Genomic DNA, 57,671 nt, shown 5'->3' with positions numbered 1-57,671 from the left:
CTTCGGCCCGAGCTGGCGCCAGCCCGCCGTTGAATTGATGGGGTCGAACCCAGTTGTACCGATGCATCAAGAAGTGGCTGATATCGCGCTGGGCTTCTTGAGCCGTTCTGTAGCCCGTGGTCGGTATCCATTCCGTTTTCAAGCTGCGGAACACGCGCTCCATTGGCGCGTTGTCCCAGCAATTTCCTCGGCGACTCATGCTCTGGCGCATGCGATAACGCCACAATCGCTGACGAAATAGCCGGCTGCGTATTGGGCGACCCCTGATCGGAGTGAAACAGCAGACCCGAAGGCCTGCCACGCTGCTCGTAGGCCATATCCAGGGCCTTGATCACCAGTTCAGCGTCCGGCTTTTCCGACAACGCCCAGCCCACCACCCGGCGCGTGCAAAGATCCAGCACGACCGCCAAGTAATGCCATTTCCCCTGGGCCCAAATGTAGGTGATGTCGCCGCACCAGACTTGATTCGTGGCTGGCACATCAAACTCACGGTTCAAGGTATTCGGGATATCGAGTCTTTCTACTGTCGCTCGTTTGTAGGCATGGGAGCCGGGTTGTTTACTGATTAAATCAAGCTCGCGCATCAAGCTGCGTACTTTGAATCGACCGAGCTGCTCACCGTCTTCACGCATCAGCGACAGGATGCTGCGGCTGCCCGCAGCACTGCGACTTTGCGTGAACAACTCGCTCACCCGGCTGCGCAACCGAAGCCGTTCAACATCAGGCGTGCGGCGCCTAAGGCGCTGGGCGCAGTAGCACGAACGAGTGACTTCAAACACCTTGCACAGCCAATCGACTGGCTCATGGACGCTCAACTGATTGATCAGCGCGTACGCTCGTGATCTTCCGACATCAAGAGCGCGGTAGCCTTTTTTAGTATGGATTTTTCTCGCTCAAGTCGAGCGATCCGGGCTTCCAGCTCCTGAATCTTTTGTTGTTCCGGCGTCAGCGCCTTGCTCTGAAGGGTGACGCCTTGGCGCTCTTTCTGAACCTGGTCAACCCAGCGACGCAGTGCCGACTCACCAATGCCGAGTGAACGGCTGGCTTCGATGTAGCTGTAGTTTTGCTTGAGCACGAGGTCGGCAGCCTCGCGTTTGAATTCAACAGAAAAGGAACGGCGTTGTTTGGTCATCTGACACCTCGATCTGGCGAGCATTCTCGCCTAAATGGGTATCCGGTAATGAGATGGTCACCCCCACACCCTGCGAGGGCTACGCTTTCGCAGGGTGTTTTATTTTGGAGGCCATCATCATGAGCGAATTGGCACTGGTCGGTATCGATCTCGGCAAACACACTTTCCACTTGCACGGCCAGGACGTATCGGGTCGAGAGATGTTTCGCAAGAAGCTCTCGCGCGTGCAGATGATGCGTTTTTTCGGCAACTGCCCCACTTGTACTGTTGTGATGGAAGCCTGCGCTGGTTCCCATTTCGTTGCCCGCGAACTGGCTACCATGGGACATGTAACCAAACTGATATCCCCGCAGTTTGTTCGGCCTTTTGTTAAAAGTAACAAAAATGATTTCGTTGACGCCGAGGCGATCTGCGAAGCCGCCTCACGTCCTTCGATGCGATTTGTCTCACCTAAAACCGAGGCTCAGCAAACGCTCTCAGTACTGCATCGCATGCGTGAGTCGCTGGTGCGTGACCGCACCAAAACGATCAATCAACTCCATGGCTTCCTGCTGGAATTCGGTATCAGCCTGCCTCTGGGCCGGACGGTCATAAAACGTCTGCCTAGCGTTCTGGCCGAGCATGAGTTGCCGATACGGCTCAGCACATTGTTGCAGCGGTTGCACGCACACTTCGCCTATCTGGATGAGCAAATCACGCAGCTGGATAAACAGATGGCTGGCCAACTGGCTGACGATGATCTGGGCAGTCGTTTGATGAGTATGCCCGGCGTCGGCCCGATCACCGCCAGCCTGCTGGCTGTCGAAATGGGAGACGGCAAGCAATTCGGATGCAGTCGTGACTTCGCCGCATCCATAGGGCTGGTTCCCAGACAGTACAGCACGGGTGGCAGGTCTAACTTGAAGGGGATCAGCAAGCGAGGAGACAAGAACCTCAGATGCCTGCTGGTACAGTGCGCCAGGGTTTATATACAAAGGCTCGATAGGCAAAAAGGGGCACTGGCTGATTGGGTGCGCTCATTGCTTCAGCGGCGACACTCCAATGTCGTGGCATGCGCTCTGGCCAATAAACTGGCGCGAATAGCCTGGGCTGCGGATTCCATGACCATCCGGACACCCATTCCACCAACATCCGGACACTGATTCCACGCTGATTCGGACACTCATTCCACGAGTATCCGGACACCGATTCCACGGCCATCCAGACACTTTTCAGGCAGGCAGCAGCGCAGGACTATTCACTACCATCGACCTCTTTTATCGAAGCTAAGAGGTCGTCGTGGAGCGTTTATCCATGCGTAAAATCCGAGAGGTACTACGCCTAAAGTTCGACGCCGGCCTGTCCGTGCGTAAGATCGCCGCCAGCTTATCCATCGGCCATTCGAGTGCGGGCGACTACCTTTGCCGGTTCGCGGCCAGCGGGCTTCAGTGGCCGATCGACATCTCTGATGCGGAGTTGAATCGACGCCTGTTTCCGCCGGCAGTGCCGGTGCCGAGCGAACAGCGTCCGTTGCCTGACTGGGCATGGGTGCACGCTGAGTTGCGCCGCCCCGGCGTAACTCTGGCACTGCTTTGGCAAGAGTATCGACTTGCCCATCCGCAAGGCTTCCAATACAGCTGGTTCTGCGAGCACTACCGCCTCTGGGCGGCCAAGATCGACGTGGTCATGCGTCAAGAGCACCGCGCCGGCGAAAAGCTGTTCGTCGATTATGCTGGTCAAACCGTCCCGATCATCGACCGGCAGACCGGGGAAATCCGGCAGGCGCAGATATTCGTCGCCGTGCTGGGGGCATCAAGCTACACCTTCGCCGAAGCCACCTGGTCGCAGAAACTGCCCGACTGGCTGGGCTCACACGCCCGTTGTTTCGCGTTTCTCGGCGGCACATCGCAGATCCTGGTACCCGACAATCTGCGCAGCGGCGTCACCAAAGCGCATCGTTACGAGCCGGACATCAACCCCAGCTACCGCGATCTGACCGAGCATTACGGCGTAGCCGTATTGCCTGCTCGCTCGCGTAAGCCCAAGGACAAGGCCAAGGTCGAAGTCGGCGTGCAAGTGGTCGAACGTTGGATCTTGGCGGTGCTGCGCAACCGCCAGTTCTTCTCGCTGGGCGAACTCAACACAGCCATCGGCCTGCTGCTGGATCGCCTCAACCAAAAGCCCTTCAAAAAGCTGCCCGGCTCACGCCGGTCAGCCTTCGAGACCCTTGACCAACCGGCACTGCAAGCGCTGCCGGAACACCCATACGTCTACGCCGAATGGAAAAAGGTACGCGTCCACATCGACTACCACGTCGAGGTCGACGGCCATTACTACTCGGTGCCGTATCAACTGGTGAAACACCAACTCGAAGTGCGATTGACCGCGCAGACGGTCGAGTGCTTCCACGCGAATCAGCGCGTGGCCAGCCATCTGCGCTCGCTTCACAAAGGCCGCCACACCACCCACACCGAGCACATGCCCAAGAGCCACCGCGAGCACGCCGAGTGGACACCGCAACGACTGATCCGTTGGGCGGAGCAGACAGGCCCGAATACGGCCGGCGTCATCGCCCACATCCTCGAACGCCGAGTCCATCCGCAGCACGGCTTCCGCGCCTGCCTGGGCATCCTGCGCCTGAGCAAACAGCACGGCGAAGAACGGCTGGAAGCCGCTTGCCAGCGTGCGCTGGCACTAGGCGCATGCAGTTACAAAAGCCTGGAATCGATCCTGCGCCAAGGGCTCGAACGCCTGCCATTGGCCCAGCAAAACTTGCCGCTGCTGCCCGACGAGCACATCAACCTGCGCGGCCCTGGCTACTACCACTGACCTGAAAAAGGAGCGTCGAAATGCTACCGAACCCGACCCTGGACAAGCTGCAAACCCTGCGCCTGCACGGCATGATCAAGGCGCTCAGCGAGCAACACGCAACGCCCGACATCAACGATCTCAGCTTCGACGAGCGCCTGGGCCTGATGGTCGACCGCGAGCTGACCGAGCGTGAAGACGCACGCCTGACCACTCGCCTCAAAGCCGCGCGGCTGCGCCACAACGCCTGCCTGGAAGACATCGACTACCGCAGCCCGCGTGGCCTGGACAAGGCCTTGATCCTGCAACTGGGCAGCGGCCAATGGCTGCGCGATGGCTTGAACCTGATCATCGGCGGCCCGACCGGTGTAGGCAAAACCTGGCTCGCCTGCGCGCTGGCCCACAAGGCCTGCCGCGATGGCTACAGCGTCCGCTACCTGCGCCTGCCGCGCCTGATGGAAGAACTGGGTCTGGCCCACGGCGACGGCCGCTTCGCCAAATTAATGACCGGCTACGCCAAGACTGACTTGCTGATCCTCGACGACTGGGGCTTGGCGCCGTTTACCGCTGCACAACGGCGCGACATGCTTGAGCTGTTGGACGACCGTTACGGTAACCGTTCGACGCTGGTGACGAGCCAGATGCCGGTGGACAAATGGCATGGGCTGATCGGCGATCCGACCTTGGGCGATGCGATCCTCGACAGGCTGGTGCACAACGCTTATCGGATCGAACTGAAGGGCGAATCGATGCGCAGGCGCGCAACGAAATTGACGGCGGCAGGGGCTTCAGACTAACAATGCAAACCTGCGTCGCTGCGCTCCGACTGCCTGTCCGAATGGGCGTGGAACGAGTGTCCGGATGTTGATGGGCTGAGTGTCCGGATGGCGTGGAATTGGCAGCCTGGGCAATATCTGCTCACCATACAATGTTTGAAGTAGGGTCAGACGCCATGGCGTCCTGACCCTACTCTTGTTGCAGTACCACGAGGCACCTTCAGGTTTGCGATAGCTGAAAAATGGATGACGTGAACGACACACCGGCCTGGCGAAGAACCTGACTTATGAAACGGCTTTAGAAGCCGCTCCGGTTTTCAGGATTGCCAGGCGCGACTCTCATCATGGCGCGGGGCATGCCTCATACAGACGCCGGATAGATTTAAGCAAGCCAACCACTTCACCCGTTAATCAGCATTGCAAAAATGGGGGTGACCATAGATTTCATTAGACCACTACACTCCAGTGGATCCGCTGTGCGTCATTCGCGTCGGTTTTTGCGTCCCGGCACAACGGGGGCTCTCCTGCATTGACCATTTCGAGACTTGCCAGCCAGTTGGGGCGTGTGCTCGAGGTCGGCAGTGCAAGCCCTCTTGAGTGACCTCTTTGACGAGGTCTACGGGAGCGACAACAAAATGAAAGTGGGAGCCAATATCAGTGCCTGTGGCACGGGCATGGATGATTGGGGTATCTCTTGCTGGAATTGGTCAGCCGGCGATGCAAAGCAGGCTTGACATCCCCAGGCGAGCGGCTGGCTTAGATAGGAAGATAGTTTCGATAAAGCACGAGGCCTGTAGCCTCGCGCTTCAGCGGAAAGGAAATGACGTTGCTCGGTCATCAGGCACCCCTATATCAGGCGAGCATTCTCGGCTGGGGTGCCTGGTTTCATTAAACCACTACAAAAGGTCGGGCTTGCTATTCAACAACGATGTTCCCATTGTCCCATCGAGCAGTTAGGACGAGTGGAGGGATGGGTGCCTGAGGCATTTCTTCGCACCGAGGTGTCGATACAACCGGAAAACGTTGGGCCACCGGATGTATGCGGTCAACCGATAGAGGGGTGCATACATTGCCGTTGATGCTCTTTCCAAGAGCAGACATTGCACTACTCAGGGCGCCTACATATAAAGTATAGACGTCTCCGAGCACTCCAGTGGTGTCTCGTATGACTATCGACGTGCTCTTGTTTTTTTCAGATGCAGCCAATGCCTGTGTTAGAACACTTTTTTGGATTTCTCCGTATTGCCTTGTTCCGAATGCAATCGAAGTGCTCGCTAATAATAGGATTATGACGGCAAACGAAATATTGCTTGCGCTTGATTTGATTGTTTGATTTTTTCTAAAGTGGCTCAGAATTGTAAGGCAGACGAGAACGAAGGCTATTGAAACAGGGTAAAGGACTCGATCGATATCATTGATATGCAATGCGCTAACGTAGATTAAAGAAAAGAATGGCAATAAGATTACAGGTGAGCTGACAAGTGCGAAGGTGGAAATTTTGGATTTTAGTGTCGGTAGATCGCTTATGGAGTCTCTACTCAAAAACAGAACAATAGATAAAAATAGTGGCAGGAGCAGCGATTCGTTACCGAATGTGGTGAAAAATGCAGACTTGATGTGGGTGAAAAGCCCTACGATGGTGAGAAGCCTAGCGCCGTCGCCTGCTAGTGCCGCTTCATATCCGCCGCTGCCAACTTTGCTGGAGATAAATAAGCAATACGCGCCATACAAAGCGAATCCTGCTCCAAGCGTAATCCAAAGGCGTAATGCATTGAAGATTTTTTGTTGGAGATTAGTCAGCAGTGAATTATCACTGTTACGCCACATGAATGAGAATAGCGGTATCGCGAGCAAGCATAAAACCAAGCCCTGATACATCGACAGTAGTAGCAGTACGGAGGCAGCGCAGCCGATGGCCATTGTGATGGACCAGCGGTGAGTTAGCCGGATTGCAAAGCCCAAAGCTGCAAAAAAAAGAACAGCGGATAGTTGTGCTGGCCCATAACGTCCAAGCCAGACGCCTGGCCATAATACAAGCGCTGCAGCGAGTGTTGAAATAACCCAGCGCTCATACCCGACCAAAAGTGGAGATACGGCCCAGCGGGTGACCAAGTAGCGCGCCACTAATATGACGGCGGTCGCCGCGGCTACTCCAAAAGGTTGCCCATTACCAATAATCCACTGAAGGGCAAATGCCGTGAAATGTAGAGGGCGCATTGCAGTGGAAGGGAGGAATTCAGTGAGAAAACCAAGGCCATGGCTATTGAAGGCTACGAACATATCCCACTCTTCAACCAGAGGTCTAACGGACCAGAAGGTTAGAGCTGATAAAATGAAAACTGTGAAGGTTTCAAGTGCTATCAGTTGGCGGCGGTTAATGTCGCTCGATTGCTGTGGGATCAGGTTTCTTTGTTCGGGAATGTAGTTGGTCATGTTTTTAGTTTAATTAATCGTTATTGGGGGCGTTGAACCTGAGGCCGGAGTGTCTCGGTGATAGATGTTTGTAACGCAGAAGGCTGCAGCAGTCCTCCCTTGATCTAGCTTGCACACCTTACCTTACATTGATTTTCTTCGCTGTGGTAATCAGGGAGGTAGGGATGAATCTTGTTTTTAGTCGATGGTATTTCCATTCGGGGGCTAAATGCACGTGTTCAATGCTCGCCGTGGCTCGCGTTTTAGGGAGATAGCGGTCAAGAAAGAGCGTATCGCGCAGCTTAGTCAGCAGATCACCAATCTGGTAACGAGGGTCCGTACCAAGGCGGGTCTAGATCAGTCCAGCAGCGGTGAATTTGCTAATCTCAAGGAACTATTGGCCCTAGGGAAGGTCTGAAGTAGTCAGCGATTTTTGATACCCTCGTTGGTAGAGGTTCAAAAAGCGCTGGCTGGTCAGAAATCAGACCTTTCCTGTTCTTAACTCATCGTTTCACCCTTGAGCGACGCCTTTTCAAGGCGCTTTTCCCGCATTACAGGCGCACCTCTCCTGCGACCAGCAGTCGTTTTCGCATCATCCACAGGTTCGACAGGGCAAATAGCGTGGCCTGTTGCGCGGTGTTTTTCATCAGGCCGCGAAAGCGCACTTTCGTATAGCCAAACTGACGCTTGATCACTCGGAATGGATGCTCAACCTTCGCCCGCACTTGTGCTTTCGCATATTCGATTTTGCGCCGCAGGCGCCCGATCAAACTCTTTTTCGCGTGTTTTTTATAGCTGCTGGGCCGGGCGGCAATCGACCAGATTATCTTGCGATTCTGATGCTCAGGACGCTTGTCCACGCCGATGTAACCAGCATCGCCAGACACGTATGATTCCTCGCCATGCAGCAACTGATCGACCTGCGTCACGTCCGCCACATTGGCCGCCGTGCCCACCAGGCTATGCACCAAACCCGACTCGGCATCGACGCCGATATGCGCTTTCATCCCGAAAAAATACATGTTCCCCTTCTTCGTCTGATGCATTTCGGGGTCGCGTTTGCCATCTTTATTCTTGGTCGAACTCGGCGCATGAATGATCGTCGCATCGACCACCGTACCGTGGCGCAACATCAGGCCACGGTCGCCCAGATAACCGTTGATGACCTGCAAAATTCCGCCGGCCAATTCATGTTTCTCCAACAAGCGCCGGAAGTTGAGGATCGTGGTTTCATCGGGAATCCGATCCAGATGCAGTCCCGAAAACTGGCGCAGGATAGTGGTCTCGTACAGCGCTTCTTCCATCGCTGGATCGCTGTAGCCGAACCAGTTCTGCATCAGATGAACTCGCAACATCGCCATCAACGGAGACGCCGGACGACCACCTTCGCCTTTCGGGTAATACGGCTCGATCAAGGCAATCAGACCCTTCCAGGGCACGACCTGATCCATCTCGATCAGAAAACGCTCGCGGCGGGTCTGCTTACATTTGCCGGCGTACTCGGCATCGGCGAAGGACATCTGTTTCATCGGGGCTCAACCGTCGTGTTCGGATCAGGCGGCTATTTCACCAAATCTGAAAGTCTTTTTCAGAGTTTCCCTAGGGTTCGTCGACAAGCAAGGGTTGTTGGGGCAGGAGCGAGCAGAAGATGCTCAGGTCGGAATTGGTCGTCCACAAATCGAACATCCTGACCACCCGCTTGGAGATTAATGAGAAGCAGCTGGATTATTATTCGGTTGGCCTGATGGTGCTGTATTGCGCTGCGCTGGGTGGTTTGCTCGCGCAGGTCCCGTCCAAGGGGGTATCCGAATATTGCTCAAAGACGCCGTCTTGCGGGAACGATGACGCTATGGCGGATCTTGCCAGGCGCTATTTCGTCGCGCTGCCGGCCGATGACGACTTGGAGCAGGTCATGGCCGAACACCGGGCGGCGCAAAAGATCTACCGTTATATTTTATGGCACACATCTTGATGTTGAGGTCGAGGGGCGCCATTCTAATCTGTATGATGACGGGTCGCGTGGTCTCGCTGTGCTGTTGGACACCGTGCTACGTGGAATGAAAATGGTCTGGCATGCCTTAACGGCGTCGAAAATGGAGTTAAGAAGCTCGAATGAAAGCAATTGTCACTGGTATTACAGGTCAAGACGGCGCCTACCTGGCGGAACTGCTGCTGGAAAAGGGGTACACCGTATACGGTACTTACCGTCGTACCAGCTCTGTCAATTTCTGGCGTATCGAGGAATTGGGCATTCAGTCCAACCCTAATCTGCATTTGGTTGAGTATGACCTGACTGACCTGTCGGCCAGCATCCGTCTGCTTCAAACCACAGGAGCCACCGAGGTCTATAACCTTGCAGCCCAGAGCTTCGTGGGGGTTTCGTTCGAGCAGCCGCTCACTACCGCGGAGATCACCGGTCTCGGTGCGGTAAACCTGCTGGAAGCCATTCGTATCGTTAACCCGAAGGTACGTTTCTATCAGGCCTCTACCTCCGAGATGTTCGGCAAGGTGCAAGCTATCCCGCAGATCGAAAGCACGCCGTTCTACCCGCGTAGCCCGTATGGTGTGGCCAAGCTTTACGCGCACTGGATGACCATCAACTATCGTGAGTCGTACGGGATTTTCGCTACCAGCGGTATCTTATTCAACCACGAGTCTCCACTGCGTGGCCGTGAGTTCGTAACTCGCAAAATCACCGACTCCGTCGCCAAGATCAAGCTGGGTCTGATGGACAAGATGGAACTGGGCAACCTGGACGCCAAGCGCGATTGGGGTTTTGCAAAGGAGTACGTGGAAGGTATGTGGCGCATGCTGCAGGCCGATGAGCCGGATACTTTCGTGTTGGCGACCAATCGCACCGAAACTGTTCGCGACTTCGTTTCCATGGCATTCAAGGCAGTGGGTATCACCATTTCCTGGGCGGGCACTGCGGAAGACGAGCAGGGCACTGATGCAGCAACCGGCAAGGTGCTGGTCACGATCAACCCGAAATTCTACCGCCCGACTGAAGTTGAGTTGCTGATCGGTAACCCGGCCAAAGCCAAGGAAGTTCTCGGTTGGGAGCCAAAAACTACCCTGGAAGAGCTGTGCCGCATGATGGTTGATGCTGACCTGCGTCGTAATGAACAAGGATTCTCGTTCTGATGATCGATGCTGGCAAACGTGCGCTGATTACGGGTATTCAAGGCTTCACCGGTCGTTACATGACTGCTGAACTTCGAGCTCATGGCTACGAGGTTTTCGGATTGGGCAGTCAGCCCTCCGAAGAGCAAAACTATCATCAGGTAGACTTGGCCGATGGTCCGGGTTTGCGCGCATTGCTGGCAAAGATTCAGCCTGACGTTGTGGTGCATCTCGCAGCATTGGCGTTTGTTGGGCATGGCGCAGCGGATGCGTTCTATCAGGTAAACCTGATTGGCACGTGTAATTTGCTGGAAGCCATCGCAGCCAGTGGCAAATCGCCCGATTGCGTATTGATTGCCAGTAGCGCCAATGTCTATGGCAACGCTTCGGGGGGCTTGTTGTCGGAGATCACCCCTCCGGCGCCAGCCAACGATTATGCTGTCAGCAAGTTGGCCATGGAGTACATGGTCAACCTCTGGCACGACCGTCTACCGATCGTCATCACTCGTCCTTTCAACTACACGGGTGTTGGTCAGGCCGAAAACTTCCTGTTGCCAAAAATTGTTTCTCATTTCCGCCACAAGGCGCAGAGGATCGAACTTGGCAACCTGGATGTCTGGCGCGACTTCAGTGATGTTCGTGCGTTAGTGGCTGCTTATCGGGGATTGATTGAAGCAAGGCCGCTTGGTCAGACGATCAATGTCAGTTCGGGGTATACCCATTCACTGCGTGAGGTCATCGAGTTGTGCAAAGGGTTTACCGGGCACAATATCGAGGTTGAGGTAAATCCTGCCTTTGTGCGTGCCAATGAGGTAACGACCCTGTGCGGAGATAACTCCAGATTGCTGGCGCTAGTGCCTGGCTGGGCAACCCCATCCTTGGGCGAAACCCTGAGCTGGATGCTGACGGCCGATTAAATGAAGTTAATTCTCTCTGTTGAACCGGTTCGCTTCCCGCTAACCGGTATTGGTCGTTACACCTATGAATTGGCGCTGCGACTGCAGCAGAGTCCGGAAATTACCGACCTGCAGTTTTTTGCCGGTCGCCGGTTTTTACCCGCGTTGCCAACGGCTGCCGAAGCGTCAGGCAGTGGTTACGGCCTGAAGCGGGCCGTGCAGAAAAACTTCCTGGCGGTCGAAGCCTATCGGCTACTGATGCCGTTGCTCAGGAAGCACGCTTTAAAAGGTCATGGTGATTTTCTTTACCATAGCCCTAACTACTATCTGCCGCCTTTTGCCGGCCGCAGTGTTGCAACCTTCCACGATTTGTCGCCCTTTACCTGGTCTCACTGCCATGCGCCGCAGCTTGTGCGCTATTTGCAGAAAGAGCTTAAAGCCACGTTGGTACGGGCGGATGCGCTGATCACTGACTCCGAGTACACGCGCAGAGAGTTGGCTGATTATTTTTCCTGGCCTATCGAGCATATCCATACGGTACCGCTCGCCAGTTCTGCAGAGTTTCATCCTCGTAACTCAGAAGAGCTCACCAGCACGCTTTCGCATCATGGTCTCAAGGTGGGTGGTTATAGCCTGTTTGTCGGGACAATCGAGCCTCGCAAAAACATCGAGACGCTGCTTGATGCCTACTCCCGGCTTCCGCTCCATGTGCGCAAGCGCTGGCCGTTAGTGCTGACCGGTTATCATGGATGGCGAAACGAAAGCATTCACCAGCGGCTGGAAAGTGCAAAACGCGAAGGCTGGGCTTATTACCTGGGTTTTGTGCCCAGTGAAGATCTCCCGTTGCTATTCTCCGGGGCTCGTCTGTTTACCTTTCCATCGCTTTATGAAGGGTTTGGATTGCCGGTACTTGAAGCGATGAGCTCAGGTGTTCCAGTGGTCTGCTCAAACAGTTCTTCGTTACCGGAAGTCGCCGGTGAAGCCGCATTGATGTGCGATGCCAAGGACACGGAAACGCTGACCGAGCTCATTCAGCGAGGTTTGGAAGACGAGATGTGGCGTGCTAGTGCCGTTGAGCAAGGCTTGCTGCATGCGGCCAGATTTTCATGGGAGCGCTGTGCAATGGAAACGCTTGAGGTTTACCAGAAGGTGATCAAGGGACAATGATCAAGGTTCTGCACTTCTTCAAGACGTACTACCCGGAGACCATGGGTGGTATTGAGCAAGTCATTTTTCAGATTGCCGAGGGCGGGATTCATCACGGGTTTGAATCTGAAGTGCTTTATCTCAGTGAGCGAGGTGCGGCGCGCAATGAAAGGGTGGGGCACCATTTAACTCATCGCTCCAAACTCGATTTGCATATCGCCTCCACCGGTTTCTCGCTATCGGCGATCAAGGATTTTGCCGAGTTGGCGAAAAAGGCAGACATTGTTCACTACCACTTCCCATGGCCTTACATGGACCTGGTGCATTTTGTCAGTCGAATAAACAAGCCCGCTGTCGTCAGTTATCACTCGGATATCGTCAAGCAAAAAACGCTTCTCAAGCTTTATCAACCCTTGATGAACCGTTTCTTTTCCAGTGTTGATTGTATTGTTGCTTCTTCGCCCAATTATGCTCAAAGCAGTCCGGTATTAACGCGTTTCAAGGACAAGGTTCGTGTCGTGCCTTATGGGTTGGATCGTAAAACTTACCCTACGCCTTCGGCTGAAAAACTTGCATTGTGGCGTGAGCGCCTGGGAGAACGTTTTTTCCTGTTCGTCGGTGCGTTGCGTTACTACAAGGGGCTGGACTACCTGCTGGAAGCCGCCAAAGCGACTCAACTCCCCGTCGTCATTCTGGGAGGAGGGGGGCTCGAGGCTGAGCTCAAGGCAAAGGCCAAGCAATTGGGCCTGTCCAATGTGCATTTCCTGGGTGGGTTACCTGACGAAGACAAGGCTGCTCTTTTGCAGCTGTGCTACGCATTCGTTTTCCCTTCACACCTGCGATCCGAGTCTTTCGGTATTTCGTTGCTTGAAGCGGCGATGTACGGCAAGCCGATGATTTCCTGTGAAATTGGTTCTGGCACCACTTACATCAACATCGCAGGGGAGACCGGTTTGGTCGTGCCGCCCCGCGATTCTGTCGCACTGGCTGCGGCAATGACCTCGCTCTGGAATCAACCGGATGTGGCGGCAGCGATGGGAGAGGTAGCGCAGCGGCGTTTCGAAACGGTGTTCTCTTCTGATTCGATGGCAAAATCCTATGCCGAGATTTATCGCTCACTGCTTTGAGCGATTCGGCACAGTGCCCGGGCATTGAAGTTTTTTTGTATTCCAAGGGCCACTCATGAGAGCTAAGGCATTTCTGGTTACCGGCGGCAGCGGATTTCTGGGGCGGGCGTTGATCAATCGATTGGTGCAGATGCCTGGGTGTTCTGTCATGGCGCCTCTGCGGGCGCCATCCACCACGCTGCCCATGGGTGTACGTTCGCTGCGGTTGGGTAACCTCGATGGCACTAACGATTGGACGACCGCCCTAACTGACGTCGATGTAGTTGTGCATGCGGCTGCTCGGGTTCACGTCATGAATGAGAGAGCTCTGGACCCTTTGGCGGCGTTTCGTGAAGTCAATGTCGAGGCCACACTGAACCTTGCTCGTCAGGCTGCGGCGTGCGGAGTGAAGCGTTTTATCTTCATCAGTTCCATCAAGGTGAATGGGGAAGGCACAGAGCCTGGTGCCGTGTATCGGCCAGATGATGTACCAGCACCCATTGACCCTTACGGCATCTCAAAGTTTGAGGCAGAAAAAGGGTTGATGGTGCTCGCCGCTACCACGGGTATGGAAGTGGTCATCATCCGGCCCGTATTGGTCTATGGCCCAGGCGTCAAAGCCAATTTTCTCAGCATGATGCGCTGGTTGTATCGTGGGATTCCGTTACCTTTTGGTGCTGTCGACAACAGGCGTAGCCTGGTTGCCATAGACAATCTGGTGGACTTGATCGTTACCTGTTCCGATCATCCGGCGGCCGCCAATCAAGTATTCCTGGTCAGCGACGGTGAAGACGTCTCGACTAGCCAACTGTTGCACAAGTTAGCGGCAGCCTTGGGCAAGCCAGCCAGGTTGTTGCCCGTACCGACGCGACTCTTGCGTGGCGTTACCGCATTACTTGGCCAGCGAGCACTGGCCGACCGTATTCTCGGGTCCTTGCAAGTTGATATCAGCAAAAACCGCCAACTACTGGGTTGGATACCTCCTGTCACTCTCGATCAAGCTTTGGCCCTGACGGCGCAACATTTTCTGGACTCCCATAAATCATGAATCATGGCTGGTTTATCCCTGTCATTGTCGCTGTTTCTTTTTCCCTGACTTGGGCTCTGCGTCGTTACGCCCTGTCGCGTAGCCTGCTGGATATTCCCAATGCGCGCAGCTCGCACTCGATACCCACGCCTCGGGGTGGAGGAGTGGCAATTGTTCTAGCCTTTACCTTGGCGCTGTTCATACTTTGGTTTGCAGGGTTGATGAGCTTCCCGGCGTTTCTGGGGATTACTGGCGCCGGTGCCCTGGTTGCCGTTATCGGATTCATGGACGACCACGGGCACATCGCTGCCCGTTGGCGCTTGTTGGGGCATTTTGCTGCATCTATCTGGTTGCTGTTCTGGCTCGGTGGCTTGCCCGTTGTTGAGTTATTCGGGTACACATTTGATCTTGGATGGTTTGGTCATGTACTAGCGATGTTTTATCTGGTGTGGCTGCTCAACCTTTACAACTTCATGGACGGAATCGACGGAATTGCCAGTGTCGAGGCGATTTGCGTTTGTCTCGGGGCTTGCCTGTTGTACTGGGTGAGTGATGCGGCGCAATTGATCTGGGCTCCGTTGTTGTTGGCCATTGCCGTAGCCGGTTTCCTGGTCTGGAATTTCCCCCCCGCGAAAATTTTCATGGGGGACGCTGGCAGTGGTTTTCTGGGGATTGTCCTTGGGGGGCTTTCACTCCAAGCGGCGTGGGTCTCGGCAGATTTGCTGTGGGGCTGGCTGATCCTGCTGGGCGTGTTCATTGTCGATGCAACGTTCACGCTGTTTCGCCGCTTACTCAGGGGCGACAAGGTCTATGAAGCGCATCGCAGTCATGCCTATCAGTTCGCCTCTCGTCGATTGGGCAGTCATTTGACGGTTACAGCGGTCGTGGGGGCGATCAATTTGCTTTGGCTGTTGCCTATTGCAGTAGGCATTACACAATTTGGCCTGAACGCCGGGGCGGCATTGATTCTGGCCTATGCTCCATTAATTGCGCTGGCCATCAAGTTCCACGCGGGTGAGCTTGAAATCCCAGCGGGGAAACACTGAGTGACAGTTCGATCATTTCCATTCTGAAGTGGATAAGATGCGCCAATAAGGCCACTACGGTGATAGGGCAGTTGAGGGGAGGAGTTAGAGGTGTTTGAAGACTTCATGGATAAGGTCAGGGCAGGCCTCGTAGGGCTTCCCAGGCGCCGCAAGCGACTGATACAGGTGACCACAGACATTATTCTGGTCTGGGGGTCTCTGTGGTTGGCATTCCTCGTGCGCCTGGGTATCGACGATATGTACAACCCCTTCAGGGCCCATTTATGGTTGTTTGTTAGCGCCCCTCTCGTCGCCATTCCTCTATTCATCAGGTTCGGCATGTACCGTGCAGTCATGCGCTACTTCGGCAATGACGCGCTCATCGCCATAATCAAGGCGGTCAGTCTTTCCTCGTTGATCCTGGCACTCGTGGTCTATTGGTACAGCAATCACCAAACAGTGGTGCCGCGATCCATCGTCTTCAACTACTGGTGGTTAAGCCTCGTTATCATTGGCGGGCTACGTCTGTGCATGCGCCATTACTTCATGGGCGACTGGTTCGCCGGCGCGCGACATGTATCTTTTGCAAGTCGCGATGACGGCCTCACCAAGGTCGCGATCTACGGTGCTGGAGTGGCTGGCAATCAGCTGGTTGCGGCGCTTCGCATGGGGCGTGTCATGCGGCCCGTGGCGTTTATCGATGACGATCAAAGCATCGCGGATCGGGTGATTGCCGGTCTGCAGGTGTACAAACCCAAGCATATTCAACAGATGATCAGTGAGACGGGTGCTCAGGAGATTCTTCTGGCGCTGCCATCATCTACCCGTGCACGACGTCGGGAGATTCTGACTTTCCTTGAGCGTTTCCCGCTGCATATTCGCAGCGTTCCTAATTTTAGCGACCTGGCCAGCGGCCGGGTGAAGGTTGAAGACATTCAGGAAGTCGATATCGCTGACTTGTTGGGGCGCGATTCGGTGCCTGCACAATCAGATTTGCTCGAACACTGTATCAAAGGCAAGACAGTCATGGTGACAGGGGCTGGGGGATCGATCGGCTCGGAGCTGTGTCGACAGATTTTTTCGCTGGCCCCGACCACGCTTCTATTGTTTGATCACAGCGAATTCAACCTCTATAGCATCCTCACGGAACTGGAGCAGCGTGCAGCCCGGCAGACGGTCCCAGTCCGACTGTTGCCGATTCTCGGCTCCATACGTCATCAGGACAAACTGGTGGATGTGATGAAGACCTGGGATGTAGACACGGTCTACCACGCCGCAGCGTATAAACACGTGCCCATGGTCGAGCACAATATTGCAGAAGGCGTGTTGAACAACGTCATCGGTACGCTCAACACCGCTCAGGCCGCGTTGCAGGCAGGAGTTTCCAACTTTGTGCTGATCTCCACCGACAAAGCGGTACGTCCCACGAATGTGATGGGCAGTACCAAGCGTCTGGCCGAACTGATGCTTCAAGCCTTGAGTCATGAGATTGCGCCGGTTCTGTTCGGCGACAAGGCCAATGTGTCCAGGGTCAATAAGACGCGCTTTACCATGGTTCGCTTCGGGAATGTGCTGGGGTCTTCAGGTTCGGTGATCCCGCTGTTTCACAAGCAGATCAAGTCCGGGGGACCATTGACGGTCACTCACCCGAAAATCACTCGCTATTTCATGACCATTCCGGAGGCCGCGCAACTGGTGATCCAGGCGGGCTCCATGGGGCAGGGCGGGGATGTGTTCGTGCTCGACATGGGCGAGCCGGTGAAGATTGTCGAGTTGGCAGAGAAGATGATTCATCTGTCCGGTTTGAGTGTTCGTTCGGAGAGAAATCTCCAGGGCGATATCTCGATCGAATTTACCGGGCTGCGCCCTGGTGAAAAGCTTTACGAAGAGTTGCTGATTGGCGACAACGTCAGTGCCACCCAGCACCCGATGATCATGAGCGCCAATGAAGATCACCTGCCTTGGGATGTACTCAAGGATAAACTGTCCGAACTACTCAGCGCCGTTGAAAAGGATGATTACGCACGTGTACGCCAGTTACTGCGTGACACGGTCAGCGGCTATACCCCTGACGGCGATATTGTCGACTGGATTTACCAGCAGCGTCGCCTTGAGCCATGATTGTTTCGCATGGTGTTTAGAGCATCACGCTTTTAATGCCAAACATTGAAAGCCCCACCTGAGATTTTCCGGTGGGGCTTGTGCAGCAATTGCTATTACTTCAGCTCAAACCTTCAAAAGACTTCGGCATTGGCGAGCAATACACCAAGCTGGTCCTTTCCAGACAAGATAGGCTCGCCGTCGTATCCCCAATCGATGCCAATTTCAGGGTCGTTCCACATGATGCACCGCTCGCAAGATGGCGAGTAGACATCGGTCGTCTTGTAGAGGAATTCAGCCGTATCGCTCAAGGTGACAAATCCGTGGGCAAATCCAGGTGGAATCCACAGTTGTCGCTTGTTGTCGGCAGAAAGAATTTCACCTACCCATTGGCCAAATGTAGGGGAGTTACGGCGGATATCCACCGCCACATCGAAGACTTCGCCTTGAATGACTCGTACTAACTTGCCTTGTGCGTGCGGGGGCAATTGGTAGTGCAGTCCGCGCAGAACACCCTTTACCGACCTGGAATGATTGTCCTGCACAAAGCTGGGCTTGACATCCGTAGCCTCATAAAAGGCACCCGCGCTAAAACTCTCATAGAAGAATCCGCGCTCATCCCCAAACACCTTGGGAGTAATCAATACGACTTCAGGAATTGCCAGTTGAACGCCTTGCATCAGTACACCTTGTCCTTCAGGAGGTTTTGCAGGTACTTGCCGTAACCATTTTTAGCCAGTGGTTGCGCCAGGCGCAGTAAATGTTCCGCGTCGATCCAACCTGCTCGGAAACTGATCTCTTCAGGGCAGGCCACTTTCAGGCCTTGGCGCCTTTCGAGGGTTGCAATGTACTGACTGGCCTCAAGCAAGCTGTCATGGGTGCCGGTGTCAAGCCATGCATAGCCACGGCCCATGATTTCGACATGCAGATTCTGTTGATCAAGATACAGGGAGTTGAGGTCTGTGATTTCCAGCTCACCCCGAGGTGACGGTCGCAGTTCTTTAGCCAGATCAACTACTTGATTGTCGTAGAAATACAGGCCGGTCACCGCATAGCTGGATTTCGGTACGAGAGGTTTTTCTTCCAGGGACAATACACGGCCAGCCGAATCAAACTCCGCAACACCATAGCGCTCTGGGTCCTGCACATGGTATGCGAACACCGTTGCACCCGTATCACGTTGCATGGCACTGTTGAGCAACGGTTGGAAATCATGACCGTAGAAAATGTTGTCGCCCAGAACCAGTGCCGATTGATCGTTGCCAATAAAATCGGCGCCGATTACGAAGGCCTGTGCCAAACCATCCGGGCTCGACTGCACGGCATAGGATAGATTGATGCCCCACTGGCTGCCGTCGCCCAGCAGCTGTTCAAAGCGAGGGGTATCCTGGGGAGTAGAAATAATCAAAATGTCGCGGATGCCCGACAGCATCAATGTGCTGAGCGGGTAGTAGATCATCGGCTTGTCGTAAACCGGCAAAAGTTGCTTGGATATCGACAAAGTCGCGGGGTGCAGTCGAGTGCCCGATCCACCCGCCAAAATTATTCCTTTACGTGCCATGTTGCCTCCTAGTTGATTATTTCATTCAGCATGCGCGTGACACCGAATTGCCAATGCGGCAGTTTCAGGCCAAAAGTCGACTCCAGCCGATTGCAATCAAGGCGTGAGTTCCGTGGTCGTGCCGCTGGCAGCGGGTACGCCTCGGTCATGATTGCGCCGACTTTTGCGGCACTGACCTTGAGAGGAATACCCGCCTTTTCCGCATGCTCCAGTACATGGCGTGCGAAGCCGCACCATGAGGTCTCGCCCTTCGCCGCCAGGTGATAAATCCCTGCCAGGGCGTGACTGTCGTTGGACATCAGTAAGCGAATGGCATGAGCCGTCACATCGGCAATCAAGTCCGCGCCGGTCGGCGCTCCAATCTGATCGTCGACGACGTTCAGTTGTTCGCGTTCCTGAGCCAAGCGAAGCATGGTCTTTGCGAAGTTGTTACCACGTTCGGCGTAGACCCAACTGGTCCTGAACACGACGCTTTTTGCGCCCGAGGTCGTGATAGCTGCTTCACCCGCACGCTTGCTGCTGCCGTAGACGGACAACGGCCCTACAGCGGTGGTTTCATCTTTGGGCTGGTCACCGCTGCCATCAAATACATAGTCAGTAGAGTAGTGAACCAGCCAGGCACCAAGAGCCACAGCCTCCCTCGCGAGGACACCGGCGGCCTCGGCGTTGATACGGTAGGCGATCTCTGGCTCGCTTTCGGCCTTGTCTACGGCGGTGTAAGCCGCTGCGTTGACAATCACCTGGGGCGCTACTCGTCGAACAGTGGCTGCCAGGCCATCGAGGTCTGCCAAGTCACCGCATAATCCATTCTCACCTTGGCGATCGAGCGCAATCACCTCGCCCAAAGGGGCGAGGGCACGTTGGAGTTCCCAACCCACTTGACCATTTTTGCCTAGTAGTAGGATCTTCATGCGTGTTCGGTCTTGTATTGCAGTTTTTCCCATTCCCGATAACTGCCATCGAGCACGCCGTTCACCCAAGGCTGATTCGCCAGGTACCATTGCACCGTCTTGCGGATACCCGTCTCGAATGTCTCGGCAGGCAACCAGCCCAGCTCACGCTCGATCTTGCGCGCGTCGATAGCATAGCGACGGTCATGGCCGGGGCGATCAGTGACATGGGTGATCAATTCTACATAACGTTCAACAGGGGCATCGGTCAGCGCATGGCGAACACCACGCCCTGCTGCCGGCGCCAACTCGTCCAGCAAATTGCAGACGGTGTGCACGATGTCGATGTTGGCCTTCTCGTTCCAGCCGCCGACGTTGTAAACCTCTCCTGGAGTCCCTGCTTCAAGAACTCGACGAATGGCTGCACAGTGGTCTTCAACAAAGAGCCAGTCACGGATCTGTTGCCCGTCACCGTAAACAGGCAGCGACTTGCCGGCGAGTGCGTTGACAATCATCAACGGGATCAACTTTTCCGGGAAGTGGAAGGGACCGTAATTGTTCGAGCAATTGGTGGTCAGCACCGGCATGCCGTAGGTGTGATGATATGACCGCACCAGGTGATCGCTTGCAGCCTTGCTGGCAGAGTAGGGGCTGTTAGGAGCATACGGAGTTGTTTCGCTGAACGCGGGATCTTCCGCGCCTAATGTTCCGTAGACCTCATCGGTGGAGACGTGAAGAAAGCGGAAGGCGCTTTTGGCTTCAGCGTCCAGACCCGACCAATAAGCTCGTGCGGCCTCGAGCAAGCGGAACGTACCATTCACGTTGGTTTCGACGAATGCCTCCGGGCCGTGAATGGAGCGGTCCACATGGGACTCTGCAGCAAAATGGACCACTGCGCGGGGGGCGTACTCGGAGAACAAGCGTGCGAGGAGCTCGGCGTCCAGGATATTGCCATGGACGAAAGTATGCTGTGGCGAATTCTCTAACGACTGTAGGTTCGCCAAATTACCGGCATAGGTCAGTGCGTCCAGATTCAAGATAGGCTCGCTGCTATGTGCACACCATTGCTGAGCGAAATTGGAGCCGATAAACCCGGCTCCGCCTGTGATTAAGATCATCCGTAATATCTCTTGGCGTTTGAAGTTCTAACTGGTTGCGTATTATTACAGCTTGAGCACGATTTGTAAAAGTTCCGTGTAGCGCGTCATTTACGTCGGCTTGAATTCGTATGGTTATCGTTAAATAGCTATTAGGGACGCTCCGAAAGCAAAATTCTGTCACCATATAAAACTATAGTGACGGTGTAATTGTGCGCGTCAAGCTGTTTAGATTTCGGCGTGATCAAAAAAACAGCTTGATTGAGTAGTTTCATTCAGTCACTGCCAAATAGGTCCCTGGTGTAAACTTTTTCTAAAACGTCAGACAATTCATCGGAAAGACGGTTGGCAATTATAATATCGGCTTGACTTTTAAAGGTGTAAAGATCATTGATTACTTTTGAGTTGAAGAAGGTGGAGTCGCTCATTGTTGGCTCATATACGACAACTTCGATACCTTTTGATTTTAATCTTTTCATTATACCTTGTATGGATGAGGTGCGGAAATTGTCTGACCCGGACTTCATTATCAACCGATAAATTCCAACTGAGCGCGGATTCTTTTTAAGGATAGAATCGGCTATGAAGTCTTTCCGCGTAGTATTTGAGTCTACAATTGCCTTAATCAATGTGCTTGGCACGTCTGCATAATTGGCCAATAATTGCTTGGTATCTTTTGGAAGGCAGTAGCCGCCGTAGCCGAATGACGGATTGTTGTAGTGGTTTCCGATGCGAGGGTCTAAGCTTACCCCTTCGATTATGTTTTTTGTGTTGAGTTTGTGTACTTCTGCATAAGTGTCGAGTTCGTTAAAGTAGGCAATTCGCATTGCTAGGAAAGTGTTGGAGAAAAGTTTAATGGCCTCGGCTTCAGTTGAGTCTGTTAAAAGTATCGATATGTCGGATTTTATTGCACCCTGCTTAAGTAGGTTTGCAAATGTTTCGGCCTGCTTGGTTTTGCTTCCAACAATAATTCGAGACGGATGCAGATTGTCGTATAGTGCGCGCCCTTCGCGCAAAAATTCAGGAGAGAATAATATTCTCTCATAATCAAAATGGTGGCGCATCCGTTCAGTAAAGCCAACGGGGACAGTTGATTTAATAACTATAGTGGTTTTCTTGTTGTAGGAAAGTATATCATTTATAACATTTTCTACTGATGATGTATTGAAGTGGTTGGTTTCTGGATCATAATCTGTAGGCGTTGCAATGATAACAAATTCAGCATCTTCGTACGCTTGTTTTGTGTCCAGGGTCGCATGTAGATTTAGGGTTTCATTTGCTAGAAAATCTTCTAGTCCAGAATCGGAGACTACACTTTTTCGCTGGTTTAGAGCATTGACTCGGGTTGGCGATATATCTAGAGCAGTAACTTCGTTATGTTGCGCAAGCAAAACAGAGTTAGATAATCCAACATAACCTGTTCCAACAACGGTAATTTTCAAGACGCTTCTCGCTTTTGTAGTTACAATCACTTATGGGTGGTGGTGAGGTTGGTTGTACAGTTGCTCTAGCATTTTTTTTGTGTAAAAAATGCTAGATTGATCTTGCTGTTTATTCATATGATTGGTAACAAGTATTAGATCGTTTGGGGTAAATCCCAAAAGCTTGTCATGTATGGTATCCCAGATACTTTGATTAGCCTCTGGTGGTCTAGCTAAAAATCGTTGATTTGTTTGTAGTAGTAAAAAATCAGGGTGTTCTTGGTCTACGATTGATTGATCAAAAGTTGCTGCAGTGTGTGCATATACAATTCTGCGAAATACACAGGCCAACTGAGCTATAAGGTTTACAGAGAAAGAATCACCGAAAATGAGTAAAGTATACTCAGTAGAGCTTTTAATATTCTCATAAATCCATATTCTGCCGATATTTGATATGCCGTTGTCAAATATTTTAATGGCGCTAGTTGGTGCATTTGATAATAATAATAATGATGTTGATGTTTGTTCTGGAAACAACTTTGAACCCAAGTCTCCTTTAGACGATACGGCCTTGAAAGAATTAATTAAACGGTCGGAGTGCGACCCTAGTTTAAATCCTTTTAGTATATCTATTGCCCCTAAATAAGCCCCGTAGTCGCTCCAGTGAGTGTCTGTGCGGTAATAAGAAAGTTCCCTGGCTTCGTGTAGTTGTGTTAACGGGTAGACGATATTATCCATGAGTTTGAACTCATGCAAAAACTGATCGATGGGGGTTGTCTTTCCGCGATTGAATGGATAGAAATCGGGAAATAACTCTTCTTTGGCTGGAGCCACAAAGAATTGCCATGTCAAGTCTGCGTCAGATGCTTTTTTGCGTATCCAGTTGTAATAATCTCGCCACCTTAAGATGGTCTCAGTAGATAGAGTAAACTTGCCCCGAAATTGATCAACGCTTCTATTTGTATCGTTGTCTAAAAATAACCAGTTATCAGTTCCGATAAGAACCTTTGGTCTAGCAACAGCAGCGATTACTTGAATCCAGTATTCGCAGCCATCCTGCTTTAATCCAAAGTCTAAATGCTCTTCAAATTGGATTTTAATATCAAATCCACATTTCGAACTAAAATTGCCTATAGTTTCAGCTGTAAGTAATCTAGTTAATACATCAGGCCTTTCTTCGGTTAACTGAAATTCATACGTTTTAAGCGACGTGCGGATAAGTATGCTGGTATTTTGTGAGCTTAACACCCAGCCCTTGATTTCTAGTAAATCATTGTGCACCGCGCATGAAGCAGCGTTAAGTGGGGTATCAATCCACCATCTAGCATTTGGGCGTTTTTGGTCCGCGCTTATGATAGGAAGATATTTGAATTCACGTGTCGGCACGATAACTCTCTCGATAAAAGCATATTAATCAAGCATAAGGGTGAGAAAATTTTTCCATTATAGGTAGCATGATTTGAGGGCCTGGGGGATTATGCCCCATGTCCATATCATAAAAAAACTTTACAGTTAGTTCGTTAGATAACGCATGTCCACTGAGCTTTGCTAATAGTGGGGCAACGTGCTCTGACACGTGCCAATCATCAGCGGTATTTATCATGATCAAACATGGTGGTGTATAGTTTTCTTTTTTGAATAAAGCATAAATAGAAAATCGCCATGGGTATTCTGTATTAATTTGTGTCGTGTTTCGAGAGTAAAATCCGGATCTGATGATTTTCCCCAATTCGGGTATGTTGTGGAAGCGAAAAAGGTCAGTTTGCGGATTTACTACTAATGCTCTCGAACCTCGAAGATAGGTAGCAAAGCCTAATGAAGAAAACCCGCCGGCTGATGAACCAAAAAAGTTAATTTGCTCTTTTGGAATTCCCATGAATTCTAGCAGTTCTCCGATATATTTGGCAGTTTCGTAGAGGTAGTCAGTTTTATCATTTCCCAAGAACCAGCCAACTTGAATATCTTCATCGAGTGCTAAGCTTGGGTCCGAAAGCGATAGTCCTACACCTTCTAAGGAGCTAAACCATTTAGCTCTTTGGAAGTAAGGTACTGGGAACTGCTTTCTATCTAACCACCCGGGTGAAAAAATCCACGCTCGTTTAAATTCAGACGGACGAAAATAGAAATCTAGTGTAAACGCGCCTAAATTTACGTTGTACCAGCCTTCCGAAGTTATAGCGTTGAAGTCATTACGATCAACTATTTTTTTTTGTAATTCAATTGTCATCTTATTCTCATGCTGTAAAAGGCTCTAATTATCTGATAGTACGATATCTAGTTGAATTAGAGCCTTCGGTTAGCCTGGTGCAGGTATATGTATTAATGAGATTTGATTCTGTCTCAGTCAAAACAATCCCAGGCCGCCTTGCGGAAGTTTAGTTCTTTAGAGGTCGAACTGTCCCACTGGTTTCGCCGAAACATTAATTCAAACTCGCTCATTAATGCGTTGTCATCCCTCAGGCTATCTGTTGCCTTTTGAAGTTTATGAGTAACAAACGCCTCTGGTACATAATAGAGTTTTCGTTTCAATGTGTTTCTCATGAGGTCACAATATGTGCGGTCTGAACGGTAGTGTCGCCCATACTCAGCATCTAATGGTCCTATATCATTAATAACATCACGCCGAATGTACACGGCAAAGAATGCAGCATATGAAAGGTCAAGAGGACTTCCATCATGGAAAAGAGAAACTTCTGCGATATTTTGATGGTGGGCTGAAATGTTTACATCGCAGTCATTCATTTCGTTTGCATAGGGGACGTGGGTACGAAGTGTTTTTGTGTTTTTTGGAAGTATTTGTCTTGGTACAGTCATTCCTGCATCTTTCAACTTGTAGCAAGCGTTTTGCAGGGCTTGTATTGCTCCGCCATGAATCATCGCGTCATTATTAAGTAGTAGAATATCGGCGTCCTTCTGAGCGGACTCAATACCTTGGTTGACGGCATAGGTAAAGCCAAAGTTCTTAGTATTTTCTATTAGGGTAATTCTAGATTTTTCTGCCTCTGAACGCAGATATTCTTTTACTTCGATGCTTGATGCATTGTCAATCACTATCGTACTCAGCATTCCATACCATTCAAAGGCGTGGATAGAGTCTATACATTCCTGAATATCTTCCAGTGACTCCCAATTTGGTATTACAATTGTAACGCGCCGTTTAAGTTTTTGTTGGGCGGTTTTTAATTGCTTAATTGCTAGTCTTTCCGACATGCGATTGCGAACAACGCCCATGTTGACTAAGTGTCGCGAATCATTAGTTACTGTATTTTCCGCCTTGTCATAATAATACTGACTAAGTAGTACTGGTACAGAAAACATGGTGCCTTGTTCAGATGCTTTCAGGATTAAGTCGTAATCGACGAATCTTTTTAAGGTTTCGTCAAAACCCTTTATTTTATTAAGAAGCTCTCGGCGATGGGCGAACGCGTTCAAGTCAATATAATTATTATTTTCTAGAAGGGAGCGGTTGAAGTGACCGTACCTGGCGGCAAATGGGGTTGATGACTCTCCGCGGTACAGAAGTTGCCCGGAATAAATAGAGTTGGCATTGGGCAGACTCATAAAGGCGCCTACTGTTGCGCCTATATAGCGGCTATCCCATAAGTTGTCGGAGTCAAGATATGTTACGATTTTACCTTGTGCCGCTTCTAATCCCTTATTTCTCGACGCAGAGTGACCTTGATTAGTAGTTTGACGTAAAAGGCGAATTCGGCTGTCATTGAATTGTTCTATGATTTGAATGCTGTCGTCAGTACTACAGTCATCAATAATGATAAGCTCAAAGTTTGTGTAGTATTGAGAAAGTACAGATTGAATTGCTAGACTAATTATTTTTTCACGATTGTAAGTTGGCATTATTACGCTTACAAGCGGCTTGTTTTTAGACTCTGTAGCTTTGTGATGTAATCTATTAGCAATGTTTTCCATCATGGCGAAACTGCGCTTATCCTCTTCAGTGAAAGGCGCGTTGACCATAGGCTGAGTCATTGACGATTTTAAAAAGCCCGAAAAATCGACATAGCTTCGTTTCGGTTGTTTCCACGAGCTTGTTTTTTCCGAAATAATGGTCTTTGTTTGAGCGTCAATTAGAAAAATCTTATGTTTTTTACCGTTCATGAAAGCATGAGGAACAGTCACAGAAAATGCATGCTTGCCTTCATTTATATTATGGGCTTTCAGATCAGCTCTAAATGTGCTTGCCTCTACGGTGATATCCGTACCAGTATCCGTATCGCTACCGAAGCGTAATATAGCTGTCCTGGGAGCTTGATCTCCGATGGCAGCAACCCAGCCGTGAATCTCAGCACGATCAACAACGCATTCCAAAGAACCTCGAATTTTCAGTTTGGCCAGTTGAGGAATGCTCTTTAGTGTAGATTGTGCCTCAATGATGGTTGCGGTTTTGGGAGCAGCGGCGGGTGTCAAATTTTCTAGTAAAGCTACTATTGATATTTGATTTTTTGCTAAGTCGTTCGGAAAAGTCTTTGACTCTACTGTGTAGTCGTTGATTTTTACGACGTCATTTAGAACTACTTTAGCGCCCATGATTGTTGGTAATAGACCGAACATTCTCTCGACTGCATGCGCCGGAGTACCGTCATCAGTATAAGTTGCCGGCTTCATTTCGATTTTTTGCATCTGCTTATAAATGTCACCTAGGATGTCAGTAGAGATCCAGAAGCAGGTACCAGCAAAAAAACCCCAATCATTTTTGTTGAAGTTAAAATCACCTACGAGCTCTCCAAATATTGATTCAATATTTTGGGAGTTCTTCCATAAATTAGATGGGCCATAAATGTAAAGCTGCTTCGCTCCCGCGAGTTTTACATGATGGTTGCTCTGAAATAAATTGATAGTGTTTTGGACTTGTTGTTTGCTGCCCAAAACTCCCTTCAATAAAGTTTGTCGCCACTGATCAGGTTTTTTGTTGCCTTTTTTTGTATGTATTTTGCATATGAAGCTGTATTGCGATAGGTTGTGCTTCTCCATTAAGTTAAATAGAGCGCCAATATCCTGGCCAATATTGGGAACCGGGATAAGGTGCGCTTTAGGGAAGGTCTTTTTAATGATATCTATTTTTTCGTTGCCAAAATCCTCGGGAAACGTTACATATTGATCAGCGTCTTGTGGGAAGTTTTTCGAATAGATTTCTAGATCCGGAAGTGTGTCCAGATGGAATGCATGGATGACTAGAGCGTAATTATGTACGCTTTTATTTGTCGTCGGGAGTGTTGAGATACGATTTGAAATTATTTTTACGTTAAAATCAATCAGCTCATGAAGTTCGCCGTTTTCTAGGCGTGCGACATTGTACAGCTCCAGTGCTTCACTGTAATTTTGCTGCCTTAAAGCCATGTTCGCTCTAGAAAAAGCGCTGTGAGTGTTTTTGGTTTGGGTTTTCATATTCTTTGCTCGGGTGCATAAAGCCAAAGTTAATTTTTCGTTTTTGTTATGAAATGATGATTGTGGATTCTATTTGGCTCTTGCTGTGGATGTGTTCTTGGATAGTATGGTTTTAACGTCGCTCGATAGTGTGTGCCATTTTTTCCAAGCGATTTTTACATTCGGATTTTTATGTTGTAGGCGTTTGAGCTGAATTGGTAAGTTGCTTATCAGGCTGGCAACGAGAATTTGGTCCTGTTCGGGCAGTTGGTTCCAGATGTTAGTATCCATAGCAGTGGGTTGCGAGAACCTTAACTCTAGGCGAGCACCTCTTTCATCGTCGCTTTCTATAAACCAATTTTTGAACGCGTGTTGGCTTGATTCCGGGAACTCTATTCTTGGATGCTGACCGAATGTCGCTGTTGACTCATCTACTGTGGCAATTTTGTAGTTGAATTCTGAAGTCGTAAATTGCCCTAGGCTCAAATTGTTAAATCTTATGCCAATGTATCGATACTCATCATTTTGAGCGCTTTCGCTTAGTTGTAGGTCGTCGTAGCGCAGAATCTTTGGCCAGTTTGCTAATGTTTTTTCTAGGTTGTACAGACCAATCACTAGAGCATTCTTGTCAAAGTCCACAGGAAGTACAAGTGTTTTGGTGTTTTGTAAATAACTGATTAATTTTTTTACAAGAATAAGTAGTCCGGACCAGTCGCTGCTGCCAAGCTTGCTAATAGTTTCATTGTTTCCCTGGTATGCGGAACCTTGATTGGGCGCACATAATAGTTCTTCGTGCTCAAGGAGTGCCAGTGGCCAAGCCTCTACACTTCCCATTGGGCGTTGAAGCAAAATTTCGGTGACACCATTTGAGGTGCGTGTTTGAAACGCAAGCTCAGGTACCTTTTTCTCGCCTAGATAGACATTGCTTATGTTCCACTGAAGCGTCTTCTCTTTATTTTTTTCTTTACTTGCTACCTGTTCGACTTTCAGTGTTTCTAGTTCCCAATAACCTGGGTTGTCTTCCAAGATTCGCTTAATGCGGCTCTGTAGTGCTTCGGTTGTTTTTTCAAGCGCGTTTTTTTCAGTAATGTTTAAAGCAAGTGTTTCTTGGGTATGGTGGAGTTGACCGAGTAGTAACTCATTTTCCAAGACCGCTGATGCAAGGAGTTTTTGGTTTTTGCTGGTCTCAGAGCTATGCTCTTTTATCAGGTCTTGATATCGCTTCTCTGATTGAGTTTCTAATTGCTTTATTTGAGGGCTGAGGTCATTTAGCTTGGATAGATTTTTTTTTTGCTCGGTGAGGGCGATCTGCAACTCTTTTTGCTTAATTTGCAGTCGCGCTTCTAGCTGGGTATTAGCGGTATGTACTTTAAAGTTCTCGCGTTTTGTTTTTATATGATCAGCAATTACTTGGTCAAAAATTGGAGTCTTGATTTGCGTTGTTTGGACGAGTTGGCGTGCCTGGACTTCATTGTGCAGCTCCATGGCATATTTGTGACGTTGAACAAGATTGTTGATCAGATAGAGATCCAGATGCTGCTCATCTGTTTGCTGAGTACGTTTTGGTAGTGAGTCTTGAAATGAAAGAAGCCATTTTTTATCCAAGGCCTTTATATGCAGGGCTGGATCTTTTGTGGCTGCGACGCTGTCAACAAATACGCTGCGAGCGGGCTGCGAAATATGAAAGCTCAACATTGCTTGAGTTAACTGGCACCAGTTTTCTAAGGCTGCTTCTAGCGCTAGTAAATTGTCCTTACCTTCATTTAAAGCCGCAATTAATGCCGCTTGAGGTGAGGTATGCATCAATACGAAGTGAATGTTTTTATCGAATTCCGACCAGTATTGAAGAAATCGGTGGCTTTTTTCTTCTGCCCACAACCATACTGGTTGGTTATGGTTTGCGTAAAAAATATCTACAGCTAGTTGATCCCATGTACGACCAAGTTGCACTGGTGCCGATGGAGAGCCGGTTTGTGTTGCCAGTGCTTTTTCATGCCATTGGGCAATGGATATTTTTTCATTCCTCAAGGCAGGTACTGCAACTGTCGACCCTGCCGCTATCAGGGCGGCAGCAAATTGATCAAGAGTGCTTTGAATACTACCGGTAATACATAGGCTTTTCATATTTGTACGCCGATGGAAATAGGTTGAACATGTTTGATTGGAGCCGAATCTACGTTTTTAGGAGCGAAAGATATTGCAGGCGTAGTTTTGGTCTCAATTTGAAATAATTCTGATGCTGATAGTGAGTTTCCTATTCGGGCATCGGTTTGCACGTGCTGGCGGGAGCGAGCTTTGACAGGCCTAGGAGGCATCGCCAACCCTCCGTAAGGACCACTCAAATATTCAGCCGAGAGGGCGGGGTGGTAGTAAACATCCTGCTGCCCTGATTGAGACCAGCGCTCGATAAACAGTTGTTGTTCACGCATGGCTCGTGATTTTTTCTCGGTGGTGTGATCTTTACCTCGACTGGCAGACTCGGCATGAATGAGTTGTGCGAAGGGCGTCCATATCAGTTGCAACCCGCTTAGCTGGATTTTCAGGCACAAGTCGACGTCGTTGAAGGCCACGGGGAAGGCGCGTTCGTCCAGTCCTCCCAGTGCCTGGTACAGTGTTTTGTGGAGCAGGAGGCAGGCGGCGGTGACTGCGCTTTGTTGCCGAGCCAGTTGGTTCATGCCCAGGTAACCTGGATCGCCCTGATGGAGGTTATTACCGGTGTGCGCAGCCAAGCCGTTGATACCCACTACAACTCCACCGTGCTGCACCATGCCATTGGGCCATAGGAGTTTTGCTCCGACGGCGCCGACGCCTGGGCGAATCGCCTGGCTAACCATTTCTTTCAACCAACCAGGCTCGATGATCTCGATGTCGTTGTTGACTAGGCCAATCAGTTCGCCGCTGGCCAGTTCCACTGCGCGGTTATTGATAGTGGAGTAGTTGAACGGATAGGGATGGGCCAATACCTTCACACCAAGCGCCGGTAATTTGGCGAGGTACTCGAGCGCGGCCGGGTCGCTGGACTGGTTGTCCACCACGATGATTTCGAGGTCAGGGTAATCGGTGTTACTCAGCAGGCCTTCTATGCAGGTGCGCAAGAGCCCGACCTGATCGCGTGTAGGTACGATCAGGCTGACTTTTGGCAGTGTCTGCGGCAGTGGCCAATGGGTGCGCAATAGGCCGGGGTAGTTCGGTAATGATTGAACACGGGCACCGCGCGCCAGTCCTTGGCTCAGCCATTCCATCGCTTCGCGGCGATCCGGCGAGGCTGGTGCGTCGGCGGGACTTGCCGGTGAATGATAATGACGGTGGTAAAGCACCTTTGGCAGGTGCACCACCCTTGCCTTGCGCCGCTCGCTGGCCAGGGCAACTGCTGCAAGAAAGTGATGCCAATCCAGTACCTGCAGGCCATGTTCGGGAGTGAGTAACACCAGTGCTTGCTGGATTATGTCTGCACTGAAAGCCGCACCGGGGCTGAACAGGTCTGCGCCGATAAACAGATCCACATCCCACACCGGTTTCAGCCAGGGTAGGCTGCGCTCCCTTGAAGGGCCGTCGCGATCACAATCGGCAAAAGCCCAGGCATTGCCGCCACTCAAGGCCCCATGCAAATGATCGATTGCGTGGCTGGGCAAGTGATCGCCACCCTGGACCGGGACAATGGTGTTGCAGCCAGTGCTCAGCAGCTTGAGCAGCGCCGGCAGGATGTTCTCGATGCGGCCTTCGGCGACTTCACCGACGGCCATGCGTTGCTGGTGGATACTGGCCAGGGTGACGGCATCATCAGGCGGGTTGCCGGTACTGATCAGCAACACTCCGACTTCGCCCGGTGGCAACTGGGCCGGCATCGGCTCGGCCTGCTGAAAGCATTCGAACCACTGTGCGTAATGGTGGAAGCCGGCACTTTTGGGTGCCCAGCGGTTTTGTTCACCGGCCAACTGAGTGATCAGTTTCAAGGTGTCGGGATTGGGCGACTTTGCATGATCGTGCAAAAGTCCTTCCAGGCCCTGGGGCCAGCAGCACAGCGTGACCGGGCTGCCGGAGAGTGCCTGGCCCAGGTCGTTTTCGATGTGCAGGACATGGGGCTCACCGTCGGCCAGCAACCAGGGCAGCTCGACAGTGAAACCATGGTCAGCGCTGCTGCGATTGGCCAAGGCCAGATGGCGCTGGTCGCAGGTCACGCGGGCTTGGACCTGGCCTTCTTCGCGCACAATGATCTGCATGTGCCGATGGGGTACTTGCGGATCCCAACTCCAGCCGCTGAGGCGCAATCCACCGTTGTACCAGACCTGGGAAGCGATGGCGGCTGGCTCGTTGGCGGGTTGGCCGGGCAGTTGCAGGCAGCCTGGGAGCAGGTCGGCCTGGTTGGCGACCTTTATGCTGATCCGGCTCGCGTTGTTCAACCAGGCGTCCTTCAGTTGTACGGCAAAGCCGTGGAACTGATCTCCCGTGGTTGCGTTGGGTTGGAACTGATCGGCTCGGGCCAGGGCCACGCCTGCGCCGTCTACCAGTACCTCGATCACCAGGCGCGCATCAGGTTGGGCCGTGTCCAGGGCCCAACCCTGTAGCACGTCGCCGTACAGCCCGGTGATCTCGCCTTGGTATTCGGAGCGTGGAGTAAGGGTCATGCTATTCATAGGGCATCCACTGGCGCGGGGGCTGGGGTCGAGAAAATGGACAGTTGAGCCACTGGCAAGGCACCGGCTTCACGAGCGACATCGCCAGACTCGGCGTACAGGGCCAAGCCATGTTCGTCAGCCAGGTCTGCTGCCGCCCAATCAGATCCAGGGGCTGGGTCGAGGCTGAGGGCTGCGGTGCACCCTGCCAAGGCAAGGGTTTCGGTAATGTTCAGGCCCGGAAGTTGAGCCAATGCCTGTACCGCACCGGTCGACAGCAGTGTGCTCAGCCAGGGACTTTCGCCGACCACCAATAACAGGTACGGGTGTTGCTCGCGCTTGATGCGTTGGCCAAGCTTGAGCCAACGCTGCGCCACATCGGCGTTGTTCAGCCGATCGGCGATCAAGAGCGTGCCGACTAGGGCGCAGGTTTTCATAGGCTGGGGGGCGGGGGGGGCAAAACTCGGTACTTTTGCTTGGGGAAACGCGGCGTTATAGCGGGCATGCAGTGCTTGCCAAACCATTTGAACGCTCTGCGCCTGATTGGCGAAGCCCCGCCAGTACAAGTCACCCTGCTCTGCAAGCAAGCGGTCGTCGCGGCAGTTGATCCGGTAAGACCGTTGCAGCTGGGCCGGCAAATCACTCAGTTCTACGGGGCAGCCGTCGAGTTGCTGATAGGTCAGTTGCTGGAGTGGCAGTGATTGCAGATCGGCCAGCAGTTGCGATGCGTCATTTGGCAACCGGTATTCCAGTGACAGGGGCAGGCCGGGCAGCGCTGCAAGCAGAGTTACCTCGGTATCTTGGCCGCGATTGAGGTATTTCAAAGCCAGGGGCGCGGTCGAGGGGAGGTCGCTCTCGATAAAAAGGTCTTGTGTTCCATCGAGCCCGTTCTCGCTGGTCATCCAGCTGCGCAACTGCGCCAACCGGGCTCGCTGCAGCGCCTGGCGCGCTGGCTGCAATGGATCGCGCAGGCAAAAGGCGGTGTAGCGCGATTCGGCATCGGGGTATCGCCGCCTTAGAATGGCGTTGTTATGGGCAACGCGCAGGATCTTCTCATCGCCAAAAGAGATGCCGCCCTGGTGCGCGACGAATACCCGAGGGGCGCCCATATGCCGCCAGCCTAAGTTGCGGGCACGCAGGCACCAGTCGGTTTCTTCACCGTAGCCGCGCGACAGGTGAACTTCATCCAGGTAGCCCACTTCATCCAGTGCGCTGCGCTTTATATACAGGCAGAAGCCGCAGCCTGTTTCGATCTCGACGGCGGCGCTGTCGGTCTGGCTGGCCAAGTGGTCCAGTTGCGCCTGTTCCTCGGCGCTGGGCATGGCCTGGCTGACGCGGCTGAGCGGGAAGCTCATCAGTTCGCCGTTATTGGTGAAGGGGGTGACCGAGGCGATGTCTTCGGCCTCGTATGCCACCGCGTGGAGGCGGTCCAGCCAGTTTCCGTTGACGCGGGTGTCGGCGTTCAACCAGACCACGTCGCGCTCCGGGCTCAGGGCCATGCCGCGGTTGGTGTTGCGGATAAAGCCCAGGTTGGTCGGTTGGTGCACGTAGTGAATCTGACCGCTGGCGGCCAGCTTCTTGAGGGCCTGGCTCAGTGCCCGATTCGGGCTGGCATCGTCCAGCACCACCAGCCGATGTTCGGTCTGGTTGAGGCTGCGGTTGCGCAGCACGCTGTCAATGCACTCCAGGGTTTCGGCAAGGCCTTCGTACACCGGGACCAGCACATCGACGGGTTGTTGCCGGGCAACGTTCCCGGCCACTGGCGTTGGAGGGACGAAGGGGGGGAGTACCGACAGTGGGCTGCCCAGAAGAGCGGCGCCATCCTTGAAGCGGATATGCAGTTCCGGGGTCGGCTGCGAGACCTGGACCTGAATGCCGGCATGGGTCGTACTGACCCCCGCCTCGTGCAGCAGGGGATGAATGGCGTCGGCCGTGACCTGAGTCGTGCGTCCGTTGACTTGCAGTTGCAGGCGTAGAGGTGTTTGCGGTGCGCGCAGGTTCAGTGCCCAGCCTCGGATCTCCCCGCTCTCGGGTTCGTAGCGCACCACACCCACGTTTTTGGGTGCATGGGGCAGCGCGGTCAGCAGGCCAAGCACAAGTTTCAGTTCGTTGCTGTCGTTGATTTCGGGCAGCTGGGCCAGGATCAGTTGGCAAAGTCTTGCAGGCTGTTCGGACTGGCTACGCGCTTGCCAGAGTGCCATGCGCAACGTTGGGTCATGGGGTTGGTCGCGCCACGCGGCGCTGAGCAACCGGGTCGCCGCCTTGGCGTGGTTTTGCGCCAGAAGGCTGCGTGCGAGCAGGGCGCGAACGTCGGTACGCTGAGGCAGCTGATGGGCTGCGCCACTCAGGTAGACGAAGGCGCGTTGCGGGTCTTTATGTTGCAAGGCCTCGATCCCTTTCCAGATCAGGGCCTCGGAACGATATTCGGGGGTATGCAAGGCACGTTCGAGGTGAGCCTCGGCACTGTCATGGAGACCGGCTTGGCGGTCGCGATGGAAGTGGTCCATAAGCGATCCCGGCTTATGGTCTATATGCTTTGACATGGTTATCTGGGTTTCGCTGTGAAAACAAAAAAGAGGGCCCCGAGAAGGAGCCCCTTTTCAAATACCCCCAGCCTTACGGCTGGAGATATTCAGGCTTGTCGCAAAGTGCAGCGTTACGCGACGCCGTGTACTACAACCACGTTGCCGTTGCTGTCGATACCTTCGTCGGAACCGACGATACCGATGGCCACTTCAGCCTCGGTAGCGCCGTGCTCAAGAGCGTTGGTCCAGGCAGCCTTGCCTTCCGCGTCTGCGTCGCGACCCAGTGCGTTGTTGTAGAGCCCATCGATGAAGTCGGATGTCGACTTGGCAGTGGACTCGGACGAGCCGCTGATGCTTTGTGCGACCGAGGCACGGTCAGCACCGGCAGACAGTACGGCAACCCAGTTCTCCAGGCCTGCATCGTCAGCTTCACGACCCAATACGCTGGTGTACAGTGCCTTGACGTAATCGGTGTCGTCGGCACTTGCCATTGCAGCCTTGCCTTCATCAGAGTTGGTGAGACCAGCAATGACGTCGGCACGGCTTGCACCATTTGCCAACAGGTTCAGCCAGGCCTCCTCGCCGCCAGCGTCCGCATCGCGGCCCAGCAGAGTGGAGTACACGCTTTGAATGAAGTCGCTGTTCATGTTGTTCTGGAACTCGCTGGAGTTCAAGAAGCCTTGCGCGATGTCAGTCAGTGCAGTGCCGTTAGCAGCATTGGCCCAAGCCTCGGCGCCACCTGCGTCTGCGTCACGACCAAGCAGGCCATTGTAGAGGCGCAGAGCAGCCGCTTCTTCATCGGTGCTGGCAACAACGATCGACTCGTTGTTATCGAAGCTGATGAATTCGACATTCGAAGTGTTGATAGCGTGATCGCCGCCGTTCAGGTTCAGCGAATTGCCCGATACGTTTGCAGCGAAATCGGCACGCGAGCCTGCAACGTGAGCCACGTCATAGCCTGCGCCAGCATCGACGGTGTCGTTGCCAGTACCGGTGAAGATCGTGTCGCGGCCAGTGCCGGTCGAGATCTGGTTGTCGCCGCTGTTGGCGATAACCATGTTGTCACCGTTACCCAGGGTCACGGTGTCGTTACCAGCGCCTGTGTCAACAGTAGTGTTGCCGTTGCCGACGATGATGTTGTCGTTACCGTTGCCGCTGACGATTACGCGTTCGGCGTTGTCGGCAGAAGAAGCGGTAAAGTCCAGAGCCAGGTTGGCGTCGCTGGCGAAAACGAATGCCTGGGCGTCGGACAGATCTGGGGAGGTCAGATCAACAGTGACAGTAGTGCCGGCAGCGCCAGCGATGTCAGCGAAGATAGCATGGGCGTTGGTGCCGGTTGGGGCAACGACGCTATCCACGCCATTCCACGAACCGATAGCGACGGTCTCTGCGTTATCCAGGTCGAGGATTTGCGAGATAGCGTTGGCGGTGGTGGCGGAGATGCTGGTGTTTGCAGTCAGGGCGTCTTTGACGTCGCCGGCCGAGAACGGGTTATCGTATTGCATGCTTCAATTCCTGTAGATCAGGCCAATTGGCCCTCATGGCTATATGTTTGCGTAGTCGCAAGGTTTTCCCAGGGAGACTTATAGCGGGGAGCGTTGATCTCAGGATGGGCGAAGATGGAAAGCTTGATACCAACCAGGGGTTCCTGGCCGCTGGGGCCGAAAAACATCTGGTCAGCAACAATGGGTTGCGGTTCGGCGCCTGCGAAGGCGACCTCGCCAGCCAGTCGGTAACGACTGCTGTTGGGGCCGGTCAGGCTGAAGCCGACAGCGATAAGGGGTGTGGCCTTGCCGCGGGTACCGCAATAGTGACCGGAAAGAACTTTGGGGCTGGGGCCTGAGCCGGCGACGGTACTGGTGTACACCAGGTCAACGCCATCGGGACGGTCTGCCCAGTCAACCAGGAAGCCTTCAATGCCGGTCGTGCCCTGGTGCTCACCGAGCCACTCTTGGGTGGCAGTGACGTCGCCGCGGGACTGAATATGGCCGATCAATTTTAAAGTCCCCGGCGCAACCGCAGGTTGTAACTCACTGCTGGTTTCTTTGGCGGGGGCGGGTGGCGCGAAGTTGCGCATGATGGCAGCGGAAGTGTCGATTCGGTCGATGCGCAAATCAACAGGATCAACTTGGACATTGGCCAAGTGGTATTCGGTAATCAGTACGGTAGTTACGCCGTTTTTGACGCGACCAATGATGCAGTCACCCAGTTTGGTCAGCATGTTTTTGCTAACACCCTCGGCTGGGAAAAAATCAATGAGACCTTTGCCAAGGGGCGCTTGTTGAAGCGCTATGCAAACAGTTTTGTCTGTACTGGTTTGTGAGGCATAACGAAAGATATACATCCCTGGCTCAAGAAGAGTGACCCGGGACGTGATCTTAAGTCCATCAGTGCTTTGCGAAGACACGCGGTAAAACTCCTTCAATCCTTGAACTGGATAACCCTTACAAGGTTCGACAGATATCTGTTGAACGCATGTTGCCTATATAAGAAAAGGCTAATGGCGGATTGGTGGCTTCCTTGACGGCAGGAAGATTAAGCGATCTGGATTTTTTTAACAATCCTGTCTCGAAACAATTTTTTCATGGCTAGGCAGGTGGTCGGTTTTTCAGTTCAAGCCGATATTGGTGAGTCTGGTCATAAATCTTGCCTGGGCGCCGTGAATCACGGTGTCCGTTCCTTCGCTGATCGGCGCAAACGCCCGCCTGAACGGGTGCGACGACCTGAATTCTGCAACGCACCTTCGCAGCCCCGGCCCGGTGTTTGGCCAATCAAAACCTTGCGCGGCAAGGAGAGGCAGGTCGGGAAAGTGTTGATCGGCAAGTGGTATGTGCATGGTTTTGGGGCATCGGTGCAAAGCAGGCCATGGTTTTTTTGGCTGGCCATGCTTGTCGTGCTTTATAGCTTGCTTAGTGTCCTCTGGGAGTCGACGTAGCATGCAAATTGGCGGCTATGGTAGAGGCAAAAAAAACAATTGTCTTTACCAGTGGTCGACTAGGTACTTGCTTTGTTAACAAAATATTTTTTGTGCGCCCTAAAGAAAGTGGGCGTGCTGCCGGGTGCCTTAAGGTGGACGTGACCAGTCAGTCATCATGAGGGTGGATTGTTACACTTGATCAATCTAGTTGAGGGGGGGAGTCTTGGTGGTAAGGGGTGGTAAGAAGGGCGTTAATTCGGGCTGGCGTCATTCGTCGCCGCCATCATTAAACTTCCGTTAAGCGGCACTTTTCTGGCTGCCGGTGCTGGAGGTGGGTGATACACTGCCGCGCTTTACGCCTTCCCACTCAGTATGGATGCTATGAGTCGCCTACCCGAAAACAACTTGCAAGCTGCCTTGAAGGTTTGCAAGAGCAGCTTTATTTCCGTCGGTTTCTTCAGTCTGTTCGTCAATGCGCTGATGTTGGTTCCGACGTTCTTCATGATCCAGGTTTCCGGTCGTGTGGTGCCCAGCAGCAGCATCTCCACGCTGGTGATGCTGACACTCATCCTGACGGTGTTGATGTTGACCCTGGGTTCACTGGAGTGGGTGCGTTCGCGGATCATGGTGCGTATCAGCAACCGGCTTGATGCCCTGTTGAGTCATGACGTTTATCGCGCCAGCTTCCGCAGGGCTCTGGACAGTGGCGGAATGGATGCTTCGGCCCAGTCGCTCAATGACCTCACGGCCTTGCGCCAGTTCCTGAGCGGCAATGGCCTGTTCGCATTCTTCGATGCGCCGTGGCTGCCGATTTATGTCGCCGTCATGTTCATGTTTCACCCTTTATATGGGTGGGTCACCGTTGGTTGCGCGATCGTATTGATCTGTCTGGCTGTGTTAAACCAGCGCTTCACCGGCAAGGCATTGGTGGAGGCCAACAAGGAAAACGTTGCAGCCTCCCTGCATACCACCAAAGCGCTGCGCAATGCCGAGGTCATCGAATCAATGGGGATGCTTCGCACCCTGATGAATCGCTGGGCCCAGCGTCAGCGCAAGGTATTGAGGCTGCAGTCATACGCCAGCGACAAGAGCGGCATCATTACATCGGTGTCCAAGACGTTTCGTCAATGGACTCAGTCCATGATGCTGGCGATAGGTGCGTACCTGGTGATCACTCACGAAATAACGCCGGGCCTGTTAATGGCGGGTTCGCTGTTGCTTGGACGTGCTTTGTCCCCTATCGACCAGATGATCGGCAGCTGGAAGGGCTTTGTCGGTGCGCGGGTGCAGTACAACCGCCTGAACGAAACCCTGGAAAAGCTCAGTGCCGAACCTGAGCGCATGAAGCTGCCTGCGCCGCAAGGGCATATTCAAGTCGAGAACCTGATCGTGACCCCGCCGGGTGCGAAAACTCCGGTTATTCGTAATATCAGCTTCGTCGCTCCGGCCGGTACCGTGGTGGGCATTGTCGGACCAAGCGCAGCGGGCAAGTCGACACTTGTTCGGGCGTTGCTGGGGATATGGCAGTCACAGCATGGCGTAGTGCGCCTGGACGGTGCGGATATCAGTACCTGGGACAAGCACGACCTGGGCCCGCATGTGGGCTACCTGCCGCAGGACATCGAGTTGTTCGAGGGCAGCATCAGCGAAAACATTGCCCGTTTTGAAGCCATTGATGCCGAGAAAACCGTGCACGCAGCAAAGGTCGCCGGTGTGCATGAAATGATCCTGATGCTCCCCGACGGTTACGACACGGTCATCGGCAGTGGCGGTGTCAACCTGTCTGGCGGTCAGCGCCAGCGTATTGGCCTGGCTCGGGCACTCTACGGTAGCCCGCGACTGATTGTGCTGGATGAGCCCAACTCCAACCTTGATGATGTCGGTGAGCGTGCGTTGGGTGTCGCCTTGCAGAAAGTCAAGGAAACCGGTGCCACGGTGTTCATCGTCTCCCACCGTCCCAATATTCTTGCTCGGCTCGATCGCGTGATGGTGCTGAGTGCCGGCACCATCAGTCTTTATGGTGCCCGCGAGCAAGTTATTGCCGAGCTGGCGGCCCAGCAAGCCAAGACTCAGCAGCGGGTCGCCCAAGCGGCCGCTCCAGATGCGGCTTCGGCCGGCGCGTGAAAGGAATCCATTGATGACCCGTACTACCCTGATAACCCTCAACGATGATGAATTCGATGAGGTGCCTACCTCTGACCGAAATATACGCCGGCTCGGCCTCGGCATTGTGCTTGTGACCTTTGGCCTGTTTGGTGGCTGGGCTGCCTTTGCTCCATTGGATAACGCTGTGTTTGGCAGTGGGCAGGTCACAGTCCAGAGCTATCGCAAGACGGTTCAGCACCTGGAGGGGGGTATCGTCAAGGAGCTGCTCGTGCATGATGGTGACCTGGTGCATCGGGGTGATCCACTGATTATGCTGGATGAGTCGCAGATCAGTTCCGAATACGAGTCTACCCGTAGCCAGCTGATTGCCGCCAAAACCAAGGAAGCCCGCTTGCGAGCGGAGCGCGATGACTTGCCGGCGCTGCCGGCGGTGTCGATTGATGGCCCTGATTCGCAGCGCGCGCAGGAGGCATTGGAGGGCGAAACCCACGTCTTCAATGCTCGGCGCGGTTCGCGTCTTGGGGAAATAGCGGTAAAGAAAGAGCGTATCGCTCAGCTCAGTCAGCAGATCACCGGCCTGGAAACGATGGTCCGTACCAAGGTGGGACTGGAGCAGTCCTACAGCGGTGAGATCACTGAACTCAAGGAGCTGTTGGCCCAAGGGTTCGTCGACAAGCAAAGGTTGTTGGAGCAGGAGCGCAAGCTGGACATGCTCAGGTCGGAAGTGGCGGACCACAAATCGAACATCCTTACCACCCGTTTGCAGATCAACGAGACGCAATTGGAGATTGTTCAGCTCACCAAGAACTTCAACTCCGACGTGGTGAAAGACCTTGCCGATGTGCAGAGCCAGGTGTTTGAGCTGCAGGAAAAAGTCAGTGCACTCAAGGACAGGCTCTCGCGGATTGTCATCCGGGCCCCGGAGAGTGGCATGGTGTTGGACATGAAGGTGCATACCGTTGGTGGCGTGATCAGCTCGGCAACACCCTTGATGGACATCGTGCCTGAAGCCTCCCAGCTGGTGATTGAAGCGCGCGTCGGTACCAATGATATTGATCGAATCTCGTTGGGCAAGACGGCGGACGTTCGCTTCACCGCATTCAACTATGCCACCACGCCGGTGATCGAGGGTGAGGTCAGTCGAATTTCCGCTGACCGCTTGACCGATGAGCGTTCGGGTGACAGCTATTACCTGGTGCGCGTGACACTCACCGACGAGGGTGCGAAAAAGCTCGGCGATCGCAAGTTGTTGCCAGGTATGCCGGCCGAAGTACTGATCAATGCGGGTGATCGAACCATGCTGCAATACCTCCTGAAACCGGCTCGCAACATGTTGGCCAAGTCGATGATCGAGGAATGATTGTGCGTTTGTTACCCGTTGTATTCCTCGGTTTTTCGGTTTGTCAGGTTCAGGCGGTACCCGTGCAAGAAGAGCGCGGTGTCAGTGCCAATGAATATTCGGTTGACCTGATGGCGCTGTATCGCGAGTCACGGTTGGAAGATCCACGCATCATCTCGGCCTACGCCAAGGCTCGTTCCGCGTCCGAACAGCAGCGCGCTGCGCTGGGTGGTCTGCTCCCGCAAGTCTCGGCCAACGGCGGTTATAACCGGATCTTGCGCAAGGACGACGCTTCGCGGGAAATCTATGACAACAACAATTATGGATTGAGCCTGACCCAATACATCTATAACAAGCAGGCTTGGGAAAGCTGGCAGAAGTCCAAGAGCGTCAGCCGGCAAAAGGTCTCGGAAGCCGATGAGGCTCAGGCTGAGGCTACGGTGGATCTGGCCAAGAGATATTTCATCGCGTTGGCGGCCGATGACGATCTGGAGTTGGTCATGGCCGAGCGCCGGGCGACGCAAAAGAATCTCGACCAGGTTAATGCGTTGTATGCCCGGCACATGGCCAAGATCACCGATCAATTGGACCTGCAGGCGCGGGTGGACAGCCTGGCGGCCCAGGAGGTCGAGTCGCGTAATCAGGTGCGGCTAAGTCGCGCAGCGCTGGCCGAGCTGGTAGGGCGACCCATCAACGAGCGCTTGAGTCGCGTGCGCAGCGATGCGGAGTTCCGGGCGCCCATGGAAAGCCTGGATAACTGGTTGCAGCTGGCAGAGACTAGTAACCCGGCCCTGAAGGCTAGCCAGAGCGGCGTCGAAGCGGCTGAAGCTGCGGTGCGTGAAGGCAAGGGCGGGCATTATCCGTCCCTGACGTTCAGTCTGAGCGGCCAACAGAGCGATGTGGGGTATGACAACACGCAGACCCCGCGCAGCGACAGCTACGTCGCCACCCTGGGTGTGAAAGTGCCGTTATACAGCGGCGGCTCCACCTCGGCGCGTGTTCGCGGCTTGTACGACGATCAGCAAGTGGCAGAGGAGCAGTTGGAAGGAGTAAGGCGCCAAGTGGTCAAGGAGACCACTAATGCGTACCTGACCGCTCAATCCAGTGTCGAGAAGATCCGTGCGAGCCGAAATGCGCTGTCTTCGGCCAGCCAGTCCAGCATTGCCGCGCAGAAGGCGTTTACCTATGGTGTGGTGAACGCTGTGGATGTATTGGCCAGTGTGCAGAACGAATACAAGGCGCGCCGCGATCTGCTCAAGGCCCAATACGATTTTGTCATAAACCTGTTTGCGCTCAACCGTTGGGCTGGAAAGCTCTCGGAAGGCAGCGTGGCCAGTGTCAATGCGTGGCTGAGTGCAGACGACAGTAATGTCATTCCCTGATGTGCCCAATCCGAAGCAGGTCAGTCGCTAGTGCGCTGACTGATTGTTGGTCTATCAATGTCGTCGCCTGATCCCATATTGTCTCACATCCCGCAACAGACACATTTTTGACACCCTCCCCACATCGCCTAACTTGAGGAAGCAGCTGCGGAAAAGCTGCTTCCTCAACCGATGTCATGGAGCGTCATTTATGCGTACAGGCTATTTCTATTCCCTGGTTTTTGCCCTGCTCACCAGTGCCTCTCTCACCGCAAACGCAGAGCCTGCAGCACAGCAGGAGGCTTCCAAGGCTCCGGTGGCGATGGAGATTTCAGCGAATACGCAATCGGGCAAAGTGGACCTCAACAAAGCTGATGCGCCCACCTTGCAACGTGAGCTATCCGGTGTCGGGGAGGCCAAGGCTTTGGCGATTGTTGCATATCGTGAAAGTAATGGTCCTTTTGCATCCGTCGACGAGTTGCTCGAAGTGAAAGGTATCGGCAAGGCCCTGCTGGATAAGAATCGCGAGAAGCTTCAGGTGAACTAAGCTTGTAAGTCAGCCTTGGAGGCCGGTCATTGACCGGCCTTTTTTTTCTCTGGCGAATGCCATGGGGTGTTGCCTTTCGTCGCCAATTAAAAAATTACGGCTATCATATATCAGTTAAATTATGACTATAATAAAATCGGTTTCCGTTATAGCGCGCTGAGAACCCGATGCGTATCCCTTCCTTTGGTATCTCCCAGGAGCAACATCATGACTCCCATTCAGTCTCAAGGCACAGCCCTCGTCACCGGAGCCTCCTCCGGTATCGGCGCAATCTACGCTCAGCGGTTGGCCGCGCGTGGTTTTGATTTGTTGTTGGTGGCCCGTGATCAAGGGCGACTTGAAGCGGCGGCGAGCGCGTTGCGTGATGCCCATGGTGTTCAGGTTGAGGTGTTAAAGGCGGATTTGACGCAGAAGGATGACGTGCTGAAGCTTGAGCAGCGTCTGCGCAGTGATTCGAGTATCAGTCTGTTACTGAACAATGCGGGGGTGGCGGCGGATGGTTTGTTGGCCAATGCCGATCTGGACCAGCTGGAGCGCATGATTCAGTTGAATGTCACGGCGGTCACGCGTTTGGCGTCGGCGGCGGCTGCGGGTTTTGCCAAGGCAGGAAGGGGCACGATCATCAACATTGCATCGGTGGTGGCGTTGTTTCCCGAGCGTTTCAATGCGACGTACAGCGCGAGCAAGGCTTATGTGTTGAGCCTGACCCAGTCGTTGAACGCCGAACTCGACGGCACTGGCGTTAAGGTTCAGGCTGTGTTGCCAGGGGTAACACGCACTGAGATCTGGGAGCGTTCGGGTATCGATGCTTCGCAGATTCCGGAGGAGATGGTGATGGAAGCCGGCGAGATGGTCGATGCGGCCCTGGCGGGGCTGGATCAGGGGGAGTTGGTGACCATTCCTTCATTGCCGGATGCGGGTGACTGGAATGCATTTGTGGCGGCGCGTCTCGTCCTGGCGCCTAACCTTTCCAAAAGCAAAGCGGCTGCGCGTTACAAATGACGCGTGCGAACCGGAATGAGGTGGTGGCGGTATGAGTGATCGTCGAGTGGTAGTGACAGGCATGGGGCTGGTGTCTCCGCTGGGTAGCGGCGTCGAGGCGGTCTGGGCGCGCTTGTTGGCCGGGCGTTCGGGGTTGCGCAACTTGCCGGACGAGGTGGTGGCCGATCTGCCGACTCGGGTCGGCGGGGCTGTGCCAACCCTGGCAGAGGATCCTGAGGCGGGTTTTGACCCGGATCGGGCAACACCGCCTAAAGAACAGAAGAAGATGGATCGGTTCATCCTGTTTGCCATGGAAGCGGCGCGTCAGGCCATCGAGCAGGCGGGTTGGCAGGCGCAAACAGGCGATGCCCAGGAGCGCACGGCGACTATCATTGGTTCCGGCGTGGGTGGTTTCGGGGCGATTGCCGATGCGGTGCGCACCACGGACAGCCGTGGGCCGCGACGATTGTCGCCGTTCACCATTCCTTCGTTCCTGGTCAACCTGGCGGCGGGTCATGTATCGATCCAGCATGGGTTCAAGGGCCCGCTCGGCGCGCCTGTCACGGCTTGTGCGGCCGGAGTCCAGGCGATTGGCGATGCGGTGCGCCTGATTCGTTGCGGCGAGGCGGATGTTGCGGTGTGTGGGGGCGCGGAGGCGGCGATCGATCGGGTCAGTCTTGCTGGCTTTGCGGCGGCGCGTGCCTTGTCCAGCGCTTTCAACGACACCCCGGAGCGCGCCTCGCGTCCGTTCGACAGCGACCGCGACGGCTTTGTCATGGGCGAGGGGGCTGGCCTGCTGGTGGTTGAATCCCTGGAGCATGCCTTGGCGCGTGGCGCTCAACCCCTGGCAGAAGTGGTTGGTTACGGCACCAGCGCCGACGCCTATCACCTGACCGCCGGGCCTGAGGATGGCAGCGGCGCACGCCGGGCCATGTCATTGGCATTGGCGCAGGCAGGGATTTCGCCGCAGCAAGTGCAACATCTGAATGCGCACGCCACCTCGACGCCAGTGGGCGACCTGGGTGAGTTGGCAGCCATCAAGGCATTGTTCGGTTCGCAAAACGGTATTGCAGTGACATCGACCAAATCGGCCACCGGGCATTTACTCGGCGCCGCTGGCGGGATCGAAGCCATTTTCACGCTGCTGGCGATCCGCGATCAGATTGTGCCGGCGACTCTCAATTTCGATAATCCGGACCCGGCCTCCGAGGGCGTGGACATTGTTCATGGTCAGGCTCGGGCCATGGCAATCGAGTATGCGCTGTCCAACGGTTTCGGGTTTGGCGGGGTCAATGCCAGCGTGCTGTTCAAGCGCTGGGTTGGCTAGTCCCGGATCGATTGAGGAAGTTGCGTGTCACCTCGAGGATCTCGGCGGCCAGCTCGGGGTTCTCGACGCTACGCGAAAGCAGCAGCGCGCCGATCAGTGTGGACATGATGACGATGCTGCGGTGCTCGGTGTTTTCGCCCTCTAGCGTGCCTTGAATCTGCCGCAGTCGTGCAAGGAGTACCGCGTCTGAAGTGGGGCTCGGCTGGCCGCGCAGGCCGAGTTCCGAGGACATGGTCGGCAGCGGGCAGCCTTCGTGGGGCGAAGTCTGGTGCCATTCGGACAGGTAGGCATTGATGAAGGCCTCCAGCGGGCGGTCCTGGGCGAACAGCTCGGCGCAGGTGACGTCCACTTGATCTCCGGCGGCCTGCAGCGCTTTTTCCACCAACTCGTCCTTGGACTTGAAGTGTGAATAAAAGCCCCCGTGGGTCAAGCCCAGCGCTTTCATCAGCGGCTGCAGGCCGGTCGCGCCGATGCCGTCACGGCGAAAGCGCACGGAAGCTTCCTTGATGATGCGTTGGTGGGTCTGGGCTTTATGGTCCTGCGAGTAACGCATCTGATATCTCCACATCAATGCGCCATATTAACCAATGAAAATTGGATGGTGACTGTACTTTTATTTCTAAAAAGCATGCAGATGCGTCGAACTTGATCGAACCCCAATGAAATATGGCACGAATAGTGATTACTCATTCATCAACGATTGTTGAACAATCCGGGGTAGTGAGTATGAACAGCGGAATGTCATTGGCCGATCACATAACACTGGAATTACGCGGCGACATCATTGGTGGACGTTTGCTGCCTGGCACGGCTCTGGTGGAAAGTGATCTGGTGGCCGCCTACAACGCTTCGCGCAATACCATTCGCGAAGCCCTGCACCGCCTGGGGCAGGAGGGCCTGACCCGCTATGTGCGCAACAAGGGGGTGATGGTGCGCCGGCAGGGGAGCGAGGACGTGCGGGACCTGTTCCGGGTTCGCCGCACGCTCGAATTGCAAGCCATCAGTGCCAGCCGGCCCCTGCGCGAGTATGAGTCCGACCGCATGCTGGATGCGCTGGAAGCCGCCGAGTTGGCCCGGGAGCGCGAGGACTGGCGCGCCGTCGGCACTCATGGCCTGGCCTTTCACCAGCATATCGTCGGGTTGTTGCGCAGTCCGTTGTTGGACGCGTTCTTCACCAACGTCGTCGCGCAATTGCGCCTGGTGTTCTGCAGCGCCCCCGATGAATCACGTTTCCAGGCGCCCTGGCTGGCGCGCGACCGGCAGATCCATGAGCTGCTCGCCGAGGGCGACAAGCGCGGAGCCGAAGAAGCCATGAGCCTGTACCTCGACGATTCCGAACGCCTGCTGTTGCAAATGTTTGCCCCTGCTACCCATCACTGATCGAGGATCTGTGCCATGTACAAAGACTATCCGGCGGCCTATCAAGTCAGCAAAGGCTCGGCCTTGCAGGTGGACAAGGCCTTCTACGAGCGGGTTCGCGACGCGAAGGGCGGGCGCACCCTGATCGAGTCATTCGAAGTGCCGATCCGTACCGGCCGTGCCTGGAAAGTGCCGGCCGGGCACGTGTTTCGCGTCACCACACCGGTCGGGCCGCAAGTAGGGGATTTCAATGTGTGGAACGCCAACGATCCGCGCGAGCGCTTGTGGGCGGCGCGGACCCGGCAGTTGCAGGGCGCGCACGTCAGCACCCACGACCGGCTCTGGTCGAACCTGCCGTTCCTGCGGCCGCTGGTGACCATCACCGACGACAGCCTCGCCGCCTACGGTATCGACGAACATGGCGGGCGCCTGCACGACTTGCTGGGTACCCGCTGCGATCCGTACGTGAACAAGATGCTCACCGGCGAAGACTTCCATCATCACTGTCATTCCAACCTGACCCGCGCGGTATTGCCTCACGGCCTGACCGAATTCGACGTGCATGACGTGCTGAACATTTTCCAGTGCACGGGGCTGAACCACGATGACATGTACTTCATGAAGGCCTGTCCGGCGCAGAAGGGCGATTACCTGGAATTCTTCGCCGAGATTGATTTGCTGTGCGCATTGTCGACATGCCCGGGTGGCGATCTGTCGCTGGCCATGTGGGGGCCGGACGCGCAGGATCCCCTGAGCGTGTGCCGCCCGTTGGGGGTGGAGGTCTATCGACTGGATGATGCGTTGCTCGAGGGCTGGAGCCAGCCGGAGCGTGCGGCGTACAAGGGGTTGCATGGGTTGCATATAGCGAAGGCTGATTGGGAAATGTAGGCGACACACGTCTTGTAGGAGCCGGCTTGCCGGCGAAGGCGGCCTTGAGCATTGCGTTGGTCTTTGGGTCGCTTTCGCTGGCAAGCCAGCTCCTACAGTTTTTCTGGCGCGCGACGGTGGATGTCGCCAATGCCTGCAAGAAAATGGCTGCAGTCGCGCCATCACCGTCAATCCACCACGAGATTTTCAAGGCCATTGCATGTCCTTGAACCGCCTCATTTTTTTTAATCCACTCGAACGGTTGTAACTTCGTCTCAGATAGGTACAATGGCGCGGCTCGCCGTCAGGTGAGCGTCGTTATGGTGACCCCATCGGTCCCCCCGCAACGATCAGCCGTGAACCCGGTCAGGCCTGGAAGGGAGCAGCCGCAGCGGTGACATTGTGTGCCGGGGTGTGGCTGGTGGGGTTACCACCTATCTCTAAGTCCTTGATTCTACAAGGATTTATCAGTCAGAAATCTCGAAGTGGAACAGCGTTTAGGTACACCAGAGTGGTGCATCATAAGCGGCATATTATCGTGTCTGCATAGCTCCTCCAGCCCACATCCACTTCGGCCTCCCCACCATCAGTTGACGATTCTCTGTAAGCAGAGAGGAAAGCCTTTTGGTTTGAATTCACGAGAAAAGGGAAGTCGAAGAACGTCATGCATCTACGTTCTCAACGCTGATCTCATCCGGATGGGTGACTGGCATTCGGGATAGCGAAGATAGGTAGCCGCGCGCGGGGGCTGCAATATAAACTTCATCAAGTTACGCGTCGTCATACCCGAATCGAGCGATTTTTCTTCTACTCCTCGTGGATTTAGCGCGCCTCTTCGATCTCACCCTTTAGCTGTTTGGCGGCTTCCTCCTTCGCCGTCCTGGCTTCGATGAGCAGTTTGTAGGCAATGTAATACTTGTAGATGTTACTCACGTAGGTCACGGTCTCCGCGCCGATTTTCTCGGCGGCAACATACTCCACGTTGTGGAACCAGACATTTGGGTCCAGGCCGCGATTGGCCGCTTCCTTGCGAAGCTTCGAAATCCGGCCTGCGCCAGCTCAGGCCGAGAAAAAACTTAACGTCGTGTCCGGGATTAGTTGACCACTACACGGAGTGCTTCTCTACCTTCTCAAGCGCGGGCCAATTACAGCCGACAAGCTGCATGGCGCGCTTGCGGGCTACATCATGTTGGCCTTCGTTTGGTCCTACATCTATGCCCTGGTCGAGATTTCCGCCACTGGCTCATTCGGCCCTGGCCATTTCGATTTCAGACAACCCGGCACTTTCTTCCGAATGATCTATTTCAGCTTCACGACGCTCACGACCACCGGTTAAGGGGATGTTATCCCGTTGACCAACCACGCCCGCTCACTGGTGATGATGGAAGAATTTTCAGGCGTCTTTTACGTGGGGGTCGTGATAGCGCGGCTTGCCGGTATTTATCCGTCGCATCAGGCCAGGTGACGCCCGATTTGCCTGAACCCTCTCCGGGCATTGGTCAGCAAACAGCATCGGACAAATGTCCTACGAACGCATGAATGGAACGTGCCGTAATTCTATGTTTCAAAGCCCTGCGCCGAAGCGATACTGCCAGACCACGCCAACAGCATCGTAGTCGCTGCCAGTGCGGGTATGTCCGCCATTGCTCGCATTCAGCTTTATCGAATGGTTGTGGTTCAACGGCAGCGTGAGGGTGCATCCGTAGCGGGTGTTTTCCTGAAAGTCGTGGTTACTGACCCCATCGACCGAGGTGCTGCCGCCAGCGAAGTAGGTAGCATCCAGCGAAACCCAGACACCATTGCTGAAGGCGTAGATTAGATGCCCCTGTATCTGGTAAATCGGGTCCTGGGAAAGCACGTGGTTGCCAAGTAACTCATCATTGTCGGTGAAAAAGGTTCCCGCGCCGGATAACTCCAGGGTCACGTGCCCCACACGTTTGGAAACGCCGAGTTCAGGCTTGAATGACCAGCGATTGTTGCCCAGATTTATCAGCCTGCTGTCGTCGTATTGGCCGAGTGGCGCCGTGATCGCCAGGCTGGCGCCGATAATCACATCCTGTTGGTAGCTGGGGAACTCAGCCAGGGACATCGCCGGGGCGCCATACAAATTGACCGAGAAGCGAAATCTTGGATCGATCAACCCAGTGACATCACGTTCCTTTGGTTCACCGGCAAGCAAGGCTGAGCCGGTCAATTTTGCCTCGGGCACGACGATATCGAACTTCCCCGAGCGACCCCAGACGTCCACGGATCTGGCAAAGGCAAACACCACCGTCTTGATATTGAGCTTGGCGTCTTCGAGCGGGATCGAGGGGTTGGCCGTCACGTTGCCATGTAGATCGCTGTAGCCTATGAGCAGGAAATTGATACCGACCGGTGTATTGGCGTAGGACCTGGGTTCGAGATCCTCTGCCAGCGCATCGGTGGCTAGCATGATGAGCGAGGCAGATGCGAACTGAACCAGTCCGACGACGCAGAGATTGTGTCTCATCCACATTCGCTCGCTTCTGTGGGGATCCCGGAGTTCTATGAGTTGTAGCGCATCTGCATTTGTTTCGCACATGCAGCGCAGTTTTCCCCCAGGTTTCGTGGACAACTCGAAGTCTTATATCAAGGCGCTGCAATAGACAGGAAGTCTGGGTTTCCTCGGACGTAATCGACAGGCAGTTTTGGTTGTTCTCTGCCGGTCGTCACTACGGCTTGTGCTGATCCATTCAGTTTTCAAGCTGCGAAACACGCGCTCCATCGGGGCATTGCCCAGCAATTTCCACGACGAAATTACCTGTTAACCTCAGTGGTTTAAAGATCAAAAAATTGGTTTGCAGGGTGTCTAGCGAATCCACTGTGATTCAAGGTGCGTTGACGATGTCGCCCAAGGAGAAATGGATCTTGTCGCGCCCACTGTTCTTGGCCGCATACAGCGCCTTGTCGGCTTCGTTGAGCCAGTCTGCGGCGTCGGTCATTGCACTGCTGCACGATGCCAAGCCGATACTCAGGCTGACTCGCAGCTCAGGCAGTTGTTCATTGCGGTAGTTGCCCATTGCCCCTCGCAGTCGCTCCATAATTTCGCTGGCCTGGCTCAGTGGGCTGTTGGGCAGGATCACACAGAACTCGTCTCCACCAAAGCGACCGGCCAGGTCACCTTGGCGAAGGTTTTTCTTAAGTTCGGCGCTCAGCTGGCGTAGCACGCTGTCGCCAACGAGATGGCCGTAAGTGTCGTTGATCTGTTTGAAGTGATCGACATCAATGATCGCAATCACCGATTCGAAGCTCTCCTGCCGGCAGGTGAAAAACTGCTGTTGAAGCAAATCCTTCCACGCCCCATGATTGAGCAGGCCGGTGAGGCTGTCGGTACAGCTCAGGGCGCTAAGACGGCGCTTGTGGTCGGCGAGCTTAATAGCCAGGCGATAACAGACCCAACCCAGCGCTAATGGGTAGAGCGTCAGCATCGGCAAGCAGGCGTAGATCTGTAGGGCGGTTGCAGTAAGTTGCACCTGCGGGCCGAACAGTGTTATCGCAAGCAGAATTCCGACAACTTGGGCCAACGCGCCATGCACGAATAAACGCTGGCCGCCTGCCGCGACGTTGTTCATCGCCATCATCGAAAGGATGGTGACGGCAGGCAACGGATTGAACTGCATGGTCGCGGTCCAGAACCCGCCCATCACTGAGTCGTAGAGTAAGTTGCGCCGCTCCGCCTGATACGGTTCACTAGAACGGGTGGCCAACTGATAGGCCAGATGCGGCCAAACCAAGCCATTGAAAAGCAAAAGTCCCCATACCCATCCCGGCAGGCCCAGCGGCGCAATGGCGGCCATTACGCTCAGCATGCCAATCGCCAGGCCAATAAGGCGTGGCAGGTAGATTCGTTTGGCAAAAGACTGTCCTTTGCCAGTTTGATTTTCCGTTATCCCATTACCATTCATGTATCGCTCCCTCGATCGTTATTGTCTACCGCAGGAGTCGCCGCTCATCGCATAATTGGCATAAACATTCTTCATTAACGCGAGGGTGAAGTGCGACCTTGCAAGCGCTCTCAAGGCTTAGGCGTACCGCTCTGACTCCTGGTCTGCCACGATCGTACAAGCTTCGCTGGCTTTTCGATCATAATGTTGAATAGCCAGCAGAGCGACTTCTGAATTGGTCCTGGTTTCATAGGCACATCTGACGGGCTGATTTTGGCTGTTCTCTGTCGGTCGTGAACCACTCTTTGAAATCCGTGATACCCCAGAACTTTCAACTCGTTCTGTTTCTTCGCCTGGGCATACCCCGCAGGATCGAGGTCAAGCGTCTCCAGCATCACCTTGCTTTGCAAAATGTGATGCATTTCGTAGAATTGCCACCCAAAAGCGACATTGAGTGAGCTTGTTTCAGATTATGGAACGATGTGAAAAAGCCACTATCGCGCTTTCACGCAAGGCGGCGAGAGCCACCTGATGCCATGCAGAATATTACCAGTATCGGTGTTGCTGCCCTTATCGGGTTCCACCGCCAGCGACAGCGAGCCTGACTCATGGATGAGAAGTACCGCAGGGCGGTGGATGCCGCCGCGATTTTTTCCGAGACCGACCTGAGCGGCCGGATCACCCACGTCAATGACCAGTTTTGCGCAGTGTCCGGCTACAGCCGTGAGGAACTGCTTGGGCAAAACCATCGCATGCTCAACTCCGGCGTGCACGCCTCTGACTTCTTCGTCGACATGTGGCGCACCATTGCCCGGGGTGATATCTGGAAGGGCGAGATCTGCAATCGCGCCAAGGATGGCAGCCTGTATTGGGTCGAAAGCACCATGGTGCCGGTGATCGATTCCGCCACCGGGCGCGTTGAGCGGTATCTGTCGATTCGCTTCGACATCAGCGAAAAACGACAACTGCTGCATTCCCTGCAATGGCGGGTCGGTCATGACGTGCTCACCGGGCTGCCCAATCGTGCATTTCTTTCTGATCTGCTCGATCAGGCGCTGGAGTTCTCCCGGCGCGAGAGCATCGCGCTGGCGGTGTGCATGCTCGATCTCGACGGCTTCAAGGCGATCAATGATGGCTACGGGCATGCCACTGGCGATCTGTTGCTGGTGGAGGTGGCCAAGCGCTTGCGCAACATCGTGCGTGGCGAGGATGTGGTTGCACGGCTGGCCGGCGACGAGTTCGTCCTGGTGTTGCGCTACGTACATGACTTGGCGCAACTGCGGGCCGCACTGAACCGGGTGCTGGGGGCGATATCGGCACCGTACTCGCTGCATGGCAAGGACATCAACGTGTTTGCCAGCATTGGCGTCACGCTCTTCCCTCACGACAACGAGGATGCCGGGACCCTGCTGCGTCATGCCGATCAAGCCATGTACATGGCCAAGCAGAGTGGTCGCAAGCGCTTTCATTTATTCGACGTGACCCGCGACCGTGAGGTCAAGGCCACTCACGAGACGGTCGAGCGCGTCCGCCAGGCGCTGGTTGCCGGCGAATTGCGCCTGCATTACCAGCCCAGGGTCGACATGCGTCGTGGCCGGGTCGTCGGCTTCGAGGCAGCGTTGCGTTGGGAGCGCCCGCAAAACGGCTTGGTGGCCGCCCGGGAATTCTTGCCCCAGGTGGAAGAGACAGATCTGATCGTCGATATCGGTGAGTGGGTCATGGACCAGGTGTTGGCACAGCTGGATCAATGGCGCCAGGCCGGGCATGACTGGCCGGTGAGCATCAATATCGCGGCGCGGCATTTTCAGCGCGCGGATTTCGTCGAGCGGCTCAAAAACCTGTTGGCGCGGCATGCGCGAGTCGCCCCACAGCGACTTGACCTGGAGATCGTCGAGTCGGTCGCGGTCGAGAACATCCAGCATGTCAGCGCCTGCCTGCAGGCTTGCCAGGCGCTGGGGGTGCAGTTTTCCCTGGGAGATTTCGGCACCGGCTACTCATCCCTGAGTTACCTCAAGCGCCTGCGTACCCAGACCATCAAGATCGACAAGTCCTTTGTGCGCGACATTCTTCATGATGGCGATGACCTGGCATTGACCACGGCCGTGATCGGCCTGGCCCGGGCATTTGGCCGCCAGGTGATCGCCGAGGGGCTGGAAAGCATCGAGCATGGCGAGTTGCTGTTGCAGTTGGGCTGCGAGGTGGCCCAGGGCGATTTCATTGCGCAGCCGATGCCCGCTGCCGACGTGCCGGGCTGGGTCAGGGATTTTGTCGCCCCCGCGCAATGGCGGATGGCGGATACAGCCGTCCTCGGTCACGGCCTGGCTTGCGCCTTGGCGCCAACGTAAAGGCGAATGATGTCATCGATTTCCCCTGACATCTTCATGTGCAGCAGGGTGCGCAAAATACGCTGCACCGGCACCTTGGGGTCGTTGCGCACGTAGCAGCCGACGCGTTGCTCCTGCAGGAACGCCACGCCTTGCAGTTGCTGCTGCGGCAGCAATCGCTGGTTGAACCAGTCCAGGGTCCATTGGTTGCTGACCGCATAGCGGTTGCGTCCGGCGTGCAGCTTCTCCAGCACCTGTTCCTGGTTGCGGGCATCGTCGCGGTACAGTCGGTTGGTGTCGAACAGCGGTTGCAGGGTCGGGTAGCTGTAGCCCAGGACCGTGCCGATCGATTGATGTGATAAATGTGTCGGGTTGACGGACGTCGTCGCGTCAGGCCGGCTGACCAGCAGGTCGGGTTGGGTCCAGAGCGGAATGCTCCAGATGTAGTCGCCGGACTGGTTCGGCGTCCAGGACTGTGCGGCGTAGCAGCGAATGTCGACCTCGCCCTGTTCCATGGCGTTTTGCACCCGGCCGCGGGGCAAGACGTGAAACTGCGCCGGCACACCGACCTGGGTCGCGAGGCTGAGCATCACGTCATACAGGATGCCCTGGGTCGGGCGGCCGCGTTCAAGCTGCACCATCGGCATGGCCCAACTGTCAGGTACCACGAAGCGCAACGGTGCGTCAGCGGCCACCCCGTCCAGGCTGATCAACAGCAGTGCCCCCAAGCCCAGCCGCATAAACGCTCCACTATCCTTGAAGCAAAAGGCCCGCAAAATGCATCTTAGCCAGATTAGACGAGCACACCGGATGCAATTTGTGCCTTGCTCCGCTAGCATTAGCCGCTTCTGCTTCCTTCGCTGCGACGGTTTTCGATGAGTTATCAGGTTCTTGCACGTAAATGGCGTCCGCGCTCGTTCCGCGAAATGGTCGGCCAGACCCATGTGCTCAAGGCTCTGATCAATGCCTTGGACAGCCAGCGGCTGCACCACGCGTACCTGTTTACCGGTACGCGCGGGGTTGGCAAGACCACCATCGCGCGGATCATAGCCAAATGCTTGAACTGTGAAACAGGTATCACTTCAACGCCCTGCGGCGAGTGTTCGGTGTGCCGCGAGATCGATGAAGGCCGATTCGTCGACCTGATCGAGATCGACGCCGCCAGCCGCACCAAGGTCGAAGACACCCGCGAGCTGCTCGACAACGTGCAGTACGCCCCAAGCCGCGGGCGTTTCAAGGTCTACCTGATCGACGAAGTGCACATGCTCTCCAGCCATTCCTTCAATGCGCTGTTGAAAACCCTCGAAGAGCCGCCACCCTACGTCAAGTTCATCCTGGCCACCACTGATCCTCAGAAACTTCCTGCAACTATTCTCTCGCGTTGCCTGCAGTTCTCCCTGAAGAACATGACCCCGGAACGGGTCGTCGAGCATTTGACCCATGTGCTCGGCGTCGAGAACGTGCCGTTCGAAGACGATGCGCTGTGGTTGCTCGGTCGCGCCGCCGACGGTTCGATGCGCGATGCCATGAGCCTCACCGACCAGGCGATCGCCTTCGGTGAAGGCAAGGTCATGGCCGCCGATGTGCGGGCGATGCTCGGCACCCTCGATCACGGCCAGGTCTATGACGTCCTGCATGCGTTGATCGAGGGTGACGCCAAAGCCTTGCTCGAAGCGGTCCGCCACCTGGCCGAACAGGGCCCGGACTGGAACGGCGTGCTCTCGGAAATCCTCAATGTGCTGCACCGTGTCGCCATCGCCCAGGCCTTGCCGGAAGGCGTCGACAACGGCCATGGCGACCGTGACCGGGTGCTGGCCCTGGCCCAGGCCTTGCCGGCCGAAGACGTTCAGTTCTATTACCAGATGGGCCTGATCGGCCGCCGCGACTTGCCGCTGGCGCCGGATCCCCGTGGCGGCTTTGAAATGGTGCTGTTGCGCATGCTGGCATTCCGGCCCGCCGACACCACGGACGCGCCAAGGCAACCGCTAAAGCCAGTGGGGATCAGCCAGGCCACGGTTGATTCCGCCAAATCAGTGGCTGCCACGCCGGTCGTTGCGCCGCCCGCTGCGCCCGTTGCACCTGTTGCGGCAGTGGCCCCGGTACCTGCGCCCGTTGCACCTGTTGCGGCAGTGGCCCCGGTACCTGCACCGGTTGCGCCTGGCGCAGTACCTGAGCCTGAGCCTGAGCCTGAGCCTGAGCCGGTGGCCCCGGCAGTCGTGGTAGAAGAAGTGGTCGACCTGCCGTGGAATGATCCGGTCGAGCCTGCAGCCGTTCAACAGCCAGCCGTCGAGCCGGTGCTGGAAACCGTCAGCGAGCAGCCCGAGTTGCCGCCAATGCCGATGCCGACCCCCGATAGCGTGGTGCCGGACGCGCCGGAGTGGGCCGCCGCGCCGATTCCGGAACCGACGGTGGCCCAGGTCGATGCCGCCACCCCAGGCATGGACCTGGATGACGAGCCGCCGCTGGACGAGGATTACATCGAGCCAGACATGGACTCGGCCTACAGCTACCTTGACGACTTGGCCAGCGAGCACACCGCCGAGCCTGCCGCAGAACCCGAGCCTGAGCCCGCCGCGGCACCTGCCACGGGCCTGGCCCTGCAATGGCTGGAGTTGTTCCCGAAACTGCCGATCTCCGGCATGACCGGCAGCATCGCCGCCAACTGCACGCTGATCGCGGTCGATGGTGACAACTGGTTGTTGCACCTGGACCCGGCCCACAGCGCCTTGTTCAACGCTACTCAGCAGCGTCGCCTCAACGAAGCGTTGAACCAGTATCACGGGCGCACCCTGACCCTGACCATGGAGCTGATCAAGCCCGAGCAGGAAACCCCGGCCCAGGCAGCGTCCCGTCGGCGTGCCGACCGTCAGCGCGAGGCCGAGGAGTCGATCCACGGTGATCCGTTCATCCAGCAAATGATGCAGCAGTTCGGTGCGGTGGTCCGTAACGATACTATTGAACCTGTCGAGGCCCTGGCCAGTCAGGGCTAATAACTGAAGGCGCTCGCCCGCAGGGGCCGGGTGCCGTTTAATCCAAGTACTTTTGAGGTGATTCCCATGATGAAAGGTGGCATGGCCGGCCTGATGAAGCAGGCGCAGCAGATGCAGGAAAAAATGGCCAAGATGCAGGAAGAGCTGGCCAACGCCGAAGTCACCGGTAAAGCCGGTGGCGACATGGTCACCGTGGTGATGACCGGTCGTCACGACGTCAAGCGCGTGACCATCGACCCAAGCCTGGTCGAAGGCTTGAGCGAAGATGACAAGGAAATGCTGGAAGCGGTGTTCGCCGCGGCCGTCAACGACGCCGTGCGCAAGATCGAAGCCAACAGCCAGGACAAAATGGGCAGCATGACCGCCGGCATGCAATTGCCACCGGGCATGAAACTGCCATTCTGATTCGTCTTCAGGCGTCAGATGAGCTACAAAAAATGCCAGGCATCTTGCCTGGCATTTTTGTTTCGTCACACTGATCGTTCCCACGCTCTGCGTGGGAATGCAGCCCGGGACGCTCTGCGTCCCAAATCAAAAGCCGAACGCGGAGCGTCCGTTGAGGCATTCCCACGCAGAGCGTCACTAGTGTCCGGTAAACATGTTTCATAGCTGAAGGCTGCCTTGGGCAG

43 protein-coding genes, 1 other RNA gene and 2 pseudogenes (1 of these 46 running past the window's edge) are annotated in these 57,671 nt (G+C 54.6%); 25 read left to right on the top strand and 21 right to left on the bottom strand.

All coding sequences use genetic code 11. The annotated features are described in order from the left end of the window. Positions 1–1,132: pseudogene (locus tag ACIO0C_RS26260) on the bottom strand (IS3 family transposase) (it extends 32 nt beyond the left edge of the window). 119 nt (positions 1,133–1,251) lie between these two features. Here ACIO0C_RS26260 and ACIO0C_RS26255 point away from each other — a divergent pair. From ACIO0C_RS26255 to istB, 3 genes are all read left to right on the top strand, one after another. After that, on the top strand, positions 1,252–2,274 hold the full coding sequence (locus ACIO0C_RS26255; protein WP_401316537.1) for an IS110 family transposase: 1,023 nt from the start codon (positions 1,252–1,254) through the stop codon (positions 2,272–2,274). A 151-nt stretch (positions 2,275–2,425) separates the two neighbouring features. Beyond that, entirely contained in the window at positions 2,426–3,940 is a 1,515-nt protein-coding gene (gene istA, locus ACIO0C_RS26250) for an IS21 family transposase (RefSeq protein WP_401316534.1), read from the top strand. A gap of 20 nt (positions 3,941–3,960) precedes the next feature. Next, positions 3,961–4,716 carry an IS21-like element ISPsy14 family helper ATPase IstB gene (gene istB, locus ACIO0C_RS26245; protein WP_401316532.1) on the top strand — a complete coding sequence of 252 codons (756 nt, stop codon included), beginning with the start codon at positions 3,961–3,963 and terminating at the stop codon, positions 4,714–4,716. Positions 4,717–5,610: 894 nt separating this feature from the next. Here istB and ACIO0C_RS26240 read toward each other — a convergent pair. Both ACIO0C_RS26240 and ACIO0C_RS26235 read right to left on the bottom strand, forming a co-directional pair. Beyond that, complete coding sequence (locus tag ACIO0C_RS26240; protein ID WP_401316529.1) at positions 5,611–7,128, bottom strand: hypothetical protein; 1,518 nt, start codon at positions 7,126–7,128, stop codon at positions 5,611–5,613. Positions 7,129–7,658: 530 nt separating this feature from the next. After that, on the bottom strand, positions 7,659–8,636 hold the full coding sequence (locus ACIO0C_RS26235; protein ID WP_401316526.1) for an IS5 family transposase: 978 nt from the start codon (positions 8,634–8,636) through the stop codon (positions 7,659–7,661). Between the two features lie 119 nt (positions 8,637–8,755). Here ACIO0C_RS26235 and ACIO0C_RS26230 point away from each other — a divergent pair, with 119 nt between their 5' ends. The 8 genes from ACIO0C_RS26230 (at position 8,756) to ACIO0C_RS26195 (ending at position 17,551) form a co-directional block, all read left to right on the top strand. Next, positions 8,756–9,079 carry a hypothetical protein gene (locus ACIO0C_RS26230; protein WP_401316523.1) on the top strand — a complete coding sequence of 108 codons (324 nt, stop codon included), beginning with the start codon at positions 8,756–8,758 and terminating at the stop codon, positions 9,077–9,079. Positions 9,080–9,219: 140 nt separating this feature from the next. After that, positions 9,220–10,251 (top strand): GDP-mannose 4,6-dehydratase, encoded by a 1,032-nt coding sequence (gene gmd, locus ACIO0C_RS26225; protein WP_401316521.1) that lies wholly within the window; start codon positions 9,220–9,222, stop codon positions 10,249–10,251. Beyond that, a complete protein-coding gene (locus ACIO0C_RS26220) occupies positions 10,251–11,147 on the top strand; it encodes a GDP-mannose 4,6-dehydratase (protein WP_401316518.1) in 897 nt (298 codons plus the stop codon). Before gmd ends, ACIO0C_RS26220 begins: the two co-directional genes overlap by 1 nt. Then, positions 11,148–12,293, top strand: a complete 1,146-nt coding sequence (locus ACIO0C_RS26215; protein WP_401316515.1) for a glycosyltransferase family 4 protein — start codon at positions 11,148–11,150, stop codon at positions 12,291–12,293. Next, positions 12,290–13,399 carry a glycosyltransferase family 4 protein gene (locus tag ACIO0C_RS26210; protein WP_401316513.1) on the top strand — a complete coding sequence of 370 codons (1,110 nt, stop codon included), beginning with the start codon at positions 12,290–12,292 and terminating at the stop codon, positions 13,397–13,399. Before ACIO0C_RS26215 ends, ACIO0C_RS26210 begins: the two co-directional genes overlap by 4 nt. A 55-nt stretch (positions 13,400–13,454) precedes the next feature. Continuing rightward, complete coding sequence (locus tag ACIO0C_RS26205) at positions 13,455–14,426, top strand: UDP-glucose 4-epimerase family protein (protein ID WP_401316511.1); 972 nt, start codon at positions 13,455–13,457, stop codon at positions 14,424–14,426. Further along, complete coding sequence (locus tag ACIO0C_RS26200; RefSeq protein WP_401316509.1) at positions 14,423–15,451, top strand: glycosyltransferase family 4 protein; 1,029 nt, start codon at positions 14,423–14,425, stop codon at positions 15,449–15,451. The genes ACIO0C_RS26205 and ACIO0C_RS26200 overlap by 4 nt, the downstream gene beginning before the upstream one ends. Positions 15,452–15,556: 105 nt before the next feature. Continuing rightward, positions 15,557–17,551, top strand: coding sequence for a polysaccharide biosynthesis protein (locus tag ACIO0C_RS26195; RefSeq protein ID WP_401316558.1), 1,995 nt, complete (start codon positions 15,557–15,559; stop codon positions 17,549–17,551). 113 nt (positions 17,552–17,664) lie between these two features. Here ACIO0C_RS26195 and rfbC read toward each other — a convergent pair whose 3' ends face one another. The 10 genes from rfbC to ACIO0C_RS26145 all read right to left on the bottom strand — a co-directional run bounded on the left by rfbC (position 17,665) and on the right by ACIO0C_RS26145 (position 31,870). Then, the gene (rfbC, locus tag ACIO0C_RS26190) at positions 17,665–18,210 is read right to left on the bottom strand and encodes a dTDP-4-dehydrorhamnose 3,5-epimerase (protein ID WP_008065142.1); all 546 of its coding nucleotides are present in this window, start codon (positions 18,208–18,210) and stop codon (positions 17,665–17,667) included. Continuing rightward, positions 18,210–19,091 (bottom strand): glucose-1-phosphate thymidylyltransferase RfbA, encoded by an 882-nt coding sequence (gene rfbA / locus ACIO0C_RS26185; protein ID WP_008065141.1) that lies wholly within the window; start codon positions 19,089–19,091, stop codon positions 18,210–18,212. Before rfbA ends, rfbC begins: the two co-directional genes overlap by 1 nt. 8 nt (positions 19,092–19,099) lie before the next feature. Next, positions 19,100–20,002: a dTDP-4-dehydrorhamnose reductase gene (gene rfbD / locus ACIO0C_RS26180; protein WP_008065139.1), complete on the bottom strand. Its 903-nt coding sequence runs from the start codon at positions 20,000–20,002 to the stop codon at positions 19,100–19,102. Continuing rightward, positions 19,999–21,099, bottom strand: coding sequence for a dTDP-glucose 4,6-dehydratase (gene rfbB, locus ACIO0C_RS26175; RefSeq protein WP_008065137.1), 1,101 nt, complete (start codon positions 21,097–21,099; stop codon positions 19,999–20,001). The genes rfbD and rfbB overlap by 4 nt, the downstream gene beginning before the upstream one ends. A 254-nt stretch (positions 21,100–21,353) precedes the next feature. Further along, complete coding sequence (locus tag ACIO0C_RS26170) at positions 21,354–22,520, bottom strand: nucleotide sugar dehydrogenase (protein ID WP_008065135.1); 1,167 nt, start codon at positions 22,518–22,520, stop codon at positions 21,354–21,356. Between the two features lie 30 nt (positions 22,521–22,550). Continuing rightward, complete coding sequence (locus ACIO0C_RS26165) at positions 22,551–23,885, bottom strand: hypothetical protein (protein WP_401316503.1); 1,335 nt, start codon at positions 23,883–23,885, stop codon at positions 22,551–22,553. A 28-nt stretch (positions 23,886–23,913) separates the two neighbouring features. Further along, positions 23,914–24,726, bottom strand: coding sequence for a prolyl oligopeptidase family serine peptidase (locus ACIO0C_RS26160; protein WP_008065131.1), 813 nt, complete (start codon positions 24,724–24,726; stop codon positions 23,914–23,916). Between the two features lie 113 nt (positions 24,727–24,839). Then, positions 24,840–27,902 carry a glycosyltransferase gene (locus ACIO0C_RS26155; RefSeq protein WP_401316500.1) on the bottom strand — a complete coding sequence of 1,021 codons (3,063 nt, stop codon included), beginning with the start codon at positions 27,900–27,902 and terminating at the stop codon, positions 24,840–24,842. 69 nt (positions 27,903–27,971) lie between these two features. Then, positions 27,972–30,005: a hypothetical protein gene (locus ACIO0C_RS26150; protein WP_401316498.1), complete on the bottom strand. Its 2,034-nt coding sequence runs from the start codon at positions 30,003–30,005 to the stop codon at positions 27,972–27,974. Continuing rightward, positions 30,002–31,870 carry a glycosyltransferase gene (locus ACIO0C_RS26145; RefSeq protein WP_401316497.1) on the bottom strand — a complete coding sequence of 623 codons (1,869 nt, stop codon included), beginning with the start codon at positions 31,868–31,870 and terminating at the stop codon, positions 30,002–30,004. The genes ACIO0C_RS26150 and ACIO0C_RS26145 overlap by 4 nt, the downstream gene beginning before the upstream one ends. On the opposite strand from ACIO0C_RS26145, the gene ACIO0C_RS26140 reads away from it, so the two are divergent. Then, a complete protein-coding gene (locus tag ACIO0C_RS26140; RefSeq protein ID WP_401316495.1) occupies positions 31,859–32,446 on the top strand; it encodes a hypothetical protein in 588 nt (195 codons plus the stop codon). The genes ACIO0C_RS26145 and ACIO0C_RS26140 overlap by 12 nt on opposite strands. Positions 32,447–32,511: 65 nt before the next feature. On the opposite strand, the gene ACIO0C_RS26135 is transcribed toward ACIO0C_RS26140, so the two are convergent. The 3 genes from ACIO0C_RS26135 to ACIO0C_RS26125 all read right to left on the bottom strand — a co-directional run bounded on the left by ACIO0C_RS26135 (position 32,512) and on the right by ACIO0C_RS26125 (position 37,363). Then, positions 32,512–35,001 (bottom strand): glycosyltransferase, encoded by a 2,490-nt coding sequence (locus ACIO0C_RS26135; RefSeq protein ID WP_401316493.1) that lies wholly within the window; start codon positions 34,999–35,001, stop codon positions 32,512–32,514. 149 nt (positions 35,002–35,150) lie between these two features. Further along, positions 35,151–36,524, bottom strand: a complete 1,374-nt coding sequence (locus tag ACIO0C_RS26130; RefSeq protein WP_401316490.1) for a DUF4214 domain-containing protein — start codon at positions 36,522–36,524, stop codon at positions 35,151–35,153. 17 nt (positions 36,525–36,541) lie between these two features. Then, positions 36,542–37,363, bottom strand: coding sequence for a hypothetical protein (locus tag ACIO0C_RS26125; RefSeq protein ID WP_401316488.1), 822 nt, complete (start codon positions 37,361–37,363; stop codon positions 36,542–36,544). 954 nt (positions 37,364–38,317) lie between these two features. On the opposite strand from ACIO0C_RS26125, the gene ACIO0C_RS26120 reads away from it, so the two are divergent. From ACIO0C_RS26120 to fabF, 6 genes are all read left to right on the top strand, one after another. Beyond that, a complete protein-coding gene (locus ACIO0C_RS26120) occupies positions 38,318–40,060 on the top strand; it encodes a type I secretion system permease/ATPase (protein ID WP_401316485.1) in 1,743 nt (580 codons plus the stop codon). Positions 40,061–40,073: 13 nt separating this feature from the next. Next, positions 40,074–41,402 (top strand): HlyD family type I secretion periplasmic adaptor subunit, encoded by a 1,329-nt coding sequence (locus ACIO0C_RS26115; RefSeq protein WP_401316484.1) that lies wholly within the window; start codon positions 40,074–40,076, stop codon positions 41,400–41,402. Continuing rightward, positions 41,399–42,763: a TolC family outer membrane protein gene (locus tag ACIO0C_RS26110; RefSeq protein ID WP_401316482.1), complete on the top strand. Its 1,365-nt coding sequence runs from the start codon at positions 41,399–41,401 to the stop codon at positions 42,761–42,763. The genes ACIO0C_RS26115 and ACIO0C_RS26110 overlap by 4 nt, the downstream gene beginning before the upstream one ends. A 190-nt stretch (positions 42,764–42,953) precedes the next feature. After that, entirely contained in the window at positions 42,954–43,289 is a 336-nt protein-coding gene (locus ACIO0C_RS26105; RefSeq protein ID WP_401316480.1) for a ComEA family DNA-binding protein, read from the top strand. A 207-nt stretch (positions 43,290–43,496) separates the two neighbouring features. Continuing rightward, positions 43,497–44,291, top strand: coding sequence for an SDR family NAD(P)-dependent oxidoreductase (locus ACIO0C_RS26100; protein ID WP_401316477.1), 795 nt, complete (start codon positions 43,497–43,499; stop codon positions 44,289–44,291). A 31-nt stretch (positions 44,292–44,322) separates the two neighbouring features. Then, positions 44,323–45,597, top strand: coding sequence for a beta-ketoacyl-ACP synthase II (gene fabF, locus ACIO0C_RS26095; protein ID WP_401316474.1), 1,275 nt, complete (start codon positions 44,323–44,325; stop codon positions 45,595–45,597). Here the strand turns inward: fabF and ACIO0C_RS26090 are convergent. Further along, on the bottom strand, positions 45,578–46,150 hold the full coding sequence (locus ACIO0C_RS26090) for a TetR/AcrR family transcriptional regulator (RefSeq protein WP_401316471.1): 573 nt from the start codon (positions 46,148–46,150) through the stop codon (positions 45,578–45,580). The two genes, fabF and ACIO0C_RS26090, sit on opposite strands and share 20 nt — an antisense overlap. Before the next feature lie 173 nt (positions 46,151–46,323). On the opposite strand from ACIO0C_RS26090, the gene ACIO0C_RS26085 reads away from it, so the two are divergent. The 3 genes from ACIO0C_RS26085 to ffs all read left to right on the top strand — a co-directional run bounded on the left by ACIO0C_RS26085 (position 46,324) and on the right by ffs (position 48,250). Further along, positions 46,324–46,977 (top strand): GntR family transcriptional regulator, encoded by a 654-nt coding sequence (locus tag ACIO0C_RS26085; RefSeq protein ID WP_401316468.1) that lies wholly within the window; start codon positions 46,324–46,326, stop codon positions 46,975–46,977. A gap of 15 nt (positions 46,978–46,992) precedes the next feature. Further along, a complete protein-coding gene (locus ACIO0C_RS26080; RefSeq protein WP_401316466.1) occupies positions 46,993–47,844 on the top strand; it encodes an urea carboxylase-associated family protein in 852 nt (283 codons plus the stop codon). A gap of 309 nt (positions 47,845–48,153) precedes the next feature. Further along, an RNA gene (gene ffs / locus ACIO0C_RS26075) (signal recognition particle sRNA small type) lies at positions 48,154–48,250 on the top strand. 395 nt (positions 48,251–48,645) lie between these two features. Here ffs and ACIO0C_RS26070 read toward each other — a convergent pair. Next, on the bottom strand, positions 48,646–48,804 hold the full coding sequence (locus ACIO0C_RS26070) for a hypothetical protein (protein WP_401316463.1): 159 nt from the start codon (positions 48,802–48,804) through the stop codon (positions 48,646–48,648). A gap of 130 nt (positions 48,805–48,934) precedes the next feature. Between ACIO0C_RS26070 and ACIO0C_RS26065 the strand changes: the two are divergent. After that, a pseudogene (locus ACIO0C_RS26065) lies at positions 48,935–49,288 on the top strand (ion channel); the annotation flags it as partial. 99 nt (positions 49,289–49,387) lie between these two features. Here ACIO0C_RS26065 and ACIO0C_RS26060 read toward each other — a convergent pair. After that, a complete protein-coding gene (locus ACIO0C_RS26060) occupies positions 49,388–50,314 on the bottom strand; it encodes a transporter (protein WP_401316461.1) in 927 nt (308 codons plus the stop codon). Positions 50,315–50,672: 358 nt separating this feature from the next. Beyond that, a complete protein-coding gene (locus tag ACIO0C_RS26055; protein WP_401316459.1) occupies positions 50,673–51,749 on the bottom strand; it encodes a diguanylate cyclase in 1,077 nt (358 codons plus the stop codon). Between the two features lie 587 nt (positions 51,750–52,336). On the opposite strand from ACIO0C_RS26055, the gene ACIO0C_RS26050 reads away from it, so the two are divergent. Further along, positions 52,337–54,073 carry a putative bifunctional diguanylate cyclase/phosphodiesterase gene (locus ACIO0C_RS26050; protein ID WP_401316458.1) on the top strand — a complete coding sequence of 579 codons (1,737 nt, stop codon included), beginning with the start codon at positions 52,337–52,339 and terminating at the stop codon, positions 54,071–54,073. Here the strand turns inward: ACIO0C_RS26050 and ACIO0C_RS26045 are convergent. Next, on the bottom strand, positions 54,040–54,792 hold the full coding sequence (locus ACIO0C_RS26045) for a substrate-binding periplasmic protein (RefSeq protein ID WP_401316456.1): 753 nt from the start codon (positions 54,790–54,792) through the stop codon (positions 54,040–54,042). The genes ACIO0C_RS26050 and ACIO0C_RS26045 overlap by 34 nt on opposite strands. A gap of 135 nt (positions 54,793–54,927) precedes the next feature. Here ACIO0C_RS26045 and dnaX point away from each other — a divergent pair, with 135 nt between their 5' ends. Further along, positions 54,928–57,042, top strand: a complete 2,115-nt coding sequence (dnaX, locus tag ACIO0C_RS26040) for a DNA polymerase III subunit gamma/tau (protein WP_401316454.1) — start codon at positions 54,928–54,930, stop codon at positions 57,040–57,042. A 66-nt stretch (positions 57,043–57,108) separates the two neighbouring features. After that, on the top strand, positions 57,109–57,447 hold the full coding sequence (locus tag ACIO0C_RS26035; RefSeq protein ID WP_007933349.1) for a YbaB/EbfC family nucleoid-associated protein: 339 nt from the start codon (positions 57,109–57,111) through the stop codon (positions 57,445–57,447). The last annotated feature ends 224 nt before the right edge of the window (positions 57,448–57,671 follow it).

It is taken from the genome of Pseudomonas sp. NPDC087336 (genome assembly GCF_044744285.1).
GTDB lineage: Bacteria > Pseudomonadota > Gammaproteobacteria > Pseudomonadales > Pseudomonadaceae > Aquipseudomonas.
This window is presented reverse-complemented; position numbering and strand designations above follow the sequence as displayed.

Bases quoted from the DNA above. Each gene is read 5' to 3' on its own strand.
- ACIO0C_RS26255 (WP_401316537.1), top strand. From the start codon at position 1,252: ATGAGCGAATTGGCACTGGTCGGTATCGATCTCGGCAAACACACTTTC.
- istA (WP_401316534.1), top strand. From the start codon at position 2,426: ATGCGTAAAATCCGAGAGGTACTACGCCTAAAGTTCGACGCCGGCCTG.
- istB (WP_401316532.1), top strand. From the start codon at position 3,961: ATGCTACCGAACCCGACCCTGGACAAGCTGCAAACCCTGCGCCTGCAC.
- ACIO0C_RS26240 (WP_401316529.1), bottom strand. From the start codon at position 7,128: ATGACCAACTACATTCCCGAACAAAGAAACCTGATCCCACAGCAATCG.
- ACIO0C_RS26235 (WP_401316526.1), bottom strand. From the start codon at position 8,636: ATGAAACAGATGTCCTTCGCCGATGCCGAGTACGCCGGCAAATGTAAG.
- ACIO0C_RS26230 (WP_401316523.1), top strand. From the start codon at position 8,756: ATGCTCAGGTCGGAATTGGTCGTCCACAAATCGAACATCCTGACCACC.
- gmd (WP_401316521.1), top strand. From the start codon at position 9,220: ATGAAAGCAATTGTCACTGGTATTACAGGTCAAGACGGCGCCTACCTG.
- ACIO0C_RS26220 (WP_401316518.1), top strand. From the start codon at position 10,251: ATGATCGATGCTGGCAAACGTGCGCTGATTACGGGTATTCAAGGCTTC.
- ACIO0C_RS26215 (WP_401316515.1), top strand. From the start codon at position 11,148: ATGAAGTTAATTCTCTCTGTTGAACCGGTTCGCTTCCCGCTAACCGGT.
- ACIO0C_RS26210 (WP_401316513.1), top strand. From the start codon at position 12,290: ATGATCAAGGTTCTGCACTTCTTCAAGACGTACTACCCGGAGACCATG.
- ACIO0C_RS26205 (WP_401316511.1), top strand. From the start codon at position 13,455: ATGAGAGCTAAGGCATTTCTGGTTACCGGCGGCAGCGGATTTCTGGGG.
- ACIO0C_RS26200 (WP_401316509.1), top strand. From the start codon at position 14,423: ATGAATCATGGCTGGTTTATCCCTGTCATTGTCGCTGTTTCTTTTTCC.
- ACIO0C_RS26195 (WP_401316558.1), top strand. From the start codon at position 15,557: ATGGATAAGGTCAGGGCAGGCCTCGTAGGGCTTCCCAGGCGCCGCAAG.
- rfbC (WP_008065142.1), bottom strand. From the start codon at position 18,210: ATGCAAGGCGTTCAACTGGCAATTCCTGAAGTCGTATTGATTACTCCC.
- rfbA (WP_008065141.1), bottom strand. From the start codon at position 19,091: ATGGCACGTAAAGGAATAATTTTGGCGGGTGGATCGGGCACTCGACTG.
- rfbD (WP_008065139.1), bottom strand. From the start codon at position 20,002: ATGAAGATCCTACTACTAGGCAAAAATGGTCAAGTGGGTTGGGAACTC.
- rfbB (WP_008065137.1), bottom strand. From the start codon at position 21,099: ATGATCTTAATCACAGGCGGAGCCGGGTTTATCGGCTCCAATTTCGCT.
- ACIO0C_RS26160 (WP_008065131.1), bottom strand. From the start codon at position 24,726: ATGACAATTGAATTACAAAAAAAAATAGTTGATCGTAATGACTTCAAC.
- ACIO0C_RS26155 (WP_401316500.1), bottom strand. From the start codon at position 27,902: ATGAAAACCCAAACCAAAAACACTCACAGCGCTTTTTCTAGAGCGAAC.
- ACIO0C_RS26150 (WP_401316498.1), bottom strand. From the start codon at position 30,005: ATGAAAAGCCTATGTATTACCGGTAGTATTCAAAGCACTCTTGATCAA.
- ACIO0C_RS26140 (WP_401316495.1), top strand. From the start codon at position 31,859: ATGATCGTGCAAAAGTCCTTCCAGGCCCTGGGGCCAGCAGCACAGCGT.
- ACIO0C_RS26135 (WP_401316493.1), bottom strand. From the start codon at position 35,001: ATGGACCACTTCCATCGCGACCGCCAAGCCGGTCTCCATGACAGTGCC.
- ACIO0C_RS26130 (WP_401316490.1), bottom strand. From the start codon at position 36,524: ATGCAATACGATAACCCGTTCTCGGCCGGCGACGTCAAAGACGCCCTG.
- ACIO0C_RS26125 (WP_401316488.1), bottom strand. From the start codon at position 37,363: ATGTATATCTTTCGTTATGCCTCACAAACCAGTACAGACAAAACTGTT.
- ACIO0C_RS26120 (WP_401316485.1), top strand. From the start codon at position 38,318: ATGAGTCGCCTACCCGAAAACAACTTGCAAGCTGCCTTGAAGGTTTGC.
- ACIO0C_RS26115 (WP_401316484.1), top strand. From the start codon at position 40,074: ATGACCCGTACTACCCTGATAACCCTCAACGATGATGAATTCGATGAG.
- ACIO0C_RS26110 (WP_401316482.1), top strand. From the start codon at position 41,399: ATGATTGTGCGTTTGTTACCCGTTGTATTCCTCGGTTTTTCGGTTTGT.
- ACIO0C_RS26105 (WP_401316480.1), top strand. From the start codon at position 42,954: ATGCGTACAGGCTATTTCTATTCCCTGGTTTTTGCCCTGCTCACCAGT.
- ACIO0C_RS26100 (WP_401316477.1), top strand. From the start codon at position 43,497: ATGACTCCCATTCAGTCTCAAGGCACAGCCCTCGTCACCGGAGCCTCC.
- fabF (WP_401316474.1), top strand. From the start codon at position 44,323: ATGAGTGATCGTCGAGTGGTAGTGACAGGCATGGGGCTGGTGTCTCCG.
- ACIO0C_RS26090 (WP_401316471.1), bottom strand. From the start codon at position 46,150: ATGCGTTACTCGCAGGACCATAAAGCCCAGACCCACCAACGCATCATC.
- ACIO0C_RS26085 (WP_401316468.1), top strand. From the start codon at position 46,324: ATGAACAGCGGAATGTCATTGGCCGATCACATAACACTGGAATTACGC.
- ACIO0C_RS26080 (WP_401316466.1), top strand. From the start codon at position 46,993: ATGTACAAAGACTATCCGGCGGCCTATCAAGTCAGCAAAGGCTCGGCC.
- ACIO0C_RS26060 (WP_401316461.1), bottom strand. From the start codon at position 50,314: ATGAGACACAATCTCTGCGTCGTCGGACTGGTTCAGTTCGCATCTGCC.
- ACIO0C_RS26055 (WP_401316459.1), bottom strand. From the start codon at position 51,749: ATGAATGGTAATGGGATAACGGAAAATCAAACTGGCAAAGGACAGTCT.
- ACIO0C_RS26050 (WP_401316458.1), top strand. From the start codon at position 52,337: ATGGATGAGAAGTACCGCAGGGCGGTGGATGCCGCCGCGATTTTTTCC.
- ACIO0C_RS26045 (WP_401316456.1), bottom strand. From the start codon at position 54,792: ATGCGGCTGGGCTTGGGGGCACTGCTGTTGATCAGCCTGGACGGGGTG.
- dnaX (WP_401316454.1), top strand. From the start codon at position 54,928: ATGAGTTATCAGGTTCTTGCACGTAAATGGCGTCCGCGCTCGTTCCGC.
- ACIO0C_RS26035 (WP_007933349.1), top strand. From the start codon at position 57,109: ATGATGAAAGGTGGCATGGCCGGCCTGATGAAGCAGGCGCAGCAGATG.